The sequence below is a fragment of the Anoxybacillus andreesenii genome (genome assembly GCF_030813005.1).
Taxonomy (GTDB): domain Bacteria; phylum Bacillota; class Bacilli; order Bacillales; family Cytobacillaceae; genus Robertmurraya; species Robertmurraya andreesenii.
Map to the genome: position 1 here is coordinate 1 of NZ_JAUSTU010000012.1, position 57,671 is coordinate 57,671.

A 57,671-nucleotide genomic window follows, 5' to 3' on the forward strand; every position below is an offset into this window, starting at 1 on the left:
CACTATCTGAACTACCATCTATGAAGTTATCAAAGAGCAATAAACGAACTGGAAATTACCTCGAAAGAGGATTCTAAACTTACTATACGAGGAGGAAGTAGAATGACAGTCAAAATTGAAGTACAAACATTTTTCCACTTTATTAATGGAAAATGGGAGCCGAGCACAAGCCAAGAAACTTTTGATGTCTTTAATCCGGCAACAGGAGAGCTGGCTGCTAAGGTAGCCAAAGGAACGGTTGAAGACATTGATCGGGCAGTAAAAGCAGCCCGTGCGGCCTATGATCAAGGGGATTGGAAAACTATGAAGCCGGGGGATCGGGCAAATGTATTGAATATGATTGCTTATCAGATTGTGCAGCATGCCGAAGAACTGGCTTTTCTGGAAGCAATCAGCTCTGGCGGCACCGTTCGCCGAATCTCGAGCAATGATATTTTACAAACGGCCGACTTGTTCCAAACCATGGCCAAGTTAATTGTTGAGTATCCATTCTCTGAAGCTCTGCCAATTCCACCATTCCCTGGACCAGTGCAAAACTTCATTTGGCGGGAACCAGTCGGTGTGTGTGCAGCAGTGACCCCTTGGAACCTGCCAATGATGATTGCAACTTGGAAAATTGCTCCTGCACTTGCCATGGGGAACACGATCGTGCTCAAGCCTGCAAGCTACACACCACTTTCCACATTAAAGCTCGCTGAAATTATTTCAACCGTTGTACCTCCAGGAGTTATCAATGTCGTCGCAGGACCAGGCAGCGAGGTTGGTGAGGCCCTCGTTACACACCCTCAAGTTGATAAGGTTGCATTTACCGGGTCCACTGAAGTGGGTAGGAGGATTATGTCACTTGCTGCTGGTACCATTAAGAAAACAACCCTTGAGCTCGGCGGTAAATCACCAAATATTCTTTTGGAGGATGCCGATCTAGAACTCGCTCTTCCTGGAAGTCTATTTGGCGTATTCCTTCATTCTGGACAGCTTTGCGAATCTGGCACCCGCCTATTTGTCCCGGATAAAATTTATGACCAAGTGGTTGAAGGGCTTGTTGGCCTAGCAAGCAAATTAAAGCTCGGAAATCCACTAGACCCTGCCACTGATGTTGGGCCGGTTATTTCGAAGAAACAAAAGGAAACTATCCTCTCTTATATTGAAGCTGGTAAGCAAGAAGGAGCTACAATTGTCCTTGGAGGCGAGGAGGTAACGGTTCCTGGCTGTGAAGGCGGACACTTTATTGCGCCAACTATTTTTACAAATGTAACAAATGATATGAAAATTGCCCAAGAGGAAATTTTTGGGCCGGTATTGTGCGTAATCCGCTACAGCGAACTTGATGAGGCGATACGCCTAGCAAACGATACGATTTATGGCCTTGCTGCTGGTGTTTGGACCCGTGATGTCAATAAAGCATATGAGGTGGCCCGTGAGCTTCAGGCCGGTGTGGTTTGGATTAATGACTGGCATATGCTTCGCAATGATGCTCCATTTGGCGGCTATAAGCAAAGCGGAGTCGGCCGCGAAATGGGTAAAGAATCCCTCGATGCTTATTCACAGGTGAAACATGTGCATACTTCGATGACCTCGGAGCTGGAACGGCGCCCGTGGTACGGAATCTTGTTCGGTCAAAATTAAAGAAGAGGTGAAAAGATAATGAAAACAACCCTATCACAATTTAACTTACGTACGGCTATTAATTCCGGTTCTAATTCGAGAGCGCTGGTTCCAAGTTTATTTGCAGGAATGGGAGCAAAGCGAATCCTTCTGCTAAGTGACAGAGGGTTGGAGCAGGCCGGAGTCGTTGAAAAAGTGGCCTCTATTTTTGAATTGACAGGGAATGGGTCCGGTCCGCAAATCGTTGGCAAGTTCCTAGATATTGCTCAGGATGCAGAAAGCCGTTTCGTCAATGATGCCGCAGCTTTCGCTCGTGAAATTGGAGCAGACGGCTTGCTCGCTGTCGGCGGTGGAAGTGTGCTTGATACCGTAAAAGGGGTTAAATATGCTCTGCATAATAGACTTTCTGATATCAAGACGGCGATTACTGGCGGCTTCTTGTATGAGTCCTTCCCTAAGGCGGCCCAATATATGAACATTCCGCATATTGCGATTCCGACAACAGCGGGGACGGGTTCTGAGGTTTCGCCAATCGCAGTGATTTTTAACGAAGACATTCAAATGAAAACCAATATTATTAATCCATTTTTAAGTGCGGATATCGCCATTTTGGACCCGGAATTAACCGTTGGCTTGCCGCCAAGAATTACGGCATTCACTGGGTTTGATGCTTTAACCCATGCGATTGAGGCGCTTGCTTCACCAACCGCAACGGGCTTAACAGATGCTCATGCGCTACATGCCATCCGTTTGATTGAAAAAAATCTGCCAATAGCCGTAAGTAATGGTGGAAATGTGGCTGCACGCAGCGATATGCTTCAAGCAAGCTTGATGGGAATCACCGCATTCAGCTTTGCATTGAATGCGATCCCAGTTCATAACTTGGCCCATGCGTATGGAGCGCTGTTCCGTATTCCACACGGCTTGGCAAACGCTGTGTTCTTGCCGGTAGTAATGGAAATGATTCCACAGCTTTATCTTCCAAGGGCGACTGAATTGGCGCAAGCACTGGATGTCGATGTGAAAGGTGACACCCCGGATACCGCATTAGCCAAAGCGATAGAGAAAATTCGCCTGCTTCAACAAAAAGTGGACCTGCCAACTGATTTCAGCGAGTTTAATATTAGTGAACAAGCAATGGAACAAACTGTTCCTGCGGTCATGAAAGACCCCGCTGCATTGAACTTCCCAATGCCTCCTGAGCTGATCGCCGCCATTGGACAGAAGGTAGTTCCATTGACTGTAAAATAAAGGCTCTTTTCTATTAAGGACATTCCAGAACCACAATCCGTGCGAAAACAGCCAAAATAAATGATGTCGAAGATAAAGAAGGTTCAGGTGTTAAAAGTATCCAGGCGGAGGATCTTTCGAATCGCTTACCATTTACTCCATTTCATTTTGAGGGAGGCATTTGAAGATGGCATTAAATCATCAGAATGTTCCAGTGTTTGATGCTGTGGTCGTTGGTGCTGGTTTTTCGGGATTGTATATGCTTCACCGACTACGGGAGGCGGGCTATTCAGTTCGGGTGTATGAAGCGGCCGAAGATGTCGGTGGCACTTGGTATTGGAACCGCTATCCAGGTGCCCGTTGTGACATCGAAAGTATCTACTATAATTACACCTTTTCAGAAGAGATTTTGAACGAATGGACATGGTCATCTAGGTACGCTGAGCAGCCAGAAATATTAAGCTACATCAATTTTGTTGCTGACAAATTGGACCTAAGGCGTGACATCCAGTTCAAGAATCGGGTAGCTGCCGCCCGCTACGATGAACATAATCGCAACTGGGAGATTCGCTTGGAGAATGGAACGTTAGTTACTGCAGAGTACTTTATCACGGCAATAGGCGCTCTTTCTGCCTCTAACATCCCAAAATTTAAGGGATTGGACAGCTTCAAAGGGGAGATGTACCACACCGGTAGATGGCCACATGAAAAAGTGTCTTTTAGCGGCAAGCGTGTCGGTGTAATTGGAACCGGATCAAGCGGAATCCAAGCAATTCCCGTAATCGCCAAAGAAGCGGGCCATCTGACCGTTTTTCAACGGACACCTCAGTATAGCTGTCCAGCGCAAAATCATCCGTATGACACTGAAGTGAAGTTCAAGACGAGGGAAAATTACGATGAGATCAAACAGCTCATGCAATACTCGATGCATGGCATACCATCTGGACCACAGCTGCGCTCGGCATTGGAAGATACCCCTGAAGAACGAGAGCGTCAATATGAAGAGGCTTGGCAGGAGGGCGGGCTCTTCAGCATGCTGTATAGGTACAATGACATCCATAGGCTTCCCGAAGCCAATGAAACCGCAGCGGCATTTATCCGCAACAAGATCAAACAGTTGGTTCATAACCCTGAAAAAGCACAAAAACTGATGCCAACCTACTACTATGGAACGAAACGACCCATTCTCGACACAGACTATTATGAAACATATAACCGCGACAATGTCTCCCTCGTGGATATAAAGGCAGAGCCTATTGAGGAAATGACCTTAAATGGAATCAGGACAACTGAAGCCGATTATGAATTGGACGTCATTATATTTGCGACTGGGTTTGACGCGATGACAGGTCCTTTATTTAAAATGGATATTCGCGGTAAAAATGATGTGTCACTTAAGGACAAATGGGCAGATGGTGCCGAACTGAAAACCTTCCTGGGACTTGCCACGTCTGGTTTCCCAAATATGTTTATGTTAACCGGTCCGCAAAGTCCATCAGTCCTTAGCAACATGCTGATTTCGATTGAGCAGCATGTGGAATGGGTGGCTGATTGCATTGATTATCTTCGTAAACATCGTTTGGAAGCGTTCGAGGCAACCGTGGAAGCCGAAGAATTTTGGAGCCAGCAATGCCATGCCCTTGCTGAAATGTCGCTTTTAACCAAGACGGATTCGTGGTATATGGGAGCGAATATCGAGGGCAAGCCAAGGGGATTTCTTGCCTTTCCTGGTGGAGTCGGACTGTATCGCTTGCTTTGTGATGATGTGGCAGCCAGGGGCTATGAAGGATTTACCTCGTCGTTAGCTCCGAATGCCACTGATAAAGGTTTAGTTAAGGAAGGATTTTTCAAGAAGAATATTGACCCGCAAGCATGGTTCATTTTAAAGCAATTAGAATCTACTGGTATGCCGCCGATGGAGATGCTAACCCCTGAATTAGCAAGGATGGCTGATTTCCGCCTTCTGGCAGGAGTCCCAGAAGAAGTACAGAAGGTAGAAAACAGGACGATTCCGGTAGCAGGAGGAGAAATCTCTGTGCGGATTTATTCGCCAGCCGGAGAAGGGCCATTCCCAGCTTTGGTTTACTATCATGGCGGAGGCTGGGTGATCGGCAATTTGGACACGGTCGATGTGCCATGCCGCATGTTGGCAAACAGGGCTGGTTGTGTTGTCATCTCCGTTGATTACAGATTAGCTCCTGAGCATAAATTCCCGACTGCTGCTGAAGATGCGTATGCGGCCGTTGAGTGGGTGGCAGAACATGCTGCTTCGATTGGCGTAGATCCTGAGCGGATTGCTGTTGGCGGTGATAGTGCGGGCGGAAACCTAGCAGCGGTTGTGGCCCTAATGGCTCGCGAACAGGGAGGGCCAACTCTTGCCTATCAAATGCTGATTTATCCGGTGACGAACCACTCCTATGACACAGATTCCTACCGCAATAACCCAGAAGGCTACTTTTTAACAAAAAACACGATGGTTTGGTTCTGGAATCATTATCTAGGTGATGAACAAGATGGTCAAAATCCGTATGCTTCGCCTTTATTGGCAAAAGACTTAAGCGGACTTCCGCCAGCCTTGGTGATTACGGCAGGTTTTGATCCGTTACGTGATGAAGGGGAAGCGTATGCAGCACGCTTGAAAGCCGCTGGTGTCCCAGTTGAAGCGACCCGTTATGATGGGATGATTCACGGATTCTTCTGGATGCCGGGGGTTCTGGCCGGCGCACATGATGGAATTAACCAGGCTGCAAATGCTTTGAAGCAAGCGTTTAATATTGTAAAAACTAAATAAATTGATTGCCCATCCATGGGGCTAATCAAGAACCATCCCTCTGTTTTCCGCATCTTAATAAAATGTAGTGCTAGAACCTTCATTCATTTCATAAATATGAGATGAAAGGGGGTTCTTTTTTATGGCAAAAAAGTGGGGCCATCGGGTTATGAGCTGGATGACGAAGCATATGGAACTTCCCCAGGATGTCATGATGGACCTACCCCGGATCACGATGATAGGTCAAATTCATATATACATTGAGAATCATCGGGGATTAATCGCCTTCTCTGATAAGGAAATTAGGCTTTTACTCAAGCAAGGACAACTGTTGGTAAAAGGCAAGGCTTTTGTAATCAAGACGATACTTCCTGAAGAGATTTTGTTAGAAGGGAAAATTGACCAGGTTATATTCTTAAAAGGATAATCCTTGAACAAATTCAATAGGGGGGAAACGAAATATGTGGATAGGTTTCCTTCCTTTCTGATAGATAGAGTGAAAAAGGGCTCAGGAGGCACAAAATGAGAAATCAATGGATTTATTATTTTTCGGGATATGTCACAGTGAAGGTTACGGGACAAGGGCTAGAGAGGTTTCTAAACCACCTTACGAGAAAAGGAATTTATATTTGGGATGTTAAAAAGCATGGGCCAGAGTCCCTTACATTAAAGCTGGCATTAGATGATGTCAAAGAAATACGACCCATTGTACGGGGAACTGAATGTAAAGTGGAGTTTCTTCGTAGGACAGGCATCCCTTTTTTTATCAAAAGAATGCTGAAGAATAGCGGCTTTCTTATCGGTGCTTTTCTTTTTTCAGCCATCATTTTTCTCCTTTCAAACACCATTTGGGGAATCGAGATAAAGGGAGCGGATCCTGCAACAGAGCATAAAATCAAAAAAGAACTGGATCGCATCGGTGTGAAGACTGGCAAGCTTCGATTTCTAGTTGAGGAGCCAGAAGGAATTCAACGAGCGATTACAAACTCTATTGATGAAATTACTTGGGTTGGTGTTGAGTTACAGGGGACAACCTATCATCTACAGGTCGTTGAAAAAACGATACCAGAGAAGCCGGAGGAATATGGACCGCAAAATTTGGTTGCTACAAAGAAAGCGGTCATCGTAGATATGTTTGTGGAGGAAGGTCAGCCGAAAGTTGAAATTCATGATCATGTAAAGCCAGGACAAATATTAGTTTCAGGAGAAATTGGCAAAGAAGGGGAAACAAAAACGATTGCGGCAAAGGGAGAGGTTTTTGGAGAAACGTGGTATCGGTCCGAGGTGTCCCTCCCATTAAAGAGTAGCTTTCAAGTGTTCAATGGAAATGAAAAGAGAAAGCACTATCTGAAGTTTGGCGATTGGCCGATTCAAGTCTGGGGGTATGGAGAGCTTCCATACAAACAATTTAAGATGGAGGAAGAAGAAAAACAGTTCCAATTCCTTAAATGGAAGCTTCCGATCACCTATGTTGAGGAAACCTACAGAGAAAGTGAACAATTAGCGAAAGTCTATTCTGAGCAGGAAGCGATAGAGGTTGCAAAGGAAATGGCTAGAAAGGATATAAAAAACGGCCTTCCTGAGGATGCTAGGATTAAAGGGGAAAAAATTTTGCGTCAAACAACACAGAATGGTAAAGTATACTTATCCATACATTTTCAGGTAATAGAAAATATTGCAAAACCATACCCAATCATTCAAGGAGAGTCGGAATGACAGAAGATTTAACTACTATAAAGGTTCAATTAGAAAATCCAAACGAAGCCTTTTCATTGCTTGGTAATGCTGATTCAAACATAAAGATTCTTGAAGAGGAGCTTCATGTATCAATTGTCACTAGGGGAGAAACGGTCCATGTATCTGGGCTTGAAGAACATGTCGAAATGGTGAGCGACATTATCGAAAAGCTCCTTTATGTGATACGCAAGGGAATTAGTATCTCTGGTCGTGATGTGATGTATGCCATCCAAATGGCGAAGAAAGGGACCTTGGATTATTTTAAGGACATTTACGAGGAAGAGATTACCAAAAACGCCAAAGGGAAATCCATTCGTGTTAAAACCATCGGACAAAAGCAATACATTAATGCCATGAAAAAAAACGATTTGGTTTTTGGCATTGGTCCAGCGGGGACAGGGAAAACCTATCTTGCCGTTGTTATGGCGATTCATGCGCTAAAAAATGGTCTTGTTAAGAGGATTATTTTAACTAGACCTGCTGTTGAAGCAGGTGAAAGCCTTGGGTTTTTACCAGGAGACTTAAAGGAAAAGGTCGATCCGTACTTACGGCCACTTTACGATGCCTTGCACGATATTTTAGGGGCGGAGCATACAGGAAGACTTATTGATAGAGGAACGATAGAAATTGCACCGCTTGCGTATATGCGTGGAAGAACCCTCGATGATGCTTATGTGATTTTGGACGAGGCTCAAAATACGACGAAGGCACAAATGAAAATGTTCCTTACACGTCTTGGCTTCGGTTCGAAAATGATTATCACGGGGGATAAAACCCAAATCGATCTCCCAAAAGGAGTAGAATCAGGACTTATTGAGGCGGAAAGAAGATTACAAAATGTGAGAGGGATTGGGATGGTTTACCTTGAACAAAGTGATGTGGTACGACACCCATTGGTAGCGAGAATCATTCAAGCATATGAATAGCAAGACTTAAGCCGCTTTGGAGGATCCAAGCGGCTTTTTGAAGCTTTTTTCTTAAAGGCAGTTTTCGTACGGCAGTGATGTTTGAGCAAAGAGCCTTCTCAAATTCTATTTGTAGGTGAAACTTAGTTAGAAACCTGTTATCATTTTCATAAGGTAATTTTGCATGGATGTGCCATATACATAAATAAATGCTCCTCTTTAGAATTTTGATTTCCCGGCAAAAGCCAGGTTGGATCACAAATGGACATTTCGCAATTTTGCTTATCTGGCATTACAGAAGCCTAGATAGGAGGAATTGAATTGGAGAGATTTCAGCAACAATTAGCTAGAATTCGTGACTTACTAGATGTTACCTTCTTCAGAGTGCTCTTATTTATTCTACTTGCTCTTATACTCTATGTGGCTATGTACAGTAATGTTAAACCAGAGAAGCTTGACTTGAATTTGTTTTCAGTTGCGAGCCAGGCCATAAGATCGCCAGTGACCATATTTGATAAGGAAAGCACGGAGCGGAAAAAAGAGGCTGCTGAGGCACAAGTGGGAGATGTCTATGTACTAAAGAAGGAGATTAACGAAAATAGAGTAGATTTGATCACCTCTATTTTTAATTCTGCTGCTGAAGTGAATAAAGACGTCGAAGCTGGCTCGAAAAGCTCTCCTTCGGGGGAATCTGAAACGCCAAGCGGAAGTAAACCGACAGGTGATAAAGTAGCGATGTTGAAGGAAAAGCTAACAGAGGATGTCTCAGATGATGTGTCCGATTCAACCTTTGCTGCACTGGTTTCTTCATCGCCACAAGAATTATCCATCGCTAAGGATACTACTGTGACGGCCATCAACAATGTGATGAAGAATAAAATACCAGCGGATGAAGTTGAAAATGCCAAAAAGCGTGTGGAGGAAGAACTGAGGTTTGCCAATCTCGATCTTGCATTAAAAAGCGCAGTTATTGAGTTAGGGCGTTACGCCATTATGCAAAACGAATTCTTTGACGTGAATGCAACCCAGGAATTAAGGAAACAAGCAAGGGAAAGTGTAGAGCCTGTGAAGATTTTGCAGGGGGAAATCATTGTTGAGGAAAACCAATTAATTAATCCAGAAATCTATCGTCAATTAGAGCTGGTAGGTCTATTAGATAATGAAAATTCACGCTTACCATTTGTGGGTCTCTTATTAATCATAGGGACTATGCTAGCTGCACTATATTTTTATTTTTATGGACTTGACGTAAAGAGGGAAACGAAGCAAAACTATGTGCTTCTATTTAGCATTATTTTTATCCTGACAATTGGCTTGCTTAAAGGGATCAGTTTAATTCAGATTAACTATTCTGAGATTGGCTATGTATTTCCAGTGGCCATGGGAGCCATGCTGATCAAGATTCTCATTGATGAACGGTTAGCGCTTCTTTGGACGGTGATTATGGCCGTATGTGCCAGCATTATTTTTAATGAAGGAATCTCGAGTTCCTTAAATATTACAGTTGGTATTTATATACTATGTAGTGGAATCGCGGGTATTCTATACTTAAGCAAACAAAATCAGCGTTCTAAAATATTGCAAGCGGGGTTATTTGTTTCAGTCATTAACCTAATTGTTATATTTGCCCTCGCTTTTATGCAAAATGTGCACTACAATGCGCTCGAGTATACTTTTTATTTTGTTGCAGCGTTTGTATCAGGGATTTCTTCTGCTGTCTTAACGATCGGATTGCTGCCATTTTTTGAAGCTGGTTTTGGCTTCCTTTCGACGATGAGGCTGATTGAGTTATCCAATCCAAATCACCCGTTATTAAGAAAGCTCCTTACAGAGGCACCAGGAACCTATCATCACAGTGTAATGGTTGCCAATCTTTCAGAAGCAGCCTGTGAAGCGATCGGGGCCAATGGATTGCTGGCAAGAGTAGGCTGCTATTATCACGATATTGGGAAAACGAATCGACCCCAGTTTTTTATAGAAAATCAAATGAATATTGAAAACCCCCACGACCGACTGCCGCCGCTGACTAGTAAAAATATCATCATTGCCCATGCAACCGATGGTGCGGAGATACTGCGGAAGTATAAGCTTCCTAAGGAGATTGTAGATATAGCTGAGCAGCACCATGGAACGACACTGTTGAAGTTCTTCTATCATAAGGCAAAGGAAAATGGTCTTGATGTAAACGAAAAAGAATTTCGCTATCCAGGACCGAAGGCGCAAACAAAGGAGATTGCGATTATTGGGATTGCTGACAGCGTCGAGGCAGCTGTACGTTCGATGTCGAGCCCAAAGCCAGAACAAATCGAAGGCCTGGTCAAAAATATCATTGCCGACCGGCTTCAGGATGGACAGCTTAACGAATGTGATCTGACTCTAAAAGAACTGGAAACTGTGGCCAACACATTATGCGAAACATTGAAGGGAATTTTTCACTCACGGATTGAATATCCGGAAATGACGAAACAGAAGGTGAAACAGGCATGAGCTTAAACATTGATTTTTTAGACGAGACGGATGAAATTTCCGAGGAAATGGTCCAAAAATTAGAGGAACTTCTGAACTTTGCTGCCGAGAAGGAAAACGTGGAATCCGACAGTGAATTATCGGTTACATTTGTTTCAAATGAGAGAATTCAAGAGATCAACCGTGGGTACCGGGGAAAAGATTATCCCACCGATGTGATTTCCTTTGCACTTGAAGAAATGGGCGAGGGAGAAATAGCGGTTAGCGGCATGGATCTTCCACGAATTCTTGGAGATATAATTATTTCAGTTAAAAAAGCCCGTGAGCAGGCTTCTGAATATGGACATAGCTTTGACAGAGAAATGGGCTTCTTAGCTGTTCATGGCCTTCTTCATTTGCTTGGCTATGACCATATGAATGAAGAAGAGGAGAAAATCATGTTTGACAGGCAAAGGGAAATCTTAGATGAGTTCGGATTACAACGGTAAGAGGACATCTAAATCAAGCGGGGTGCTTCATTCCTTTCGATATGCTTTACAGGGAATCATCCATGCATTTTTGAAAGAGAGAAACATGAAGATTCATGTTGTTATCTCTATTCTCGTCATGATTGTTGGAATGGCTGTGAAGTTAACGCCGATGGAATGGTTATTTATTGTCTTTACTATAGGTGGAGTGATAACGCTTGAGCTGTTGAATACCGCCATAGAACGATTGGTTGATCTTGTAACGCCCGATTTTCATCCGCTTGCTAAGCAGGCGAAGGATGTTTCAGCTGGAGCAGTCCTTATTTTTTCGATAGTAGCTGTTATCATCGGCTTGATCATCTTCATCCCCAAAATATTTTAAATGAACTGCCTGCTCTTATGTAGGCAGTTTTGTATTAACCTCCCCACCCCCTAGGAATAATAAAACTAGGAAAAGCTCTCCTTAGACTGTAATTTTTAGAAAATTCAAATATCGATATTACATTTTTGCTACAAATAATGAAATATAAAAAAAAATAAGGTAGAATAAATAAAACAGTAGTCTTCACAAATGGGCTAACTTTTACACCGGAGGATTTACATGAATAATATGGCTGACAAACAAACTCATAAATCTGGCTTTATCTCCATTATCGGACGACCAAATGTTGGAAAATCCACCTTTTTAAATCGGGTAATTGGTCAAAAGATCGCGATTATGAGCGACAAACCGCAAACAACTCGAAATAAGGTTCAAGGCGTCCTTACAACAAATGATGCACAGTTAATTTTTATAGACACTCCTGGAATTCATAAGCCGAAACATAAGCTTGGAGACTTCATGATGAAGGTTGCACAAAATACATTAAAAGAAGTCGATATCGTGTTATTTATGGTTAATGCTGTAGAAGGCTATGGTCGAGGAGAAGAATTTATCATTGAAAAATTCAAATCGGTCAAAACACCTATTTTTCTAGTGATTAATAAAATCGATCAGATCCCTCCTGACGAGCTGTTTTCGATTATTGAATCCTATAAAGAAAAACACGATTTTGCAGAGATTATCCCTATCTCCGCACTCGAAGGTAATAATGTTGAAAGATTATTGGAGCAAATTAAGAAGTATTTGCCAGAAGGGCCACAATATTACCCAGCGGATCAAGTAACAGACCATCCAGAAAGATTTATTGTCTCTGAGCTAATTAGAGAAAAGGCATTACATCTAACAAGGGAGGAAATCCCCCATTCTCTTGCCGTCGTAATCGAAAAAATGGAGCGTCTTGAAGAGAAGGATGTCGTTCATGTGATGGCTACTGTCATTGTCGAAAGGGATTCGCAAAAGGGTATCATCATTGGGAAGCAAGGAAGCATGCTCAAGGAAATTGGCAAACGGGCACGAGTGGACATTGAGAATCTGTTAGGTTCAAAGGTATTCTTAGAGCTATGGGTGAAGGTGCAGAAGGATTGGCGCAATAAAATGTCACAGCTGCGTGATTTTGGATTCCGTGAGGATGAATACTAGGGAAAGATTGGTTTTATACGAAGGCTCTTTTCTCAAACATTGTTGCTTTTAAACAAAAAATTATCAGACAATACAGTTGTTTATGCAGTCTATCTGTTGAAACAACGGAGAAAAGTGCTACTCAAACTATGCGTATCGCACGCCTAGTATGAAACGGAATGGCCGGTATTAAGGACATTCCAGAACCACAATCCGTGCGAATACAGCCTATACCAAAAAAACATTAACAATATTTACGTTTCATGAATTTAATAAGACAGGGCCAAGATATATTTAAGGATTTGGGATAGATGTTGCTAGTCGAAATTTGAAAGGTGGGAATTTTGATGTTGGATTTTACCTGGAAGATCTTTTCTGAAACAGGTAATATTGACACCTATCTTCTCTATAAGGAATTAGAGAAGGATGATCAAGAAATACCCGAAACTCAGAGAAATGAGCTAGCAGAGAAGTTTCCATTTCTGTAGTGCCTGTAATTAGGATGGTGTTGTACGATGCTTCAAAAATGTGAAGGCATCGTCATGCGAACAAGTCATTATGGAGAGTCAAACAAGGTTGTCACCTTATATACCCGAGAAATGGGGAAGGTTGGTGTGATGGCAAGGGGTGCTAAGAAGCCGAATAGTCGGCTGGCCGCCGTCACTCAGCCTTTTACATATGGATATTTTTTGATTAAGCGGAGCACGGGTCTAGGCACTTTAGAGCAAGGGGATATCCTTTCTTCGATGAGGGAGATCCGAGAGGATATTTTTCTTACCGCCTATGCGAGCTATATCCTAGATTTAACGGATAAGGGAACCGACGAAAAGAAGCCAAATCCTTTTTTGTTTGAGCTTCTATATCAAACATTGAATCATATCAATGAGGGGATGGATGCAGAAATTCTCATGAATATCTATGAGATGAAAATGCTACCTTCATTTGGACTATATCCCATCCTCGATCAGTGTACAATTTGTAAAAGTACCGAGGGAGAATTTTCTTTTTCCATTAGGGAGGGAGGATTTCTCTGTCATCGGTGCCTTGAAAAAGATCCTTATCATTATAAAATTTCTCAGGCAACCGTAAGGCTACTGCGTTTATTTTATTATTTGGATATCAATCGTCTAGGTAACATCTCAGTAAAGCTGGAAACAAAAAAAGAGCTGAAAAAGATTATTTCGGCTTACTATGATGAATATTCAGGTTTAAACTTAAAGACGAAAAAGTTCTTGAAACAAATGGAAAATTTAAATAGCTTAAAGCAAGATTGACAATGGAAAAAATTTTCGCTATGATGATAAAAATAAATTGCCATGATGGAAAAGAGTACTTAGCATTCCTCTATGTTAGCGATCCTAGGATGGTGTGAGCTAGGAGATAGAGCGTTAAGGAAGGCGTTCCGGAGCATTGTAAGCCTAATAGGCACTAAGGTGGCTGCAAGCATTGCAGCAAATAGGGTGGAACCGCGGGTAAACTCTCGTCCCTATGCTACTACGTGAGCATAGGGATCGAGGGTTTTTTTGTTTTCCATATGCAATAAAAGAAGGAAGGGATAAAGTTGAACATTCAAAACATGATTCTAACACTACAAAAGCACTGGTCTAATCAAGGCTGTATTTTGATGCAGTCCTATGATGTAGAAAAGGGTGCGGGTACGATGAGTCCTTATACATTCTTGCGTGCCATTGGTCCAGAGCCTTGGAATGTGGCCTATGTGGAACCATCTCGTCGTCCTGCCGACGGCCGCTACGGAGAGAACCCGAACAGATTGTACCAGCATCATCAGTTTCAGGTTATTATGAAGCCATCACCTGACAATATTCAGGAGCTTTATTTGGATTCCTTGCGTGCCCTTGGCATTAATCCATTGGAGCATGATATTCGCTTTGTTGAGGACAACTGGGAGAATCCTTCTCTTGGCTGTGCAGGACTAGGCTGGGAGGTATGGCTTGACGGCATGGAGATCACACAGTTTACCTATTTCCAACAGGTCGGTGGTCTAGAATGTAAGCCGGTTTCCGTGGAAATCACGTATGGAATTGAGCGTCTCGCTTCCTACATCCAGGACAAGGAAAATGTTTTCGATTTGGAGTGGACAGAGGGCTTCACAGTAAGAGATATCTTCCTCCAGCCGGAATATGAGCATTCCAAATATACCTTTGAAACATCAGATACCGAAATGCTTTTTAACCTATTTAATATTTATGAAAAAGAAGCCCATCGCCAAATGGATGAAGGTCTAGTTCATCCAGCTTATGATTATGTCTTGAAATGCTCCCATACCTTTAACCTGCTGGATGCGAAGGGTGCCATTTCCGTTACAGAACGGACAGGTTATATTGGCCGCTGTCGTAATTTAGCGAGAAAAATAGCGAAGACGTTCTATGAAGAACGGGAAAAGCTTGGCTTTCCAATCCTAAAGGCAAAGGAGGAAAACAGCCATGAGTAAAGATCTATTATTGGAAATTGGATTAGAAGAAATGCCAGCCAGATTCGTGACCGCTTCGATGGAGCAATTAAGCGAAAAAGTACAAAAGTGGCTGAACGAGCATAAGATTGAATTCGGTGAGATTCGTTCCTTTTCTACCCCTCGTCGTTTAAGTGTTGTTATTACAGATGTTGCTTTAGCCCAACAGGATATACAAGAGGAAGCGAAAGGTCCCGCACGAAAGATTGCACTAGATGAAAATGGAAATTGGACGAAAGCAGCCATCGGTTTCAGCCGCGGTCAAGGAATGAGCGTGGATGATATTTACTTCAAGGAAGTGAATGGTGTCGAGTATGCCCATGTTGAAAAATTTATTAAGGGACAGAGCACGGAATCTCTTTTGCCAGAGCTGAAAAATATCATCACTAGCTTGACTTTCCCCAAAAATATGCGCTGGGCAAATGAGGAATTAAAATATATTCGTCCTATTAAATGGCTTGTTGCGATGTTTGGTTCGGAGGTTATTCCTTTTAGCATTGCAGGAGTGGAAACGAGCAATTGGACATATGGTCACCGCTTCCTCGGGAGTAGGGTAGAAATTCCTTCACCAGCAGATTATGTGGTCACACTATTAAGTCAGTATGTAATAGCGGATGCGGCCGAGCGTAAATCGGCTATCGTTTCCCAACTGCAAAAGGTGGAAGAAGAACATCATTGGGTCATTCCTGTTGATGAGGAACTCCTCGAGGAGGTTAACAATCTAGTTGAATATCCGACCGCCTTATTCGGTCGCTTTGAAGAAGAGTTCTTGGAGTTGCCTGAAGAAGTTCTCATTACCTCGATGAAGGAGCATCAAAGATACTTCCCTGTCAAGGATCAGAACGGAGCGCTCCTTCCTTATTTTGTGACAGTGCGAAATGGTGATCATCAGCATCTTGAAACAGTCGCTAGAGGAAATGAAAAGGTATTAAGAGCTAGACTTGCAGATGCGGATTTCTTCTATAAGGAGGATCAAAAGCTCGAGATTGCTAAAGCCTTGGATAAGTTCAAAACGATTGTTTACCATGAAGAAATTGGAACACTTGCCGAAAAAGTGGCTCGAGTCCGAAGCTTAACAGCAAAGGTAACGTCAGAATTGAATTTCTCCGAAGAGGAGCAAAAGCTTGCTGATCGTGCTGCTGAAATTAGCAAATTTGATTTAGTTACAAACATGGTCTATGAATTCCCAGAGCTTCAAGGCTTTATGGGCGAGAAATATGCGCTGCAAAAGGGCGAAGATGCCCGAGTGGCAAAAGCAATCAATGAGCATTATATGCCAAGAAATGCGGAGGATCACACGGCTGAGTCGAACCCTGGTGCGGCTCTGGCGATTGCTGATAAGCTTGATACGATTGCATCGACCTTCGCGATCGGACTTATTCCAAGCGGCTCTCAGGACCCATACGCATTGAGAAGACAAGCAAGCGGCATTGTCCAAACCCTCATTCACAAAAACTGGGATATCAAGCTTGAAAAGCTGATCGCATTGAGTGTTGAATTCATAGCTGAAGCTAATTTTGCAAAGCTAAGCCTTGAGGAACTTGAACAGGAGCTTATCGCTTTCTTTAAGCTTCGTCTCAAGCATTTATTACATGATAAGGGAATCCGCTACGATATCATTGATGCTGTTCTTTCAGGAACTGTGGGAGCTGTTGCTTCTCTTGTACGGAAGGCAGAGACGCTTCAACTGAAAAAGGATGAAGCAGGTTTTAAAGAAAGCATCGAGGCATTGAGCCGCGTGGTCAATATCTCAAGCAAAGCTGATAGCATCGTTGAGATCGACCCTGGATTATTTGAGAACGAAGTGGAACAAAAGCTCTACGATCGTTATCTAGAAGTAGATAAAACCATTTCAAGTAATCTTTCAGAAGAGGAATACTTTAACCTCCTAGTTTCATTAAAGGATGAAATTAATGCTTACTTTGATAAGACGATGGTTATGGTAGAGGACGTTGGCTTAAGAAACAATCGTTTAAGCATGCTGGCAAAGCTTGCTCAACGCATTAAAGCATTTGCCGATGTTACGGAAATCATCGTAAAGTAATAGTCATCGAAAAGAGCCTTCTCGGTTATTAACGACAGGGCTCTTTCATGTCTTATCATGTAAATAATTCGACCAATGCATGGAATGCTACCTATCTCATTCTTTTCATTTTTGGCAAGTAGTATATAATAATCAGTATAAAGTATAGCTTTTTCTGTTTCGATTAGCTTGTTAGGTGGTGAGTACAATAGAACTAAATAAACGACAAGAGCAGATATTGGAAATTGTCAAAGAAAACGGACCTATAACTGGCGAACAAATTGCAGAGCGTTTAAAGCTAACGAGAGCAACCTTACGTCCAGATTTAGCTATTTTAACAATGGCAGGCTTCCTCGATGCTAGACCAAGAGTGGGCTACTTCTATACAGGGAAATCTGGCGTTCAGCTTTTAACGGAAAATCTAAATAAGCTTGTTGTAAAAGATTATCAATCCATACCAGTCGTCGTAAATGAAAATATGTCCGTGTATGACGCCATTGTAACGATGTTTCTAGAGGACGTGGGAACACTATTTGTCGTAGACCAACAAAGTCTACTTGTAGGGGTACTGTCAAGAAAGGACTTATTGCGTGCTAGTATAGGAAAGCAGGAGCTAACCACCTTGCCAGTTAATATTATCATGACTCGCATGCCGAACATAACGATGTGTTCTAAGGAAGATCTTCTCATCGATGTGGCTCAGAAACTGATTGATAAGCAGATAGATGCATTACCAGTAGTCAAGGAAACGGATAAGGGATTTGAGGTAGTTGGTCGTGTAACGAAGACGAACCTAACCAAAGCGTTAGTCGCACTTGCAAATAACGATTAGCACCATAATCGTCTGCCCAAATTTAAACAGAGGAGATGGTTTAAGAAATGGGAAGTATACCAATCATCTATGTTGTATCTGACTCTGTTGGGGAAACTGCAGAGCTTGTTACAAAGGCAGCTGTCAGCCAATTTAATGGAAATAAAGCTACAATCAAGCGGTTTCCTTATGTTGAAGACATTGCCGACATCGATGAAGTAATCAGCCTTGTCAAAATGGATAAAGGGATGATTGCTTATACATTAGTAAAGCCTGATGTTCGAGAATATATGAAAAAAGTGAGTCAAAAAGAAGGAATCTATGCCATTGATATTATTGGCCCGCTAATCGATGAAATTCAAAATGCCAGCGGCTTAGCGCCTCTTTTCCAGCCTGGCTTAGTGAGAAAACTGGACGAAGAATATTTTAAAAAGGTTGAGGCAATTGAGTTTGCAGTTAAGTATGATGATGGGCGTGACCCCCGAGGGATTTTAAAGGCGGATATCGTCCTAATTGGTGTCTCAAGAACGTCCAAGACCCCTTTGTCCCAATATTTAGCTCATAAGAGACTAAAGGTTGCCAACGTTCCACTTGTCCCTGAGGTCGATCCTCCTGAGGAATTATTTAAGACATCGCCTGAGAAATGCTTTGGCTTAAAAATTAGTCCGGAAAAATTGAACAATATTAGACGAGAACGCCTTATATCATTAGGCCTAGATGATCAAGCGAGCTATGCTAATATGATAAGAATCAATGAAGAACTGGACTATTTTGAAAAGATCGTCAAGAAAATCGGCTGTAGATCGATCGACGTAACGAATAAAGCGGTAGAAGAAACGGCTAATATTATCATTAATCATTATTTTAAGACGAAAGAAGAGAACTAGTGTGTAGTGATGTGCACTAGTTCTTTTGCTTATACTTGGGCCATCTCTAAATCTCTAAATATTTTTATTGTTTTTGAAAAAAAGAATGGAAAAGAGCAATTGTTTGTACTATAATAAAAAATTGTGATAAAAATGTTTATTATAGGTTTAGACTTACTTGTGAACGAATAAACTAATTATGGAGAGAAGTCAAGGCCTTAAAGAAAATTCGACAAAATGGATGGCAAAAGATATTCCTTTTTTTAAGGAGGAATATGTGGAGTGATGTAGAATTAATAGTACATTAGGTGAATTGAAGGTTATGGTGGACGCTGATTCCTGTCCGGTAAAGGAGGAAATTGTCGAAATTACTCTAGATTTCGGCATTGATGTCGTATTTGTTGCATCCTATAATCATGTTCCCAATGAACCTCTAGGGGGAGTTTGGCATTTTGTTGATTCAGATAAAGAGGCTGCAGACTTGTTTATTATGAATCATGTGAATGCCAATGATGTAGTGGTGACACAAGATATTGGTTTAGCTTCAACCCTTCTTTCAAAAAAGGTTCATGTCCTTAATCCACGTGGCATCCCGTATGAGGAAAAAGATATCGAATCTGCATTACATATGAGATATCTATCTGCCAAAGCCCGTCGCCAAGGGAAATATGGCAAAGGACCAAAGCCATTTACTAGCGAAGATCGCATTCAATTCCAGAAAAATTTCATAAAAATTTTGTCGAAAATAAAAGGGATTCCTTCATTTTTGACGAATAACTCTTAGTTGAGTTTTTATTAGAAAAGCGCAAGCGCCTTGCTTATCGCCGTACAAACTGGAGGGGCTTCGACTGAGATAAAGGAATCACGAAGAGCGATAGCGATTCGATGATGACTTATCGTAGGGAGAAGACCTGAAGTTTGATAGGCGATAGGCGCTGGAGCTGGACAATTCTAGAAGTTGAAAAATTATACTTTCTTATCTCTTAAGAAAAAAATATGGGGATGTTCTCAATGCATGTGCGAATTGCTGAAGAAAAAATTAATGAAATTCGCCAAGCTGTTGATATAGTTGATTTAATTAGTGACTATGTACAACTTAAGAAACAAGGGCGTAACTATTTTGGGCTCTGCCCATTTCATGGTGAAAATACGCCATCATTCTCCGTCTCCCCTGACAAGCAAATTTTTCATTGTTTCGGCTGTGGAGCAGGAGGAAATGCATTTTCATTTTTGATGGAGCTAGAAAGCTTGTCCTTCCAAGAAGCGGCTATCAAGCTTGCTGAAAGAACTCATATTGAATTAGAGATATCAGCACCCACATTTTCAAAGGAAACATCGGCTTCCAAAGAATTCTCAAAAATGATTGAGGCTCATGAATTAATACGTAAATTTTACCATCATTTACTAGTAAATACAAAGGATGGTCAGCACGCTTTAGAATATCTATTGAACAGAGGCTTCACACTTGCATCGATAGAAAAATTTCAAATAGGGTATGCGTTAAATTCATGGGACTTTGTTTATAAATTTCTGACAAAGAGAAATTTTGAGCCCGAGCTATTAGAAAGATGTGGATTGATTATCAAGCGAGAAAAGGACGAAACTTATTTTGATCGCTTCCGAGATCGAATTATGTTTCCTATCCTTGATCAAAAAGGAAATACGATTGCCTTTTCTGGGAGATCCCTTGGGGCAGACGAGCCCAAATATTTAAATAGTCCAGAGACGGCAATCTTTAATAAAAGCAAAATATTATATAACTTTCATTTGGCCCGAGCAAGTATAAGAAAACAACAGCAGGTCATACTTTTTGAAGGGTTTGCGGATTGTATAGCGGCCGAGCGTGCAGGGGTGGAGAACGGCGTTGCCACAATGGGAACATCTCTAACTTCTGAGCATATCGCTTTAATTCGCAGAAATGCTGAGGCTGTTACCGTATGTTATGATTCCGATTCCGCTGGGATAGAGGCCGCATACCGGGCAGCAACGATGCTAGCAGAAGCCGGTTCTCATGTGAGAGTAGCTCTAATGCCAGATGGTTTGGATCCGGATGACTACATCAAGAAATTCGGTGCTGAAAAATTTAATAAAGAAATCATTGGTTCTAGTTTAACCTTCATGTCCTTTAAGCTTCTGTATTTTCGAAGAGGAAAAGATCTTCAAAACGAAGGAGATCGCCTCCAATATATCGAAGAAGTATTAATGGAGATTAGCCAGCTTGATAAAGCGGTTGAAAGAGACCATTATTTACGGCAGCTAGCTAATGAATTCTCACTTTCGCTTGAGGCATTAAAGGAACAGCAAAGGCAGCTTTATTTTGCGGGAAAAAAGAATAATCGACAGCAATCCACTCAGGAACCTTATAAAAGCTTTGTCCCCGCAAAGCAAATCGAGCCATTGAAACCAGCCTATTACAATGCGGAAAGAAGTCTCATTTATTACATGATGAGAGACTCGGGGTTAGCATATCAGGTACAGGAGAAGCTTTTAGGACATTCCTTTCATATTGATGAGCATCAAGCGATTATCACCTATCTATTTGGATACTACGAGGACGGAATGGAACCGAATCCGAGTTACTTCATGGATTTTCTCAAGGATGAAAAGCTTAGACGAGTTGTTGCCAACATTGAAATGATGTCTATGAAAGAAGAAGTAAGCGACCAAGAATTATCCGATTATATTAATCAGGTGTTGAAATATCAAAAAATGTTAAAAATAAAGGAAAAAGAAAAAGAGCGTCAAGAAGCGGAGCGTAAGGAAGATTATCTAACCGCTGCAAAGATCGCCATGGAAATGATTGAACTGCGAAAGTCTTTATGAATGAAAAGTAAGGAAGATAAATAAGGTATAAGGTAGAACAGAATTCAAGATAAGATTACTGTTTTTGTGATTTTAGAAGGAGGGGTACATATGGCTGAAAAGTCAGCCCGTTCAAAAGAGGTTGATTCAGATTTGACCCTAGAACAAACAAAGGAACAACTTGCAGAATTAGGAAAGAAGACAGGCGTATTAGCCTATGAACATATTGCTGAAAGGCTATCGAGTTTTGAGTTAGATTCGGATCAAATGGATGAATTCTATGCCCATCTTGAAGAGCAAGGAGTCGAGCTCGTGGATGAAAGCGATGAAGATGATCCGAATATTCAAGAACTCGCTAAAGGAGAAGAGGAGTTTGACTTAAATGACCTCAGTGTCCCTCCTGGTGTAAAAATAAATGACCCTGTACGTATGTACCTCAAAGAAATCGGTCGCGTTGATTTGCTCTCTGCAGAAGAGGAAATCGAATTAGCAGAAAGAATTGAGCAGGGTGATGAAGAGGCCAAGAGACGTCTTGCCGAGGCCAACCTGCGCTTAGTCGTGAGCATCGCCAAAAGATATGTTGGCCGTGGAATGCTGTTCCTTGATTTAATCCAAGAAGGAAACATGGGATTGATTAAAGCGGTTGAAAAGTTTGATTACAGAAAAGGATTCAAGTTCAGTACTTATGCAACTTGGTGGATCCGCCAAGCGATTACCCGTGCGATTGCTGATCAAGCACGCACCATCCGTATTCCCGTGCATATGGTTGAAACCATCAATAAATTAATTCGAGTACAGCGTCAATTACTTCAGGATTTAGGTCGTGAACCAACACCAGAGGAAATTGCCGAAGATATGGATTTAACTCCTGATAAGGTTCGTGAAATTCTAAAAATAGCCCAGGAGCCTGTTTCATTGGAAACTCCTATTGGTGAAGAAGATGATTCCCATCTTGGTGACTTCATTGAGGACCAGGACGCTACCTCACCTTCCGAGCATGCAGCCTATGAGCTTCTTAAGGAGCAGCTTGAAGATGTCCTTGACACCTTAACGGATAGAGAAGAAAATGTCTTAAGGCTTCGTTTTGGACTGGATGATGGACGCACACGCACACTTGAAGAAGTAGGGAAAGTCTTCGGTGTTACCCGTGAGCGAATCAGACAGATCGAAGCGAAAGCCCTACGTAAGCTTCGTCACCCAAGCAGAAGCAAACGTTTAAAAGACTTTTTAGAATAAACATGCATCATCTAAAATAAAGTGCTGAAAAATCATTGCCAGAAAATAGTTTACTTCTTACAATTGAAGTAAACTATTTTTTTTTCGAAAAAAGAAGGATTTGAAAACATGGATAACAACCGCAAAAAAATTATTGTTAATGAAATCCAATATTGGAAAGAAAACAGATTGCTTCCAGAGCAGTATTGTAATTACTTATTAGCCTTGTATACGGAAGGGAATCAACCGGAAGAATCGACCAAAAAATCCAAGCAGAGGTCAAGCAAGAAAGTTCAAGTCCTCTTACTGTTGATCCCAATATTTGTTTTTTTATTATATTTTACTGAATTATCTTTCGATTTGCAAATAGCTCTTAAAGGTTTATTAATGTTGATTGGTATTTTCATTACTTATTATTTTTTCAAAAAAGGAATTCAGTTTCAAGTTTCTCTCGTTATTTCTGCACTTATGCTATTACTACTAAGTGTTGAAATCACTACCCACTTCTACCCAGGGGTGCTCATGCCACTCTATTTGGTGTTGTTTGGGAACTGTGGGCTTTGGTTGCTAACAGGAAAAAAACTAAAGCTATTGTACTTCTTAATATCGGGTTATCTTGGAATGGTTGTATTGTTAATCTCTTTCTTTATATAGTATTTAGAAATTTGAAATTTATTAATATTAGGAAAAATCAACTAACTCCCTTATAATAGGAATGGAAGCGATTTCATCTGGATGAGGGGGATGCAAATGAATTTTGATCTTACACCTGAACAGGACATGATACGCCGAACGATAAAGGAATTTGCCGACGAGGTAGTTTCACCTGGTGCGCTAGAACGAGATAACACTCGAGAATTTCCGTTAGAAATATTTAAGCAGCTCGGTGAAATGGGAATGATGGGACTGCCATTTCCAGAGGAATATGGTGGGAGCGGGGCTGATACGATTAGCTTCGCCATTGTCACAGAGGAATTGAGTCGAGCTTGTGGTTCGACAGGTATCACTTATTCCGCGCATATTTCCTTAGGTGGAGCTCCACTTCATTTATTTGGAACGAAGGAGCAAAAGGAAAAGTTCCTCGTCCCACTCTGCAGGGGAGAGTCACTGGGAGCATTTGGACTAACAGAGCCCAATGCTGGTTCAGATGCCGGTGGTACGAGGACGACGGCCATCGAGGATAAAGGAGAATATAGGATTAATGGGAATAAATGCTTTATCACAAATGCCAGCTATGCCAAGCATATTGCCCTGACCGCTATAACTGGTGAAAAGGATGGAAGAAAGGAAATCAGCGCAATCATTGTCCCAGCCGATTCCCCTGGACTATCAATTTTATGCAACTATGACAAGATGGGTTTGAATGCCTCTAATACAACCGAGTTAATCCTCGAAAATGTGCGTGTCCCGACTCATTATCTTCTTGGCAAGAAAGGAGAGGGCTTCAAGCAATTTCTCATTACCTTAGATGGTGGGAGAATTGGAATTGGTGCCATGGCCGTTGGAATTGCCCAGGCGGCTTTTGAAAGTGCATTGCGCTATGCGAAGGAGCGCAAGCAATTTGGAACATCCATTTCAAGTTTTCAGGCGATTCAATTCAAATTAGCCGATATGGCCATGAAGATCGAGCTTGCTCGTAATATGGTCTATAAGGCAGCTTGGCTGAAGGATCAAGGCCGACCCTTTACTAAGGAGGCTTCGATGTGCAAGCTATATGCATCGGAAATATGTACAGAGGTAGCGAATCAAGCCATACAAATTCATGGTGGTTATGGCTATATGAAGGACTATCACGTTGAGCGCTATTTGCGAGATGGAAAGCTTACGGAAATTGGCGAAGGCACATCAGAGATCCAGCGGATGGTAATCGCTCGACAGATCGGCTGCTAATCTAAAAGAAATTAACAAAAAAGAGCATCAATAATCATTTAAAGATGATTTTTTGGAAACTCTACCATTGAAGGTGGAGTTTTTTGACTTTTTTAAGAACATACTGTGACAAAGTTTACTTTAGGGCTTTTCCTTCTGTCAGTTTTCGAGTACAATAAAGGTTGTTTGTATCATATATTTATTTGACTGATTGTTCTTACATAAGGGAGGTTAATGAATTGAATCGGAATCCAATTATTCCATTTGTTTTGATCATGGTTATTGGGGTTGTTGCCATGTTTCTCATGTCATTTAAGGGTCTTGGCGATATGGATGAAATTGCTGCCGAGAAGGAAAATGGCGGAGCCAAAACAGAAGAATCTGCTTCCGCAACACCAGAAGAGCTTTATCAACAAAAAGGCTGTGCAGGCTGCCATGGTGGAGACTATTCAGGTGGAGTTGGTCCTTCTTTGAAGGGGTTACCTATTTCTGAAGATGAAATAGCTGAAATTCTTAAGAACGGAACTCAAGGTGGAATGCCAGGTGGACTAGTTCCTGGACAAGAAGCGGCGATGGCTGAGTGGATTAAGAGCTTGAAATAATCGTAATATAACTATTAGAAGTAGGAGTCCTTTGCATCTGTAAAGGACTTTTTTTATACTATTCTCTATAGATTAGGTAAAGTGGTGAAAGAATGAACAGTGAGAAATTATCACAGCGGTTGGAAGCCGTCGTAAAATACATACCAACAGGAAGTCGGATCGCTGATATTGGCTCAGACCATGCGTATCTCCCCTGCCATGTTGTAAGAAAAGGACTCGTTCCGTTTGCGATTGCGGGTGAAGTCGTCGAGGGTCCCTTTCAATCTGCAAGAAAACAGGTAGAATCAGAGGGCTTGACGGAAGAGGTTTCCGTCCGAAAAGGGGATGGTCTTGAAGTAATTTCCGCTGGTGAGGTGGATTGTATAACGATCGCAGGCATGGGTGGCGCCCTGATTACAAGCATTTTAGATAGGGGCAAGGAAAGATTAGTCGGTGTAAAAAGATTAATTCTTCAGCCTAATTTAAGCGCGATAATGATTAGGCAGTGGTTGCTTGAGCATGGATGGGAGCTAATCGCTGAAGACATCCTTGAGGAGGATGGGAAAATTTATGAGATTCTTGTGGCGGAACAGGGGGAGCCGCTAAGACCGTATGATCAGAAAAACCTTCCCCCTTTATTATTACTAGGTCCTTTTTTGATGAAAGAAATGTCTCAGCCTTTTAAGAAAAAGTGGAAAGGTGAACTCGAGAATTGGAAACGGATTGTAGAAAAATTAGACCAAGCAGCGAAATCAGATGACAATCTGAGAAAAAGAGAACAATTAATGAATAACATTAGAATGGTGGAGGAGGTCCTGTATCAATGAAGAAGGCAAATGGTCATGAAATCATCCAGCTGTTTGAACAGTTCTCGCCAAGGGTCTATGCGATGGAAGGGGATAAGGTTGGTCTCCAGATTGGTCGCCTGAATAAGCCGGTGGACAAGGTCATGATTGCCCTTGATGTGCTTGAAGAGGTGGTCGATGAGGCAATTGCGGAAAATGTTCAAATGATTATTGCCCATCATCCTCTTATTTATCGCCCTTTACAAAAAATTACGACGGATCAAGCTTCTGGTCGAATCATTGAAAAGCTGATCAAGCATGAGATTGCTGTCTATGCGGCCCACACAAATCTTGATGTCGCAAAGGGCGGGGTCAACGATCTATTGGCTGAGGCGCTTGGACTTTCTAATGTTGAGGTGCTCGTTCCTACCTATGAGGTGAAGTTAAAAAAATTAGTTGTGTTCGTTCCTGACGATCATGCGAATACGGTTCGTGAAGCGCTAGGAAAGGCTGGTGCAGGAGCAATTGGAAATTACAGTCATTGTGCTTTCTCGGCAAATGGAGTTGGACAGTTTCTACCAGGGGACAATACGAATCCTCACATCGGCATACAGGGAAAGCTTGAAGAGGTTCAGGAAGTCCGCATCGAAACGATTTTTCCTGAGAATCTAGAAAAAAGAATTCTCTCTGCCATGTTGAAGGCACACCCATACGAAGAGGTAGCCTACGATATTTATCCACTAGATAATAAAGGAGAAACACTAGGCTTAGGTAGAATTGGTTATGTGGATGAAATGAGTCTTGGGGAGTTTGCTGAGCATGTAAAAAAATCACTTGATGTTAAGGGTGTTCGTGTTGTCGGCGATTTAAATTCACTAGTTAAGAAGGTGGCAGTCTTAGGCGGTGATGGAAATAAATACTGGATGTCCGCAAAATTTAAGGGAGCGGATGTCTATGTCACAGGTGATTTCTATTATCATGTGGCCCATGATGCGATGATGGAAGGCTTAAATATCATCGATCCAGGACATAATGTGGAGAAGGTCATGAAGGAAGGCGTACGAATGAAGCTCAATCAAATGTGTGAGGAGCGTGGGCTTGATGTGACCTTTATTGCCTCAAAGCCGCAGACCGATCCATTTCAATTTTTATAAGTAAGTTACATGCAAAAAAAAGCTTAGCCGGAAACATGCCCGGTTAAGCTTTTTTCACCTTTGGTAATATTTTGCTGAGTGGTACTTGTTTTTCCGTCTTCCATGTAGATTCATCATTTGGATCAAATTGCTCTATGAAGGAGATTACTTCTTTTGTAATAGGTGTCGGTGTAGATGCGCCCGAAGTGACCGCAACGGTTTTTGCATCCTTAATCCAGTCGAGATTTAATTCGCTAATATCACCAATGCGGTAGGCTTTAGTTCCAGCTATCTCCTCTGAAACCTGTGCTAAACGATTGGAGTTGTTGCTTTTTGGATCTCCGACCACAATGGTGACATCCGCTTCGCCCGCTTGCCCGGCAACGGCCTCCTGTCGAACCTGTGTGGCATTACAGATTTCATTATGAAACTCCGCATGGGGATATTTTTCCTTTAAGAGATCCATGATATGCTTAACATCCCATTGACTCATCGTCGTTTGGTTAGTAACAATTAGATTTGGATAATCCAGGTTTAGATTATGAACATCCTCTTCTGTTTCAACGAGGTGAACGATATCAGGTGCGACGCCGACCGCTCCCTCAGGCTCTGGGTGCCCTTTTTTCCCGATATAGATGACTTGGAAGCCTTCGTCTCGTTTTTCTCGGATTAGGTCATGCGTTCTAGTTACATCTGGACAGGTTGCATCGATCGTCACAAGTCCTTTTTGTTTGGCCAGCTCACGAACTTCAGGAGAGATCCCGTGTGCAGTAAAGATAACGGTCCCTTTGTCTACCTTTTCAAGTATTTCCCGGCGATTATTTCCATCTAATGTGATGATGCCTTCCTCTGCAAAAGCATCTGTCACGTGTTTATTATGAACGATCATTCCAAGGATATAGATCGGTCTTGGCAGTGTTTTATCTAAAGCCGCATTTCTTGCGATCACCATCGCATCCACCACCCCGTAGCAATAGCCGCGTGGTGAAATCTTGATCACTTTCATTGAGTTACCCCCTTAAAAGCAATAATGCTCTTAATCTATGAATACAGAATATCTTCATTATATCGGACTTCTGCAAAAACCTCAATTTGAGGAAGCTGGAAATAGCGGAAACATAAAAAAGAATGCACCAGGCATTCTTTAAATACGGCTCTTTTCTCAAACAGCTTTAAATATATAGTTTGGGTACGGATTGACCCTTATTATTCTTTTGTTCCTCTCCTGTTTTTTCTGGTGCCTTCTCTTCTGTTGACGGTTTGGAATGACTTTTCGTTTTGGACTTTTTTCGAACTGGTTTTTCTTTCGTTTTTTCTTGCTCTTTTTCTTCTTCTGACCCATCTGGTGCGTTTTTGAGGCCACGGTAGAGCTTCCATAAGGATGGAATATTCCGTACAAGCGGTCCGTATTGCTGGATCATTGGACCAACTTGCTGGGCAGTGTTCAAAACCTTTTGCGTGTTTGTTAAGAAGCCACTGAGGGCGTTCGGGTTGGTTAACGTTCTCAATAAACCGCCACTGCTTCCAGCTGCTCCCCCAGCTGATGGAGGTCTTATGGAGCGAGCAGGGAAAGAAAATGGAGTGGTTCCAGCTGCTTGCCCCCCTCCTCTTCCAAATAATCTTGAGAGTAATCCTCCTCCGCCTCTCTGTGGTCCTCGCATTCCTGGCCCTGCACCCATTCCTGATCTTGGCCCCATTCCCGGCCTTGGACCCATTCCGTTCATTGGAGGAAATCCTCCTCGATTCATCATGGGATGCATCATTCTTGGGTTAGGTGGTTGAAATGGGGACATTGGTCTAGATGGCATGCTAATCCCCTCCTTTCGATAAGACACTGTTCCTCCTATTAAACTATGCAAATGGACTAAGATTGGTTTTAGTGCTTTTGCGGAAGAAGCGTAAGTTGGCACTTTGGACAATTTTTTATTATAATGGATGGATGATACCAGCATTGGCAGGTATAAGTTACTGAAGGAGCAAAAAGATGACCAAAACAAAATTCCAAATATATGATTTCAAACCATTTATTCTAGAGGCTTTAGATAAAATTGGCTTTATGGAACCAACGGAGATCCAACAAAAATTGATTCCAATTGTTTTAAAAGGAGAAAGTGCGATCGGGCAATCTCAGACAGGTACTGGGAAAACCCACTCCTATATATTACCTATTCTTCAAGGGATCGTTCCAAGCAAAAAGGAGGTACAGGCAGTCATTACTGCTCCGACTCGAGAGCTTGCTAGTCAGATCTATGAGGAAATTCTAAAGATGACGGAGCGATTAAAAGGGGATGAAGAAATCTCAACAAAGCTCTTTATCGGTGGTACCGATAAGCAAAGAGCGATTGAGAAATTAAAGGTGCAGCCACATATTGTCGTTGGAACCCCTGGAAGAATCCATGATCTAGTCAAAGACCAGGCTTTATTTGTACATAAATCATCCATCTTGGTGGTCGATGAGGCTGATTTAATGCTCGATATGGGATTCATCGAGGATATCGATCAGATCGCCTCAAGAATGCCAGATAAGCTGCAAATGCTTGTTTTTTCTGCGACAATTCCAGAGAAGCTAAAGCCTTTTTTGAAAAAGTATTTGGAAAATCCAAAATTTATTCAAATTGAGCCTAAGCAAATAACCGCAGAAAAAATAACCCACTATCTATTGCCATCAAGGCATCGTAATAAGAATGATATTGTTTTTGAAGCTTTGTCCATCTATAACCCATATTTAGCCATCGTGTTCACCAATACGAAGAAAATGGCGGATGAAGTTGCTGATTCCTTACTGAGCCGTGGAATGAAGGTTGGAAGAATCCACGGAAACCTGAGTCCGAGAGAACGAAAAAAGATGATGATGCAAATTAAAGAGCTTGAATTTCAATACATTGTGGCAACAGATTTGGCTGCAAGAGGTATTGATATTGAAGGAGTTAGCCATGTGATCAACTATGAGCTTCCAAGTGATTTGGATTTCTACATCCATCGTGTTGGGCGGACGGCTCGGGCTGGTAGTTCAGGGATTGCTCTAACCATTTACACCCCTTCGGATGAGGATTCCCTAAACCGTCTGGAGAGCCTTGGTATTCAATTTGTCAATGTCGACATCAAGGATAGAGAGATCATTGAAATTGGAGACCGGAATAGACGCAAAAAGAGACAGCGGCAGGCGGATGAAATTGATATGATGGCTAAATCGATTGTCAAGAAGCCAAAGAAAGTCAAGCCTGGATACAAGAAGAAGATGCAGGCAGAGGTGGATCAGATTAAGAAACGACAAAGGCGTTTGAAAAAGAAATAATCAAGGGGAGAGAAGAAGATGCTTAGATTAGGTTCACATGTATCAATGAGCGGTAAGAAAATGCTGCTAGCGGCCAGTGAGGAAGCCGTATCCTATGGTGCAAATACATTTATGATTTATACAGGTGCACCGCAGAATACAAGAAGAAAGAAAATAGAGGATCTAAATATTGAGGCGGGAATTGAGCATATGAAGGCAAACGGGATTGACGAAATTGTCGTTCATGCTCCATACATCATTAATATTGGAAATACAACAAACCCCGATACCTTTGCGCTAGGGGTAAGATTCTTAAGAAGTGAAATTGAACGGACAGAAGCGATTGGAGCAGGACAAATCGTGCTACATCCTGGTGCCCATGTGGGGGCGGGAAGTGAGGCTGGAATCAAAAAAATCATCGAGGGCTTAAATGAAGTGTTAACGGGTCAGGAAAATCTTCAAATTGCCCTAGAAACAATGGCGGGAAAAGGTTCAGAATGTGGCCGCAGCTTTGAAGAAATTGCTGAAATTATCAATGGTGTTACTCATAATGATCGTCTCTCGGTCTGTTTCGATACCTGTCATACCCATGATGCTGGATACGAAATTGCCCGGGATTTCGACGGAGTGTTGAATGAATTTGACAAAATCGTTGGTCTAGATCGTCTCAAGGTGCTGCATATTAATGACAGTAAGAATGAACGAGGTGCCAGCAAAGACAGACATGAAAATATTGGCTTCGGTCATATCGGCTTTAAAGCCTTAAATTATATTGTTCATCACCCACAGTTAGAGGATATCCCGAAGATATTGGAAACTCCTTATGTAGGTGAAGACAAAAATAACAAAAAACCACCGTATAAGCATGAAATTGCGATGCTGCGAAGCAAGGAGTTTAATGAGCAACTATTAGAGAATATTATGGAGGATTAGTTTGAAGGCTGTCGATGTCGGCAGCCTCTTCGTGTTATTTTGTGAACTTCAAAAATAGCCGATTGACCTCATTGGCCGTATCCTTCCCAGCAATCCTTGCAATATCCCTGATGATTTGGACACGATCTGATTCATTAAAAATATTGGCATTCCTTCCTCTCAGTATGGAAGCAATTTTTTCTGCTTTCTCTCTCGTAATGGATATTTGAAATTGCTTGGCATAATTAAGTAATTCTCCTGTTGTGATCGTATTTATTTTGTGGTTAATAATGTTCTCAAAGATCCCCAATTGTCCTCACTCCTTCCCTTTAACGTATGAATAAGATCCCTTGTGTGTTACGGCCGAGGCTCCTTCGCTTTACTTTATATCTCGATTCCTGTATACTACTAAATCGTAATGATTCTATTTTAAAAACTAGGTGATCTTATGGATGACAATCGACCTGTTATTGAAGTAACGGGATTAACATATCGATACGAAAAAGAGAACGTGTTAGAGGATATTCATTTAACTGTACCAACCGGCTCCTTCTTAGCGGTTGTCGGTCCAAATGGCTCGGGAAAGTCCACCCTCTTGAAGCTGATTCTAGGGCTTTTAAGGGTTCAGGAAGGAAAGATTCGTTTGTTTGGGGAGGATATCAATCGTTTCAAGGATTGGCAGCGAATTGGCTTCGTTTCTCAAAAGGCTAATTCCTTCAATACCGGATTTCCTGCAACCGTTTATGAGGTTGTGGCAAGCGGTCTAACTAAGAAAATCGGGCTCTTTAAATTCATGAAACAAGAGCATCAGCTCAAAATCAAAGAGGCGATCCGGTCAGTGGGCCTGTCAAATTATATGTATCAGAATATCGGAGAGCTTTCCGGGGGACAGCAGCAAAGGGTTTTTATTGCAAGAGCGTTGGTTAGCGATCCTAATTTGCTCATATTGGATGAGCCGACGGTAGGTGTGGACGCCGAGAATGTTCGGTCCTTTTATGAGATGCTTGAGGAACTGAATAAGGAAAGGGGAATTACGTTACTTCTCGTAACCCATGATATCGGAGCGGTATCGGATCAGGTTTCCCATGTTGTGTGCCTAAATAAACATTTATTTTTCCATGGAAATTCAGATGAATTTAAGCTTCACGAAATGTCACATTTATTTGGTCACGATGTTCATCCTCTCTCCCATGAGCATCTTGAAAAGGAGTTCAGCCATGATTCATGACTTATTTCAATATGAATTTCTTCAAAATGCTTTCATCACTGGCATGATTATCGGAATCATTGCCCCTTTACTCGGTGTGTTCATTGTTGTACGGAGATTATCGCTCATTGCCGATGCCCTGAGCCATGTTACCTTAGCGGGAATTGCTGCGAGTCTATTGCTTGAGAAAAAGCTTCTGCTCGTCGGGTTGAATCCTTTATACCTGGGGATGACTTTTTCTGTAGTGGGTGCTCTTTTTATCGAGAAATTAAGAGCGGTCTACAAGTATTTTCAAGAGCTTGCGATTCCGATTATTTTATCGGGTGGGATCGGTTTAGCCGTGATCTTTATCTCCCTTGCAGATGGGTTTAATACCGATTTGTTTAGCTATTTATTCGGGAGTGTCAGTGCGGTAAGCAGAGCTGATCTATATACGATTTTGGTGATAAGCCTTTTCGTTGTCGGTATCATATTCTTATTATATAAAGAGTTGTTTATCTTATCCTTTGATGAAGAGCATGCAAAAGCCTCTGGGATTGCGGTCAAGCGGATCCATTTTATCTTCATCATTATGGTTGCACTCGTCATTGCGGCTTCAATGCGTGTTGTCGGAATTTTGCTCGTTTCGTCCCTGATGACCTTGCCTGTCGCTGCCAGCATTCGAATTGCCAAGGGCTTTAAGCAAACGATTCTTTATTCAGTCCTACTCGGTGAAGCGTCTGTGCTAGGGGGACTGGTCCTTTCCTATTATATTGATCTGGCTCCTGGTGGAACCATTGTGATGATTGCGGTCTTGATCTTAATTGTCACCATGTTTCTAAAGAAATTATCTTTTAACAAGCCAGTAAAAAATGGGGTGAAATCGTGAATGTCAGTGAGGCGCTACAAATATTGAAGGAAAAAGGTTATAAGCATACAGGAAAAAGAGAGGAAATGCTTGAGCTATTTTCTAATAGTGAAAAATATTTAACCGCTAAGGATGTCCTTGAGAAAATGAAGGATGATTATCCTGGTCTTAGCTTTGATACGATTTATCGTAATTTATCGATGTTTGTCGAGCTAGGCATATTTGAAATGACCGAGTTATCCGGAGAAAAGCATTTCCGATATAGATGCTCTCATAATGAGCATCATCATCATTTTATTTGTTTGGATTGTGGAAAAACGAAGGAAATTGAGACCTGTCCGATGCAGAGCTTAAGAGAGAACCTTCAAGGATTTGACATATCTGGACATAAATTTGAAATTTACGGGCGCTGTCCTGAATGTAATGCATAGAGAGCTTGACGCTTTCTATGCATTTTGCTTTTCAAGCCATTTGTCCACCCATCCCTCTGCTTCAGCCCATGAATTCACTCGAATGACTCCTTTTGGTACGGAATCCTGGTTATAGGGTGTATTAAAAAGAATGACTGGAATAGACAGCTGTTCATGTATTCTTACCGCATTATCATGCTTATCCTCAAAAAAGATATCCAGTTCATATTTTTTGGAAAAAATCACCTTGTCATGCGTATCAACGAGCTCAATTTTATGAAAAGGGAGGTCATTTTTGGTAAACCACTCCTGCGTTTTTTCAAGAAGATGTATACTGCGAGCACTTATATAATAAAGATCATGGTGCTTCTCCCATTTCTTTAAAACCCTTTTGGCATCTTTTGCTAAAGGAGAGCGCTCGTATACGAGTGGTTCTTTTTCTAACCACCACTCCGAGAACTGTTCCTTAGGAATGTCGACCAAAATCGATAAATCATAATCATAAATATCATCTAATGTTAAAGAAAGTCCGAAGTCCTCGTTAAGAAATGGAACAATTGCATCCGGACGAGTCACCGTACCATCTATATCAATGCCAAATTTCATCCGCATTTTTCTTCTCCTTTTATCATTTCTAATCCCTGAAAAGTGACAGACATTTACACTTCTAAAATTCCTTAGTATGTAAAATAATATGAATGCTCCACTAAAGAAAGCGAGGGATTTTGAATATGGCAGATCAGGAACAAAAGGCCCCTGTTGTGAATTTAAGAAAAGATGAGGGCCCCCATTATGACAACCAATCTAGAACTGCAAATTATTTAGAGGAAACCTCAGCTGAAATGGCTGCACCTGCATCCTTTGGTAGGAGCTATGATGTAGATCGAGAGACAGACACTGGAGCAGGCAGAGGCATGGGGTTTGCTGCGATTATCCTCTCCATCCTTTCGTTGTTTGTCGCCCCGATTCTTTTCGGTGCAGCTGGGATCGTGCTTGGTTTTATTGCACGAAGAAGAGGAGCACAGGCGCTTGGTAGCTGGGCTATTGGGATAGGAGTTGTATCCATTATTATTGGCATGTTTGTCCTGCCATTCTTCTAAGCTTTTCGAGTTTGGGAGCAGTTGGCAAAGGAAAAGGCTTGGCGAGTATTCGCCAAGCCTTTATTTGCCAATTATTTTACAGCCTCTTGCTGCCCCTTGGCATAGTATTCCTCAGCAATCTGGTCAATTTCTTTCTTTAATTCTTCAACCATTGTTTCCTCAGGAACCTTGCGGACAATTTTTCCTTTACGGAAGAGCAGTCCTTCTCCGCGTGCTCCAGCAATTCCAATATCCGCTTCTCTTGCTTCTCCAGGACCATTGACGGCACAGCCAAGAACAGCTACCTTTATCGGTGCCTTGATCTTTTGGATATATTCCTCAACCTCGTTGGCAATACTAATCAAATCAATTTCAATTCGTCCACAGGTTGGACAAGAGATTAAAGTAGCCGCATTCGAGGAAAGCCCAAATGATTTCAATAGCTCTCTAGCCACCTTGACTTCTTCAACAGGGTCTGCGCTTAGGGAGATTCGAAGTGTATTTCCAATTCCCTTGCTGAGTATGGCCCCAAGTCCAGCCGCACTTTTTACGGTTCCAGCAAATAAGGTTCCGGACTCCGTAATTCCTAGATGTAATGGATAATCAAAGGCTTTTGCTGCCTTTTCATATGCCTCAATTGCTAAGTTTACGTCAGAAGCCTTCATGGAAACGATGATATCATGGAAATCGAGGTCTTCCAATATTTTAATATGGTGCAATGCACTCTCGACCATGCCATCGGCAGTAGGGTAACCATATTTATCGATGATTCTTTTTTCTAAGGAACCGGCGTTGACCCCGATCCGAATTGGAATCCCTTTTTCCTTGGCCGCTTTTACAACAGCTTCCACCTTTTCCCTTTTCCCGATGTTTCCAGGGTTGATTCTGATTTTATCTGCTCCGCCCTCGATCGCTTTCAAAGCAAGCTTGTAATCGAAATGAATGTCAACAACGAGCGGAATATTAATCTGTTTTTTTATATCGGCAATCGCATTGGCTGCTCTCTCGTCAGGGCAAGCAACCCGAACAATTTGACAGCCTGCTTCCTCAAGCCGCTTAATTTGGGCAACGGTGGCTTCAACATCATGGGTTTTTGTCGTCGTCATACTCTGTATGAATAATTCGTTGCTTCCGCCTATCGTTAAAGGACCAACCTTTACTGGTCGTGTTTTGGTACGATGTATAATTTCACTCAACAGTGATTCGCTCCTTTATCTAAGTAAGATGCATTTATTATTATAATTCTAATCACAGTTAATTGTACCAGTGAAGGCTTAAGATTGACAAGAATCTTACTGGTTGAACTGGGTTATTCAGCTAAATCACGATAATCTGGAAATTTATAGGTCTTCCCAATTTGGATTTGCTCGGCACTCGTACCATTATTCAATTTTTGAAAATCCTCAATAACCTGTTGGATTGGAACGGAGACAGAGGCATCCAACTGTTGTTCAATAATGGATAAAACGGTATCCCCACTTTGAACTTTGATTTCAAAATAGTCTATTAGCTCCTCTGTTTCAGCTGGTTCCTCCTGTTGCACGGTCGCAGTCGTATCTGCACTTGGAAGGGTCCCTTTGCTTAAGTCAAAATAGATAACATATAGGATCAAGATCATCATAATGAGTCCAATCAGACGTTTCATAGGAAATCCTCCTAAAAAGGGATTTCTCTATCATATGCTTGTCCAAGATTTAATAGACTAAAAAAAAACGCGAATATCGCGTTTTTTTTAGTCTAGCGTTTCCTTTGCTTGTGGGATTTCTTTTAAAGCCAGAGCCATTACCAGTATGGATACAAACCAATAGAGCATAAAGCCAAATGGTACGGGAGTTTTGAAGATATCCATAATCATAAAGAAAATAGTTGGCAAGGTAATGCTATAAGCGGCAATTCTCCAGAGAAATCGATATTCTAGTGCTTCCTTTCCATTTCTATTAAATAGAGTACCAATGAGTGCCAGTATGGATATCCCTATGAACTTAAATGCGCTTGAGAAAAGATAGATGACGATGATAAAAATTGGTAGGATGACGACTAATAGAGAGTCCAGTGAATCAAGAAAGTGGACAATATCTTCTTTTTGAACGTCAAGCTCTAGCATGGAATAGGAGAACTGCTCAACCGTACCTCCTGCAGTGAAGGCCATCTCATCCTTCAGCAATGCAATGGTGGTATTTGTTTTATCCAAGTCTTTGACCCCAACTTCTCCTGTAGAATCCAAAATCAAAGTGAACATGCCCTTATCTATTGTGAGAGGCGCTGACATATCTGTATGCAACTCCCCATTTTTAATGGAAAAGTTGGGAGCTTCCTTGTCAATCACCTCTTGGGTGGTATGAACTCCATCCATGATGCCCTTGCTTAATTGAATCGAGGTCGGCAATATGGAAATCAAAGTAAGCAAAAATACAAAAAGAATTGTTTTTCCAATTCCTTGTCTTCTCCATGTAGCAATACTTGCTGGAGAATAAAGGCTCAAAATGAGCTGTTTAAAAATATTCAAGAACAATCACCCTTATATGTAGTCTTCATATATTCTTCATATATTTTATCTTTCGAAATGCATATGCACAAGAAAAGAATTTCTATAATAATTCTAAATTGTAATATCTTTGTAATAAATGGATGATTTGTAAAGGTACTGTAAATTCGGTCGGTAAAATATTTACATTAAATAAAGCGTTAAGGATAATGTTTGAGAAAAGAACTTGTCGAACTACTAATCTAGGGGTTGAAGGATTTGGATATTAATATTCAAGAAATGTTCTTTGAATTTATCGGTGGTCTAGGAATATTCTTATTCGGTATTAAATTCATGGGTGACGGCTTGCAAAAATCAGCTGGAGACAAGCTAAGGGATATCCTCGACCGCTTTACTTCAAATCCTTTCATGGGGGTATTAGCAGGGATTATTGTCACTGAACTCATACAGAGCAGTTCCGGCACAACGGTGATCGTCGTTGGATTAGTAAGTGCGGGATTCATGACATTAAGGCAAGCAATTGGAGTGATCATGGGTGCCAATATCGGGACTACAGTGACGGCTTTTATTATTGGAATTGATATTGGAGAATATGCATTACCGATTATAGCAATTGGTTCAGGGATACTCTTTTTCTTTAAAAATAAGAAGATTCATAGCTTTGGGCAAATCGTGTTTGGCTTCGGTGCTCTGTTCTTCGGTTTGGAGCTTATGAGCAGTGGGATGAAGCCCTTAAGCAGTTTAGAAGCGTTTCAGGAATTAACGGTAAATATGAGCTCGAGTCCTGTATTGGGCGTTTTAATTGGAACGGTTTTTACGGTCATTGTTCAAAGCTCCAGTGCAACGATTGGAATTTTGCAAGGATTGTTTTCTGAAGGATTAGTGGATATCCACGCAGCGCTACCTGTGTTGTTTGGGGATAATATTGGGACGACGATTACGGCAGTGCTAGCGTCTATTGGTGCTTCGATTGCGGCCAAAAGGGCAGCCGCCACGCATGTATTATTTAATTTGATTGGGACAGCCATTTTTATGATTTTATTAGAACCATTTACTACGTTGATGCTTTTTTTGCAGGAACAGCTAAATTTGAATCCAGAAATGACGGTTGCTGTTGCCCACGGTACCTTTAATGCGACGAACACCATCATTCAGTTCCCGTTTATCGCTGTCTTGGCCCTTATTGTTACAAAACTCATACCTGGGGAGGACTCGGAGTTTGAGTATAAGGCAAAGCATCTAGATCCAGTCTTTATCGAACAAGCTCCTTCGATTGCCCTTGGACAAGCGAAGGAAGAGGTGCTGAGAATGGGACAATTCGCCGTATTAGGTCTCACAGAAACAAATAGCTATTTGAAAACGAAGGTGCAAAAGCATTCCGATACAGCTGCACAGCTGGAGGATGCGATTAATAATTTGGATCGCAAAATTACCAATTATCTTGTTGACCTGTCCTCAAGCTCCTTGTCTGAACATGAATCAGAGGAGCATTCGATCCTCGTCAATACCATCCGTGATATTGAACGAGTCGGGGACCATTTTGAGAATATATTAGAGCTTGTGGATTACCAATTAGCCAATAAGGTCAGGTTCACTGAATCAGCAATGGAGGAGCTCGAGCAAATGTTTGAGCTGACCATTTCCACCGTCCGTGAAGCGATTCATGCTCTTGATCATAATGACAAGAAGCTTGCCGCAGATGTCATGAAGAAGGAAGAGCAAATCGATAAAATGGAACGTAAATTACGTAGGCAACATATTCTACGTCTAAATGCGGGGGAATGTAGTGCGCAATCAGGAATTGTATTTGTAGACATTGTGAGTAACTTGGAACGAATTGGTGATCATGCTGTAAATATTGCTGAAACCGTTCTTGGAGAGAGGCATTGAAAGTAGAAAAGGATAGCTCGCAACTTATGCGAGCTATCCTTTATTAATTAATCCCACATATTTCAAAAGGGCAGTTCTGACAGTCTACATTTTCTTTTAAATAGTGGATGTTTTTTACAACTAGTCTTTGCTGGTTGTAGGTAATCACATCCTTCTCTCGGAGCTCCTTCAGCATCCTTTGAACCACCTCACGCGTTCCATAGGTGAAGTTCGCAAGCTCCTGATGAGTTAAAGGCAGGTCGATTAAAATACCCTCATCCGTCATGACCCCATAGCTATTGCATAACCGAATTATAATCGAGTAAAGTCCACCTTTTTTCCCGTTCATCATTAAATCCTGGCATTTCATTTGTGCCTTAAGATAACGGGTGCTTAAGTATGAAGATAGGGCGTTGATGGCAAGGGGGTTCTCCTGAATAAATTGCTCGAACGCTTCCCGTTTAATCATAATTAGCTCACAATCGGTAAAGGCTTTGGCATAGAAATGATACCGTGGTTGCTGCTTAAAAAGCTGATATTCAATCACCAAATCCTCCCCACTTAAAATCTTGAGGATGAATTCCTTTCCTTTCATATGGACTCGACCTAATGCAATGCTCCCACTTAGTAGAATATACACATACTCGACCGGGTCCCTTTCGTTAAATAAAATCGTGCCTGCTCTATTTTTTTGAATCGTTTCCTTATCTATAAATTCTTGTATGAGTAAGCTGTAAAGAGAGATAGCTGGCTCCATTGTGATCCCCCCTAAAATCCTTTTAAAATCGTTTGTAATCGTCCAAAAAATACTTTGTGATATTCTTCACTTTAATAAAAATTAGGAAGCAGGTCAACAGGTTGCCACCGACAAAAACTCTATTAATATGGTTAATACTGCCTTAAGGGTTGATTTTCCGCAAGAAAAGAACTCTTGACAAATTATCGAACATTGTTGTTTAAATGATTTTTTGCGAATTCTAGAGGAAAAACAAAGAAGATGTTGAATACTTTATATGGATAAGGGAAAACATAATTTTGGTTTGAGACTTATTATTTGAAAGACATAGTTAACTTTGGTAATCTTAAGTTAAACACTTTGGAAACATTCTAAAAACATAGTTAGACTAATAAAAAGTTAAGAATGGTTCCAATAAAATATTACATAGGAGGAATTTATTATGGCATTTGAATTACCACAATTACCTTATGCGTACGACGCACTAGAACCACATATTGACAAGGAAACAATGAATATTCACCACACAAAGCATCACAACACTTACGTGACAAATCTTAATGCTGCTTTAGAAGGAAATGAAGAGTTGCTTTCTAAATCAGTAGAAGAGGTTATTTCAAATCTGGATGCAGTACCTGAAGCTGCACGTACTGCTGTTCGCAATAATGGTGGCGGACATGCGAACCATTCCTTATTCTGGACGATCCTTTCACCAAACGGTGGCGGAGAGCCTACTGGCGACCTAGCAGCGGCAATCAACAGCAAGTTTGGAAGCTTTGATAGCTTTAAAGCTGAGTTCACTAAAGCGGCTACAACTCGCTTCGGTTCTGGCTGGGCTTGGTTAGCAGTAAATAACGGTGAGTTAGAAGTAACAAGCACTCCAAATCAAGATTCACCATTAATGGAAGGAAAGACTCCACTTCTTGGTCTTGACGTTTGGGAGCATGCTTACTACTTAAACTATCAAAACCGTCGCCCAGACTACATCAATGCTTTCTGGAATGTTGTGAACTGGGATGAGGTTGCAAAGCGTTACAGCGCTGCCAAATAATCTTAAATGATCGAAAAGCAGAAGGGAGTTTACCTTCTGCTTTTTTTGATCCTCTATTATGTTAATTTTCGTAACTAACTGTAAATAATTCAACCGTATAAACCACTTTAGTTTGTTGGAAACTACCCTATAGATTTAAAAGGGAGTTTTTTTATGAGTAAAGTGAAAAATTTGCTAGGTGATGTGGAACTGACAAAAGATCTTTCCTTGTTGCTCATCATTGGAGGACTTTATTCACTAAGTGTAGCTCTATCAAATACATTCGTGAATATCTACTTGTGGAAGCAGTCGGGTAAATATTGGGATTTGGGGATGTACAATCTTGCCGTTGTAGTGCTGCAACCCCTAACCTTTATTTTGGCAGGAAGGTGGGCTAAAAAAATTGACAGAGTGATTGTTTTAAGAATCGGTGTCATTTTTTTAGCTCTCTTTTATTTGACGGTGTTATTAATTGGAACGAGTGCATCAAAATTCCTGCTTGTACTTGGGAGCTTGCTTGGAATGGGTTACGGATTTTACTGGCTTGCCTATAATCTCTTGACATTTGAAATTACAGAGCCAGAGACGAGAGATTTTTTTAACGGTTTTCTAGGTCTACTGTCCTCTGTCGGTGGAATGATTGGCCCGATTGCCGCTGGATTTATTATTTCGAAAATGGCAAAGTTCGTCGGATATTCCATTGTGTTTGGGATCTCGCTTGGATTGTTTTCTCTCGCTGTATTCTTAAGCTTTTCGATCAAGAGAAGACCTGCCAATGGAAGATATGATTTTATACGCATCCTCAAAGAAAGAAAAGAAAATACCCATTGGAATCGCATTTTAGGCGCTCATTTTTTTCAAGGGCTTAGGGAGGGAGTCTTTGCCTTTATCATTTCGGTATTCGTCTTTATTTCAACTGGAAGTGAGCTTTCCTTAGGGACCTTTGGCCTTATTAATTCTGGAATTTCCTTCGTTGCTTACTATTTGGTTTCGCGTATGATCAAAACAGAAATGCGAAAGAAAGCGATCCTGATTGGGGGGATTATTTTATTCTTTTCCATTCTCCTAATTATCTTTGATGTAACCTATACGAAGCTCCTTATTTATGCAGCGGTGATTGCCATCGCCTATCCTCTGCTCCTTGTCCCTTATTCATCTATGACCTATGATGTGATTGGACGTGGATGGAAGGCAGCTGAAATGAGGGTGGAATATATCGTTGTCAAAGAAATCTATCTGAACGCCGGGAGAATTGTTTCCATTGTCCTTTTTTTGATAGGGATTTCGTATTTCGCCCCTGAACAAATTATTCCTTATTTATTGGTATTTCTCGGTGCCGGACACACGTTAATATATTTTTTTATCAAAAATATTCAGCTCTCGTCTTCATAAATGGAAGGGCAGATGTGATATCCGGCTTCCTTTTATTTGCAATACCATTTTGATAGAAATTCCTTCATTAATCCGATAAAATAAGAATATTGTCAATAGCATCTAGGAAGTGGGTTTATCATAATGGTTAACAAACAAAAGAAGAAAAAGAAGAGAACAATCCCCATTCGCTTAAATATTTTGTTTTTTGTCGTGTTTTTTCTATTTTCAATTCTGATTCTACGCTTAGGTGTCGTCCAAATCGTCTATGGGAATGATTATAAGCGGGAAATTGAACGGACAGAGGATATTACGGTTAATAGTCCAGTTCCAAGAGGAAAAATGTTTGACAGAAATGGCAAGGTCATTGTCGATAACATGCCGAGGAATGCCATTACCTATACGAACTTCGGTGTGAGCCAAGATGAAATGCTTAAGGTTGCAGAAAGATTGGCAGAGCTGATTGATTTAAAGCCTGACAAAGTTCAGGAAAGGGATAAACAGGATTATTGGATGATCAAAAATCCTGATCGGGCTAAAGAGAAGGTAACGAAAAAAGAATTAGATGCCCTTAAGGAAAAATATGAGGATACGAAGGAATATAATAAAGAGGTATACAAGCTTCAGCTGGATCGTATTACAAAGGCTGAACTGAATGAGTTGACTGATAAGGATCTTGAAATTCTTGCAATTTATCGTGCTTTTAGCAGTGGCTATGCCTTAACTCCACAAATCGTCAAGAACGAGGATGTAACCCAGGAGGAATTTGCCCTTGTTAGTGAGAATCTGCAATATCTTCCTGGTGTGGATACGACGACAGACTGGGAAAGATCCTATACATTTGGTAGCACCTTAAAGACTGTCCTTGGTAAAGTAACGGACTCCAATGAAGGGATCCCAAAGGAGGAGCTAGATTATTATTTAGCGAGAGATTATAACCGGAACGACCGTGTCGGCAAGAGTTATTTAGAAAAACAATATGAGGATGTCCTTCATGGGCAAAAGGAAAAGGTAAAAAATATCACCGACAAAACAGGCAAGGTGATTGAAACCAAGGTTATTTCCGAAGGTGAGAGAGGGAAGGATCTCGTTTTAACCATTGATATGGATTTGCAGCTAGAGGTTGAAAAAATCATTGAGGAAGAGCTCATGAAGGCGAAGCAATCCCCGAGAACGGGGTTGTTGGATCGAGCATTTGTGGTATTAATGGATCCGAATACGGGGGATGTACTCACGATGGCAGGAAAGCAGCTTGTGAGGGACAAAGAAACTGGAAAAACCGAATTGCAGGATTTTGCTTTAGGTACGATCACAACCTCGTACAATGTTGGCTCAACGGTTAAAGGGGCAACCGTATTGACAGGATATCAAACAGGTGCTATTCGTCCGGGAACCGTTTTTTATGATGCACCTTTAAAAATTAAAAATTCAAAAAAAATAAGTTCGTGGAAAAACTTTGGCAATACGAGTGATATTCGAGCGTTAAGAGTTTCATCCAACGTCTATATGTTTAAAACAGCGATTGAAATTGGTCAAGGTCATTATGAATATGAAAAGCCTTTACCGATTAATAAGAAGGCGTTTGATACCATGCGAGAATCCTTTGCTCAATTTGGTCTTGGCAATCGCACAGGGATAGACCTACCGAATGAGGCAACAGGATATGTGGGACCGCAAAAGGATCCAGCACAACTGCTCTTCTTAGCAATCGGACAGTATGACACCTATACACCAATGCAATTAGCCCAATATGTTTCGACGATTGCGAACGGGGGCTACCGAATTCAGCCAAGGCTCGTAAAAGAGATTCGCGATCCTTTGATGGAAAGTGAAGAGCTGGGTCCAGTTGTTAAGGAAATTGAACCAAAGGTATTAAATCGGATCAAGCTACAAAAGGGCTGGATGGAAAACATTCATGAGGGCTTCAGACAGGTGACTCAGCATCCTGAGGGCACGGCTTATAAGAAATTTATTGGGGCTACGTATTCTCCAGCAGGAAAAACAGGAACAGCTCAGGGCTTCTATGATGGACCACAGCGGAATAAATATGATGAGCCACCAGAAGTGATGAACCTGAGTTTTGTTGGCTATGCACCTCATAATGACCCAGAAGTTGCCATTTCTGTAGTGGTTCCTTGGGCCTACCAGGGAAGAAGCGGTGGACATTCAGCCAATACGACCATTGCCCGAAGAGTACTGGACAAGTACTTTGAGATGAAGAAAACACGTGAAGAAAATAAACTAAATCAAAATTCTACTTCTACAGAAAATCAGAATGATGAAATGAATGAAGAACAACAAAATGAAGAATAAAGAAGTGGACTGTCTTTCTCCTTGAAGGACAGTTTTTTTTGATCAAAATTAAGTAATTTGTGTTTTTACTCAAATTTACTTCCTTTTTACAAAAGCTTTACATTTGATTAAAACCGTATTTACAGTGACCGTTTATGATCTTAGTTGTAGGACAAAGCAACCAAAACTTTTAGGGGGAATTGTGGGAAATGAAAAATCTTAAAAATCTTGCTTTATTTTTTATCTTAGCAGCTTTGCTCGTGTTTGCTACCGCATGTGGTAACAATTCAGAAGGAACCGAAGCAAGCCCGAAAGGTGAGGATGATAGCACAGCAGATACAACAGAATTAGAGGGAAGTGTTGTCGTGGATGGTTCAGGTACAGTATTTCCATTCATGGCAAAAATGGCAGAAAACTATATGGTAGATGAACAACCAAATGTATCTGTTGAGGTTGGACGTGCTGGAACGTCTGCAGGATTTAAGAAATTCTTAGTTGAAGAGGGCGGAACAGATTTTAATGATGCATCCCGCCAAATGAAAGACGAAGAAAAAGCTACAGCTGAGGATTTAGGCATTGAAGTACAAGAATTAAAGGTTGCATTAGATGGATTAACCTTTGTTATTAATTCTGAAAATGATTGGGCAAAGGAATTAACGAAGGAAGAACTAATGGACATTTTCTTAGCAAGTGGGAATAAGAAAAAATGGTCTGATGTTCGCCCTGGTTTTCCAGATGAACCTATTGCCAAAATGGGACCAAACGAAAATCATGGAACCTATGAATTCTTCTGGGAAAAGATTCTTGATGAGCAGGATATAGATGAGGCTACAGATCTACAGCAAGAGTACTCGGTTTTAGTTGACCAAGTATCAAAGGATAAATATGCGATTGCCTTCTTCGGTTATGGATATTATGAAAGCAACAAGGATAAGCTGCAAGCAGTGAAGGTAGACTTTGGTAATGGTGGAGTGGAGCCAAGCCAAGATACAATTGGAGAGAGCGATGATTTTGCATACAGCCCATTCACACGCCCAGTATTCACCTATCTAAATGTGAATAGGGCTAAGGAAAAAGCACAGGTACTAGACTATGCCATCTACACGATGAAAAATGCACAAAAAGTAGCATCTGAGACTGGGTTTGCTCCATTAACTGATGAGGAAATCGAAGCTTCTATTAAAACGTTAGAGGGCTTGAAATAAGATTAGGAGGAATAATCCTTCTAAGCTAGCAGAAGATGAGATGGAACCGAAGGAGGATCCACTCGTTTTTCTGCTTGTTTCCTAAAGGTTGGTCAATTTCTGGAAGGAGAAAACGGTTTTGAATAAAACGATAAATCAAGCGAACGAGAAGAAATTAGAGATTAGAAAAATGATCCAACAAAATAAGCAATCTACTTCTATCTCAAGCATTGTGGAAAAGATGATACCGAAATTACTATTGGTGATTGCGATTATTTCCGTTGTGACGACAGCAGGGATCCTCATTACCCTACTATCTGAGACGGTGGCATTTTTTAGAGAAGTTTCTTTCGTTGAATTTTTCACCGGCACGGTCTTAAAACCGTTGGGACAGAATGCACAGTTCGGTGTACTGCCGCTCTTGACGGGTACGCTGCTCTCCTCCGCCATTGCCATGCTAGTGGCTATTCCAATTGGTCTTATGACAGCTGTTTATTTAAGTGAATATGCTTCGGATAAGGTTAGAAGGGTATTAAAGCCAATCCTTGAAATTCTTGCTGGTATTCCAACCATTGTTTATGGATTTTTTGCTTTAACCTTTGTTACTCCCATCTTGAGGAGCATAATTCCGGGACTGGAGCCAACGAATATTTTGAGTCCAGGGATTGTGATGGGAATTATGATTATTCCAATGGTTGCTTCCTTATCGGAGGATGCTCTTGGAGCGGTACCAAACGCCATGAGGGAAGGTGCTCTTGCTCTCGGAGCAACGAAACTGGAAGTAACGTGGAAGGTTGTGGTTCCAGCAGCTATTTCGGGAATCATTGCTTCCTTTGTTCTTGGAATCTCCCGTGCGATTGGAGAAACGATGATCGTGACGATTGCCAGTGGAAGCTCCAAGAACTTTACCTTTGATCTTACTCAATCGATGCAAACGATGACAGCCTATATCGTGGAAGTGACGGGTGGAGATGCACCGGCAGGGTCTACGCTTTATTACAGCCTTTATGCTGTTGCGATGACTTTGTTTGTATTCACACTGGTAATGAATTTAATCGCCCAATATGTTTCTCGTAAATTTAGGGAGGAGTACTAAGGATGAAATACATCGATGCAACACAATTACAGAAAAAATTAGGCTCCCGACTATTCAAAAATCGTTTAGCTAGTAGGATCTTCTTCCTTTCTACGCTTGTTGGTTTAGTCGTACTGGCGATCCTCATTTATCGTGTGTTCGCTCAAAGTATCGGTTGGATTGACCTTGATTTTTTAACGAATAGACTCTCCACAGTCCCTGAAAGAGCAGGAATATTCGGGGCCATCACTGGAACATTCTGGCTCATGCTTGTCGTAGCACCAGTTACCTTTATCCTTGGGGTCGGAACGGCCATTTATTTGGAGGAATATGCAAAAAAAGGCCGCTTCCAATCCTTTGTTCAAATTAATATCTCAAATCTTGCCGGGGTTCCTTCAATTGTTTTTGGACTGTTAGGTTTAACCGTATTTGTCAGGGGACTAAGCATGGGGGCTGTCATTCTTGCTGGGGGGTTAACGATGGCTCTTCTTGTGTTACCGATCGTCGTTGTTTCAGCCCAGGAGGCGATTCGAGCCGTCCCACAGTTTTTGAGGGATGCTTCCTATGGAATGGGTGCAACCAAGTGGCAAACGATCAAAAATGTCGTCTTGCCAGCGGCATTGCCAGGAATTCTTACTGGCGTGATTTTGGCTCTCTCAAGAGCAATTGGTGAAACGGCTCCCCTTGTTGTACTAGGAATTCCAGCACTGTTAATCCCGATACCAGATGGGTTGTTTGATAAATTTACCGTATTGCCCCTACAAATCTATTATTGGACGATCGATGCCGCATTAGTAAAAGAATATGCAAACTTAGCAGCAGCATCCATTGTCATCCTGTTAATTATTTTGTTCTTGATGAATTCGGTAGCGATTTTGATTCGGAATAAATTTCAGAGGCGATATTAAGGAGGAGTCGAGGTATATGGTAGAGTTAGTTGCGGAAAGAAAGCAAATGGTCAGCTTTTCGACCCAGGCAAAATCAGCTGTTGTAACAAAAAAGCCCATTTTTCAGACGAGGGATTTAAATCTTTGGTATGGAGAGGACCACGCGTTAAAAAGTATCAATTTAGAACTTCATGAAAATGAGGTGACAGCGATTATCGGTCCATCAGGGTGTGGAAAATCAACATTTATCAAAACATTAAATCGAATGGTTGAACTGATCCCTGTTGTGAGAATTTCTGGTGATATCGTATATCGTGAAAAAAATATACTCGACAAATCCTACAAAGTGGAAGACTTAAGAACCCATGTTGGAATGGTTTTTCAGAAGCCGAACCCATTCCCTAAATCCATCTATGAAAATATTGCTTACGGTCCAAAAATTCATGGCATTCGCAATAAGAAATTTCTTGACGAAATCGTTGAAAAAAGTCTTCGCGGTGCTGCGATTTGGGATGAGGTAAAGGACAGACTTCATGAGAATGCCTATGGCCTATCAGGTGGACAGCAGCAACGGATTTGCATCGCTCGATGTTTAGCAATTGAACCCGATGTCATTCTGATGGATGAACCAACCTCTGCACTCGATCCAATTTCGACATTAAAGATTGAAGAGCTCGTCCAAGAATTGAAAAAGGATTTCAGCATTATTATTGTGACTCATAATATGCAACAGGCAGCTCGTATATCTGACAAAACGGCTTTCTTCCTCAATGGTGAAGTGATTGAGTTTGATGAAACAAATAAAATTTTCTCTAATCCTTCAGACAAGAGAACGGAAGATTATATAACAGGTCGTTTCGGTTAACATGATTCGGTAGGGGTCTGATCCTAATAAAAGAAATAACCTTAAGGGAGAGGTAACATGACGGTTCGTGAAAAATTCCAGCTTGATTTGAATGAGCTACAGGATAAATTGCTTCAGCTTGGAAATCTAGCAGATGAAGCGTTAAAAAAATCCATTGAGGCATTGGAAACACATGATATGGATTTAGCCCTAGATATTATGGATAATGATGCAGTCATTGATGATCTGTATGAGGAAATCAATGATTTTGCCATTCTCCTTATCGCCAAACAAGCCCCCGTCGCTATTGATTTACGTCGGATTATCGTTGCCATTAAAATTGCGACAGATATCGAGCGCATTGGTGACTTTGGGGTCAATGTGGCGAAATCCGCCATTCGTATTGGGAAAGAAGAACATGTTAAGCCAATCGGACAAGTGAAGGAGATGTATAACATTACTTCTGAAATGCTGAAGCTTTCACTGAAGGCATTTCGTGATGAAGATGTAGCGGTTGCGAAGAAGGTAGCCGATATGGATGATAAGGTGGATGATCTATATGGGGAGACCATTCGTGAATTGTTAGAAATCAACCAGAAACAACCAGAGAGCACTGCCCAAATTACGCAGCTATCGTTTGTTTGCCGCTATCTAGAACGGGCTGCCGATCACGTAACCAATATCTCTGAGAGCATTGTGTACCTCGTTAAGGGGAAGCATTATGATTTGAATGAATAGAAAAAATAGAGAAGAAGGAGCCATGACAGCTTCCTCTTCTCTATTTTTTAGTTTTGGTAATAATTTTGCCGATTTCCCCGTAATCCATCTTACTGTTCAGTTCAAAGCTACCAACTTGAACCTTTGTGCTATAATCGTGGTCGATTAAATATTGTTCAAACTGATATTGGTCGTCAATAATTTTTTCCTTTTCCAAAATCTTCGAGATTTCCTCTGTATTCATCCCACTTGCAATCACCAGCTGATAGGTGACAACAGGCTGAGTTTCTTCTGCTTCTCCCTGATCCTTCTCTTCTTCTTCTTCTTTAGGATTTTTTTGCTCAGCTTTCCCTTTCTCATCCTGCTTTATAGAGTCTTTCTTGTTTTCCTCTAGCTTTTCATAGTCAGACTTTGCCATTACGATATATCCTTGTTCTTCTAGAATGGTCCTTGCTTTTTCCAGGTCCAAAGAATCTTTCTCCCCCAGAATAAAGGGGCTTACCCCAAAAATAATCGCAGCAAATAGTATTCCCAATGCGAAAGCTCGAACCGTTCTCTTATTCATATCTATCACCATTAGAAAACTCTGCGATAATATGCTGTACATCCGCATTTGAAAGGGATGACTGCTTCGCTATTTGCTCAACAGGAACTCCCTGCTGTGCCAAAGACCAAACCTGATTCTTAATAATCGCATGGATTTCTTTTCTATGAGAAGGCTCAAAGGCTGAAATGGGCTTTAAATCATGGTCATCAATTAGCAGCTCTTCCTCCAAAATCTTTAGTTTTCTTTTTATTTGATAGAGCTCTTGAATTTGTTGCATAGAAAATTGATCCAGCTCATTTCTAATTTCTTTATAAGGATCCTTTAAGAAAATTGAAAGGATTAAGAGCAAAACAGCTAACGAAAGTAAGCCTATTAAAATTGTATCCATTCTCGACTCCCTCCAAGGTTGTTATTTACCGTAAAATGTCGATGATCGTCTAAATAAATCATATGAAAAATATTTTATCATTTAAAACGACTTTTTACGATGGAAAATAAGCCGATCCGCTGATCTTGACAATTTGTTGTGGCAATTGAAGAATTTTGCCGGCTTATGTTGGCTGCAAATTATGACAAAATGCGTTCATTGTGGCTTCTTCATTTACGTGCTAACATGGGTATCATAAGAGTTAATATTTATTCAATTCTGTCTATTAATCCTTTTACAAATATACTCAAATAAGCAGGTGAAGCAATGAAAACAGATATCTATTTTGCAATGAATGAAGAAGAGACAGCCGCTCCTTCTTTCCCAACCTATCTATCGGTAACTCCTGGAATTTGGATGGATGGCAAAACCTATTGGGTTCGTGATAGCAGTGAGAAGATGATTCCTGAGGAATCGATATCTATTCATGTCAGAGAAAGCTCCCTTCATTCCAAAACAAGAATACATGATGTGTTCATAAAGAATCATGGGAATCGTTCACGGGATATTAAGGTCTTGTTTATTCATTATTATCCAAAAATAACTAAGGAAGTCCTCAGCTTTGTTTCCCCTGCTGAGCAATCGATTTTCCACATTAAAAACGAACGAATCTTTCTAGTCAATGGACAGTGTCAGGATCGTACTTCCGAGCAGATGACGGTTCAGCCTCTATGGAACATCCATACCGATTTGATTTGGCAATCAGCTGAAAACGGGGTTCTAAAATATCAGCCAATGGCTAAGGGAATGGCAGGTAGTATTTTTTCTCTTAGATCAAAGGTAGGTGTCAACAAAATTTGTAAGGCTTCCGCATGGATGGTATTCGGCAATAATAAAAATGAATTGCTGCAACTGAATCAGTATGTAAAAAACACACTAGCATTTCCTCCTAAAAGATGATATTATAGAAAAGTCGTATGCGAAACTAGTGAAATGCAGTTTGGAGGGAAATTCATGCGTGTAAATATCACTTTAGCTTGCACTGAGTGTGGAGAGCGTAATTATATTTCAACAAAAAATAAACGCAACAATCCAGATCGTCTTGAGCTAAAAAAATATTGCCCAAGAGACAAAAAGAGTACATTACATCGCGAAACAAAGTAAACAGTGGGATATGCTTCCTGCTGTTTTTTTTATATTATATTATATTATAGATTAGAAAGGGGGCTATCAAATTGGAAGAGAAAAAGGCCATACGAAACCAGCTTAAGCAGCAGCTCGGACAAATTCAGAGGCCGATGTATGAGCATTTATCATACAAAATTGCGCAAAAGCTCTACAACAGTCCTGTTTGGACAGAAGCAAAGATTGTTGGACTTACGATCTCAAAGATGCCCGAGGTAGATACATATCAAATCATCAGGAAGGCCTGGGAGCAAGGCAAAACAGTAGTGGTTCCTAAGTGTTATCCAAATGATAAAGCGATGAAATTCAGGGTTTTGAAGGCGTTTGAAGAGCTGGAGTCGGTCTATTACGGACTTTATGAACCGATTGAAGATGTGACAGAGGAGATATGTAAGAGTGATATCGACCTGATTATTGTGCCAGGCATAGCCTTTAATAGAGAGGGGTATCGCATCGGTTTTGGTGGTGGGTATTATGACCGTTATCTTGCGGATTATAAGGGAGTCGCAATCTCTCTTGCATTTAACACGCAAATTGTACAAACACTACCGATAGAGGGTCATGATATTCCAGTAAGCAAAATATTTACCGATGAGGAGACGATAGAGATTTATGGGTGATTCTCTCCTCCTCCTTCTGTTCATCATCTTAACTGTAACGATGGGGTACGCATTTCGTTTTTTGACTCTGTCAGGAAGTATTGCTGCTGGAATTGTTGGCGTTCTGACCATGCTTGGATTTCATATCAAAGGGCTGCTTGTCCTCGGGGTCTTTTTTGCCACCTCAAGCTTTTGGTCCTATTATAAGAAAGTTCAAAAGCTCAAGGTAGAGGAAAGGCTCGCAAAAGGCTCGAGAAGGGATTGGCAGCAGGTGCTTGCAAATGGAGGGAGTGCAGCGGCTGCTAGTTTTCTTTATTATCTCAACCCTGACCCATTATGGCTTCTTTGCTTTTGCATGCTAATAGCCGGAGCAAATTCTGATACTTGGGCATCAGAAATTGGGACCTTAAGTAAAAGGCAGCCGATCAGTATTCGCACCATGTCAGTGGTTCAAAAGGGGACCTCCGGTGCCGTTAGTGTGTTGGGGACAGGAGCAGCGCTAGCTGGTGCATTTCTCATCGCTCTTATATCTTATTACTTATTCGAAATGGGTCTAGCTATGTCTTTTTTTGTTTTCATATTTGGTTTTTTGGGAAATCTAATTGATACCATTTTTGGTGCATACCTCCAAGCGATGTATCGATGTCGGAATTGCAACCTGGATACTGAAAAGCTTGTCCATTGTGGGCAAAAAACAGAAAGACTGAGAGGTTTACCTATTCTTAATAATGAAATGGTCAATTTTTTATCATGTTTTTTGGCTGCAACTATTGGGGCCATTATTTATACAATTATGAAATAGTGTTAGGAGGATTTTGCATTGAGAGACCGAGTAAATCGAGTGGTACTAATTGGAACCGGGGCCGTTGGTTCAAGCTATGCATTTGCTTTATTAAATCAAGGTGTAACAGAAGAGCTTGTTCTCGTTGATTTGAATAAAGAAAAGTCTGAGGGTGATGCGATGGATTTGAACCATGGTATAACCTTTGCACCCTCGCCAACAAAAATATGGTTCGGAAATTATTCTGACTGCAAGGATGCGGATATTGTAGTGATATGCGCCGGCGCCAATCAAAAGCCAGGGGAAACACGTCTTGATTTGGTGGAAAAGAATATCAATATTTTCAAAGGGATTGTTAATGAAATTGTCAGTAATGGGTTCCAGGGGATTTTTCTCGTTGCCACAAACCCAGTTGATATTTTGACCCATGCTGTTTGGAAGTTCTCGGGATTTCCGAAGGAACGTGTCATTGGCTCTGGAACAAGCCTTGATACGGCACGCTTCCGCTTTCTGCTTGGTGAGTATTTTGATATTGATACACGCAATGTTCATGCTTATATTATCGGAGAGCATGGGGATACGGAGCTCCCGGTGTGGAGTCATGCTGATATTGCAGGTAAGAAAATTTCGGACTGGATGAATGCTGAAGGGAATTTCAAACAGGATGATTTAGATGCCATTTTTCTAAATGTGCGTGATGCTGCCTACCACATCATTGAACGGAAAGGGGCAACCTATTATGGCATTGCGATGGCACTGGTTAGATTGACCAAGGCGATTTTGCAAAATGAAAATTCTGTGCTAACGGTTTCAGCCTATTTAAATGGAGAGTATGGACATAAGGATGTTTATATTGGGGTTCCTGCGGTTGTGAATCGAAAGGGAATCAGGCAAATTGTTGAGCTCGATCTAGACGAGGATGAACAACAGAAATTCAATCATTCTGTTGAAGTTTTGAAGAATACAATGGCCCCCTTTTTCTAAGGCGGTAAAGTCATTTTAGTAGGATAGAACTCTGAAAATCATCTCAAACTATAGGCATAGGAGGGATGAAAGATGTTCCGTTTCATATCGATATTACTCATTGGCCTTGGTGGTTACTGGGTGCTTCAGAATCGATTCAGAGTAGTGAATATGATCTTAGGAAACAGGATGATTCGCCGTTTTTTTGTTTCGTCGTTTATGAGTTTACCTTTTGTAAGAAATCAAATGATGAAAACGGTTTTCTCCAGTCCAGATCAGGCCGTTCAATAATGAAGTTGAAAAATGGGGTTCAATTCAAAACTGAACCTCATTTTTTTTGTGATAAAAATACATATCCTTATAAATTTCTCTAAAGATTGTTTATAATGAGGGATATCTGGAGGAATGAAAGTAGGGGGAGTCTTGAAGAATATTGAGGATTATTTATTTTGGCGATTAGCTCATTTTTTTATATATGACAAAGAATATCGAATCATCCAATTGTCTCAGAACCAGAAGGAATTATGGCTTGAGAAAAGGGAAAATAAGCATGCGCAGATTATTAGATTGCTTCGACATGATTTAGATTGGAGCAATTGGATGCAGCAGGACATTGAAAGAACGGCTGCGAATGGAGAAGGGATCAGAAAGCAAATTACCCGCAGTGAGCTGAATGTATACAATATTTATGTATCCGCTTATCCACCGGTTGATGATTATGAGTTTCGGATCGAACAGCCATATGTTCATCCCGTAAGTAAAAAAACAAATGTCATGTCCACGATCATTGATAACACAACCTATCAACAAAAAATTCATCAGCTAACAGCGCTGTTTGGAAGTCCAATGGTGATTTCAGATGAATCCCTAGGGAACGTGGAAGAAATGGAACAATTAAGGAAGGAAGCATTGACAACAGCGGTGCATCGCGAGAAAAAAGAGCGAGCCCTGTTTGATTTTGGCAAACCGCTTTTTACCTATATCTTCATGGCTGCTCAGATTCTCATGTTCATAGTCCTTGAGATCTTTGGAGGAAGCACGAGCTCAGCAATACTGATTAAATTTGGCGCAAAATTTAATCCCCTAATCCTCGAGGGAGAGTGGTGGCGATTCATCACACCGATGTTTTTACATATCGGCTTCGCCCATTTAGCAATGAACACATTGGCTCTATTTTATGTGGGAACGGCTGTTGAAAGGATATTTGGCAGGCTTCGCTTCTTATTTATCTACATCATTGCTGGATTCGGCGGAACGTTAGCTAGCTTTATCTTTAGCCCCAATATATCCGCAGGAGCAAGCGGAGCTATTTTTGGTTGCTTCGGGGCCCTCCTCTATTTCGGAATGATTTATCCGAAATTATTTTTCCGAACGATGGGTCTGAATATTTTCATTGTGCTTGCTATTAACCTAGCCTTTGGCTATACCGTTCCTGGCATTGATAATGCTGGACATATTGGCGGTCTCATCGGCGGTTTTCTAGCAACCGGGATCGTTCATTTTCCGAAAAAGAAAAAGCTGGTGTTGCAGAGCATGTTCTTAGGAATCACGTTATTGGCGTCTTCCCTTTTGATACAATATGGTTTCACACATCCAGAGGCCGTACTTGATGAAACCTCCATTTTGATGATGTCCCAGGAGTACATGGAGGAAGCGGATTATGATAAAGCGTACAAAATGTTATCTGAGGTAAAGGAGGAAGAGGGGTTATCTGCTCAGTATTATTTCCTTCTCTCCTATACAGAAATCAAACTGGGGAAGTTGAACGATGCGGAGGATTCCTTATTAAAAGCGATCGAATTAGAGCCTAGCTTTCATGAGGCCCATTATAATCTGGCCCTCATATATTTAGAACACGGGGAAGTGGAAAAAGCGAAGGAGCAGGCAAGCAAAGCGGTGGAGCTAGATCCAGACAATAAGGAATATAGCAATTTATTAAATCAAATAAAATAAGCAGTGAGACAGCGATCGTTATAAAAAACGAGCTGTCTCTTTTTTACGCTTTGACGATCCATCCCCTTCGCAGCTAAGTATGTTTTTTTCGAGGAATGTCTATGATGGTGAGGTGTAGGAAATAGATGGTAAACTATATGAGGTGGACGATGGAACAGAAAATAGAAAAAAAAATATCAACCAATATAGACGAAAATATCAGCTATTTAAAAGAGGAGCTCGGCGTCGGGAAGAGCTTTGATGTTCTACAGTTGGAGGTCGAGTATGCCGATAGGAGAATGGCCTTTTACTTTATTGATGGCTTTGTAAAAGATGATATTCTGCATCTCTTAATGAAATTTCTTGCCAAAATCTCGCCGGAGGATTTAGAGCCTCAGGTCCTTCATAACCTCTTAAAGACGTATATTCCTTACGTGGAGGTCGAAGCGGTTGACGATCTTGAAAAGGTGGTCGATATGGTGCTTGCGGGTCCAACCGCACTAGTGGTTGATGGGATCAATAAGGTGATCCTAATTGATGCTCGTACGTACCCAGCAAGAGGACCGGAAGAACCCGACATTGAAAGAGTTGTTCGGGGCTCAAGGGATGGATATGTAGAAACACTTGTGTTTAATACCGCTCTTACAAGAAGGCGAGTTAGGGATAAAACATTGAGAATGGAGTATATGCAGGTTGGGAGACGCTCCAAAACAGATGTAGTGATCAGCTATATTGAGGATATTGCCGATCCTGACATGGTCAAGGAGTTAAAGGATTCCTTAGCCAAAATTGATACGGATGGCGTTCCTATGGCTGAGAAATCGATCGAGGAGTATATCTCTGGACGCCACTGGAATCCCTTTCCGGTTGTCCGCTATACAGAACGTCCCGATACCGCGGCAAGTCATCTCTATGAAGGCCATATTTGTATTATTGTTGACGGCTCACCAAGTGTGATCATTACGCCTGTTACCTATTGGCATCATATGCAGCATGCTGAGGAATATCGAAATAAGCCAATCATCGGCTCCTATTTAAGGTTTGTCAGATTTGTTGCCGTGTGGGCTTCTATTTTTCTTTTGCCATTATGGTATTTGTTTGTGATTGACCCAAGCCTTCTTCCAAATAGGTTGTCCTATATTGGTCCAAATGAAGAGGGACAAATCCCATTAATATTACAATTTTTATTTGTCGAAGTTGGGATTGATATGCTAAGAATGGCAGCGATTCACACCCCGTCCGCCCTAGCAACAGCACTTGGTCTCGTGGCTGCATTAATGATTGGCCAAGTGGCGGTTGAGGTGGGGCTATTGACAAATGAGGTCATTCTGTATTTGTCCATTGCGGCACTCGGGACCTTTGCTACGCCAAGCTATGAAATGAGCCTTGCCAATCGGCTTGTTAGAATTTTGCTCCTCTTATTAACGGCTGCTTTTCATCAATATGGATTGATTATTGGGACTGTATTAATTTTTTTCCTCCTTGTAAAAATGAAATCATTTGGGGTTCCGTACCTTTGGCCATTTATTCCTTTTAACCTGCGGGCATTTATCGATGTATTATTTCGTGCCCCCATCCCGCTGAAGGATAGAAGACCAAGAATCTTGCATCCTAAGGATCCGGACCGGTAGTTTATCGTAGCATAGTTCTTGAGTGCCTCAAAATTTTGAATTATACTTGGACTTAGTGATGTCATTAAGGGTAAAGAGGTCTCGTATGAATACGATATATGATATACAACAATTACTAAAAAAATTTGGAACGATTATTTATGTAGGCGATCGAATCGCCACGCTCGAGCTGATGGAAGAAGAGGTTAAGGAACTCTATCAATCCCAGTTA

The 57,671-nt window shown here is 41.3% G+C and carries 58 protein-coding genes, 1 pseudogene and 1 other annotated feature (1 of these 60 running past the window's edge); of the genes and pseudogenes, 49 read left to right on the forward strand and 10 right to left on the reverse strand.

Annotated elements, in window-relative coordinates:
• Positions 1-102: 102 nt before the first annotated feature.
• The 25 genes and pseudogenes from J2S07_RS13035 to J2S07_RS13150 all read left to right on the forward strand — a co-directional run bounded on the left by J2S07_RS13035 (position 103) and on the right by J2S07_RS13150 (position 27,257).
• A complete protein-coding gene (locus tag J2S07_RS13035) occupies positions 103-1,626 on the forward strand; it encodes an aldehyde dehydrogenase family protein (protein WP_307150850.1) in 1,524 nt (507 codons plus the stop codon).
• 18 nt (positions 1,627-1,644) lie between these two features.
• On the forward strand, positions 1,645-2,856 hold the full coding sequence (locus tag J2S07_RS13040; RefSeq protein WP_307150851.1) for an iron-containing alcohol dehydrogenase: 1,212 nt from the start codon (positions 1,645-1,647) through the stop codon (positions 2,854-2,856).
• 166 nt (positions 2,857-3,022) lie between these two features.
• Positions 3,023-3,739 (forward strand): annotated as a pseudogene (locus tag J2S07_RS21945) (flavin-containing monooxygenase); the annotation flags it as partial.
• Positions 3,740-4,693: 954 nt separating this feature from the next.
• Positions 4,694-5,626, forward strand: coding sequence for a LipP1 family hormone-sensitive lipase (lipP1, locus tag J2S07_RS21950; protein ID WP_510182028.1), 933 nt, complete (start codon positions 4,694-4,696; stop codon positions 5,624-5,626).
• Between the two features lie 121 nt (positions 5,627-5,747).
• Positions 5,748-6,032 (forward strand): sporulation protein YqfC, encoded by a 285-nt coding sequence (gene yqfC, locus J2S07_RS13050; protein ID WP_307150853.1) that lies wholly within the window; start codon positions 5,748-5,750, stop codon positions 6,030-6,032.
• Positions 6,033-6,127: 95 nt separating this feature from the next.
• Positions 6,128-7,321, forward strand: a complete 1,194-nt coding sequence (yqfD, locus tag J2S07_RS13055) for a sporulation protein YqfD (protein WP_307150854.1) — start codon at positions 6,128-6,130, stop codon at positions 7,319-7,321.
• On the forward strand, positions 7,318-8,268 hold the full coding sequence (locus J2S07_RS13060; protein ID WP_307150855.1) for a PhoH family protein: 951 nt from the start codon (positions 7,318-7,320) through the stop codon (positions 8,266-8,268). Before yqfD ends, J2S07_RS13060 begins: the two co-directional genes overlap by 4 nt.
• Positions 8,269-8,568: 300 nt before the next feature.
• On the forward strand, positions 8,569-10,734 hold the full coding sequence (locus tag J2S07_RS13065; RefSeq protein WP_307150856.1) for an HD family phosphohydrolase: 2,166 nt from the start codon (positions 8,569-8,571) through the stop codon (positions 10,732-10,734).
• On the forward strand, positions 10,731-11,201 hold the full coding sequence (ybeY, locus tag J2S07_RS13070; RefSeq protein WP_307150857.1) for an rRNA maturation RNase YbeY: 471 nt from the start codon (positions 10,731-10,733) through the stop codon (positions 11,199-11,201). The genes J2S07_RS13065 and ybeY overlap by 4 nt, the downstream gene beginning before the upstream one ends.
• A complete protein-coding gene (locus J2S07_RS13075) occupies positions 11,179-11,562 on the forward strand; it encodes a diacylglycerol kinase family protein (protein ID WP_307150858.1) in 384 nt (127 codons plus the stop codon). The genes ybeY and J2S07_RS13075 overlap by 23 nt, the downstream gene beginning before the upstream one ends.
• A gap of 219 nt (positions 11,563-11,781) precedes the next feature.
• The gene (era, locus tag J2S07_RS13080; protein WP_307150859.1) at positions 11,782-12,702 is read left to right on the forward strand and encodes a GTPase Era; all 921 of its coding nucleotides are present in this window, start codon (positions 11,782-11,784) and stop codon (positions 12,700-12,702) included.
• A gap of 326 nt (positions 12,703-13,028) precedes the next feature.
• Positions 13,029-13,169 carry a YqzL family protein gene (locus tag J2S07_RS13085; protein WP_307150860.1) on the forward strand — a complete coding sequence of 47 codons (141 nt, stop codon included), beginning with the start codon at positions 13,029-13,031 and terminating at the stop codon, positions 13,167-13,169.
• Between the two features lie 27 nt (positions 13,170-13,196).
• Entirely contained in the window at positions 13,197-13,955 is a 759-nt protein-coding gene (recO, locus tag J2S07_RS13090; protein ID WP_307150861.1) for a DNA repair protein RecO, read from the forward strand.
• A gap of 33 nt (positions 13,956-13,988) precedes the next feature.
• Positions 13,989-14,172 (forward strand) — a binding site (T-box leader).
• Between the two features lie 70 nt (positions 14,173-14,242).
• A complete protein-coding gene (gene glyQ, locus J2S07_RS13095) occupies positions 14,243-15,133 on the forward strand; it encodes a glycine--tRNA ligase subunit alpha (protein WP_307150862.1) in 891 nt (296 codons plus the stop codon).
• Positions 15,126-17,195 carry a glycine--tRNA ligase subunit beta gene (gene glyS, locus J2S07_RS13100; RefSeq protein ID WP_307150863.1) on the forward strand — a complete coding sequence of 690 codons (2,070 nt, stop codon included), beginning with the start codon at positions 15,126-15,128 and terminating at the stop codon, positions 17,193-17,195. Before glyQ ends, glyS begins: the two co-directional genes overlap by 8 nt.
• Before the next feature lie 175 nt (positions 17,196-17,370).
• The gene (gene ccpN, locus J2S07_RS13105) at positions 17,371-18,006 is read left to right on the forward strand and encodes a transcriptional regulator CcpN (RefSeq protein WP_307150864.1); all 636 of its coding nucleotides are present in this window, start codon (positions 17,371-17,373) and stop codon (positions 18,004-18,006) included.
• A gap of 47 nt (positions 18,007-18,053) precedes the next feature.
• Complete coding sequence (locus J2S07_RS13110) at positions 18,054-18,872, forward strand: pyruvate, water dikinase regulatory protein (protein ID WP_307150865.1); 819 nt, start codon at positions 18,054-18,056, stop codon at positions 18,870-18,872.
• 301 nt (positions 18,873-19,173) lie between these two features.
• On the forward strand, positions 19,174-19,635 hold the full coding sequence (locus J2S07_RS13115; RefSeq protein ID WP_307150866.1) for a YaiI/YqxD family protein: 462 nt from the start codon (positions 19,174-19,176) through the stop codon (positions 19,633-19,635).
• A gap of 227 nt (positions 19,636-19,862) precedes the next feature.
• Positions 19,863-21,674 carry a DNA primase gene (dnaG, locus tag J2S07_RS13120; RefSeq protein ID WP_307150867.1) on the forward strand — a complete coding sequence of 604 codons (1,812 nt, stop codon included), beginning with the start codon at positions 19,863-19,865 and terminating at the stop codon, positions 21,672-21,674.
• Between the two features lie 90 nt (positions 21,675-21,764).
• The gene (rpoD, locus tag J2S07_RS13125) at positions 21,765-22,889 is read left to right on the forward strand and encodes an RNA polymerase sigma factor RpoD (protein WP_307150868.1); all 1,125 of its coding nucleotides are present in this window, start codon (positions 21,765-21,767) and stop codon (positions 22,887-22,889) included.
• Positions 22,890-22,997: 108 nt separating this feature from the next.
• Positions 22,998-23,522 carry a hypothetical protein gene (locus J2S07_RS13130; RefSeq protein WP_307150869.1) on the forward strand — a complete coding sequence of 175 codons (525 nt, stop codon included), beginning with the start codon at positions 22,998-23,000 and terminating at the stop codon, positions 23,520-23,522.
• 96 nt (positions 23,523-23,618) lie between these two features.
• Entirely contained in the window at positions 23,619-24,758 is a 1,140-nt protein-coding gene (locus tag J2S07_RS13135; protein WP_307150870.1) for an acyl-CoA dehydrogenase family protein, read from the forward strand.
• A gap of 218 nt (positions 24,759-24,976) precedes the next feature.
• A complete protein-coding gene (cccA, locus tag J2S07_RS13140; RefSeq protein ID WP_307150871.1) occupies positions 24,977-25,339 on the forward strand; it encodes a cytochrome c550 in 363 nt (120 codons plus the stop codon).
• 92 nt (positions 25,340-25,431) lie between these two features.
• Positions 25,432-26,145 carry a tRNA (adenine(22)-N(1))-methyltransferase gene (locus tag J2S07_RS13145; protein WP_307150872.1) on the forward strand — a complete coding sequence of 238 codons (714 nt, stop codon included), beginning with the start codon at positions 25,432-25,434 and terminating at the stop codon, positions 26,143-26,145.
• Entirely contained in the window at positions 26,142-27,257 is a 1,116-nt protein-coding gene (locus J2S07_RS13150) for a Nif3-like dinuclear metal center hexameric protein (protein ID WP_307150873.1), read from the forward strand. Before J2S07_RS13145 ends, J2S07_RS13150 begins: the two co-directional genes overlap by 4 nt.
• Before the next feature lie 43 nt (positions 27,258-27,300).
• On the opposite strand, the gene J2S07_RS13155 is transcribed toward J2S07_RS13150, so the two are convergent.
• Together J2S07_RS13155 and vrrA are read right to left on the reverse strand one after the other, a co-directional pair.
• A complete protein-coding gene (locus J2S07_RS13155; protein ID WP_307150874.1) occupies positions 27,301-28,242 on the reverse strand; it encodes a 4-hydroxy-3-methylbut-2-enyl diphosphate reductase in 942 nt (313 codons plus the stop codon).
• Between the two features lie 166 nt (positions 28,243-28,408).
• The gene (gene vrrA, locus J2S07_RS13160; protein WP_307150875.1) at positions 28,409-29,044 is read right to left on the reverse strand and encodes a VrrA/YqfQ family protein; all 636 of its coding nucleotides are present in this window, start codon (positions 29,042-29,044) and stop codon (positions 28,409-28,411) included.
• A 176-nt stretch (positions 29,045-29,220) separates the two neighbouring features.
• On the opposite strand from vrrA, the gene J2S07_RS13165 reads away from it, so the two are divergent.
• Together J2S07_RS13165 and J2S07_RS13170 are read left to right on the forward strand one after the other, a co-directional pair.
• The gene (locus J2S07_RS13165; protein WP_307150876.1) at positions 29,221-30,531 is read left to right on the forward strand and encodes a DEAD/DEAH box helicase; all 1,311 of its coding nucleotides are present in this window, start codon (positions 29,221-29,223) and stop codon (positions 30,529-30,531) included.
• 18 nt (positions 30,532-30,549) lie between these two features.
• Positions 30,550-31,443 (forward strand): deoxyribonuclease IV, encoded by an 894-nt coding sequence (locus J2S07_RS13170; RefSeq protein WP_307150877.1) that lies wholly within the window; start codon positions 30,550-30,552, stop codon positions 31,441-31,443.
• A gap of 34 nt (positions 31,444-31,477) precedes the next feature.
• Here the strand turns inward: J2S07_RS13170 and J2S07_RS13175 are convergent, their stop codons facing one another.
• Entirely contained in the window at positions 31,478-31,732 is a 255-nt protein-coding gene (locus J2S07_RS13175; protein WP_307150878.1) for a DUF2624 domain-containing protein, read from the reverse strand.
• A gap of 138 nt (positions 31,733-31,870) precedes the next feature.
• On the opposite strand from J2S07_RS13175, the gene J2S07_RS13180 reads away from it, so the two are divergent.
• Genes J2S07_RS13180 through J2S07_RS13190 form a run of 3 tightly spaced genes read left to right on the forward strand, consistent with a single transcriptional unit; the run spans position 31,871 to position 33,907 of the window.
• Positions 31,871-32,650, forward strand: coding sequence for a metal ABC transporter ATP-binding protein (locus tag J2S07_RS13180; RefSeq protein WP_307150879.1), 780 nt, complete (start codon positions 31,871-31,873; stop codon positions 32,648-32,650).
• Complete coding sequence (locus J2S07_RS13185; RefSeq protein ID WP_307150880.1) at positions 32,640-33,497, forward strand: metal ABC transporter permease; 858 nt, start codon at positions 32,640-32,642, stop codon at positions 33,495-33,497. The genes J2S07_RS13180 and J2S07_RS13185 overlap by 11 nt, the downstream gene beginning before the upstream one ends.
• A complete protein-coding gene (locus tag J2S07_RS13190) occupies positions 33,494-33,907 on the forward strand; it encodes a Fur family transcriptional regulator (RefSeq protein ID WP_307150881.1) in 414 nt (137 codons plus the stop codon). The genes J2S07_RS13185 and J2S07_RS13190 overlap by 4 nt, the downstream gene beginning before the upstream one ends.
• Positions 33,908-33,922: 15 nt before the next feature.
• On the opposite strand, the gene J2S07_RS13195 is transcribed toward J2S07_RS13190, so the two are convergent.
• Positions 33,923-34,498, reverse strand: coding sequence for a 5' nucleotidase, NT5C type (locus J2S07_RS13195; protein WP_307150882.1), 576 nt, complete (start codon positions 34,496-34,498; stop codon positions 33,923-33,925).
• A gap of 119 nt (positions 34,499-34,617) precedes the next feature.
• On the opposite strand from J2S07_RS13195, the gene J2S07_RS13200 reads away from it, so the two are divergent.
• Positions 34,618-34,986: a DUF4190 domain-containing protein gene (locus tag J2S07_RS13200; RefSeq protein WP_307150883.1), complete on the forward strand. Its 369-nt coding sequence runs from the start codon at positions 34,618-34,620 to the stop codon at positions 34,984-34,986.
• A 71-nt stretch (positions 34,987-35,057) separates the two neighbouring features.
• Here the strand turns inward: J2S07_RS13200 and ispG are convergent, their stop codons facing one another.
• From ispG to J2S07_RS13215, 3 genes are all read right to left on the reverse strand, one after another.
• On the reverse strand, positions 35,058-36,152 hold the full coding sequence (gene ispG / locus J2S07_RS13205; protein ID WP_307150992.1) for a flavodoxin-dependent (E)-4-hydroxy-3-methylbut-2-enyl-diphosphate synthase: 1,095 nt from the start codon (positions 36,150-36,152) through the stop codon (positions 35,058-35,060).
• 122 nt (positions 36,153-36,274) lie between these two features.
• Positions 36,275-36,610 carry a protein YqfZ gene (gene yqfZ, locus J2S07_RS13210; protein ID WP_307150884.1) on the reverse strand — a complete coding sequence of 112 codons (336 nt, stop codon included), beginning with the start codon at positions 36,608-36,610 and terminating at the stop codon, positions 36,275-36,277.
• 87 nt (positions 36,611-36,697) lie between these two features.
• A complete protein-coding gene (locus J2S07_RS13215; protein ID WP_307150885.1) occupies positions 36,698-37,471 on the reverse strand; it encodes a DUF1189 domain-containing protein in 774 nt (257 codons plus the stop codon).
• Positions 37,472-37,729: 258 nt separating this feature from the next.
• On the opposite strand from J2S07_RS13215, the gene J2S07_RS13220 reads away from it, so the two are divergent.
• The gene (locus tag J2S07_RS13220; RefSeq protein ID WP_370872830.1) at positions 37,730-39,340 is read left to right on the forward strand and encodes a Na/Pi cotransporter family protein; all 1,611 of its coding nucleotides are present in this window, start codon (positions 37,730-37,732) and stop codon (positions 39,338-39,340) included.
• 43 nt (positions 39,341-39,383) lie between these two features.
• On the opposite strand, the gene J2S07_RS13225 is transcribed toward J2S07_RS13220, so the two are convergent.
• Positions 39,384-40,076, reverse strand: coding sequence for a Crp/Fnr family transcriptional regulator (locus J2S07_RS13225; protein ID WP_307150887.1), 693 nt, complete (start codon positions 40,074-40,076; stop codon positions 39,384-39,386).
• A gap of 421 nt (positions 40,077-40,497) precedes the next feature.
• Between J2S07_RS13225 and sodA the strand changes: the two genes are divergently transcribed.
• The 8 genes from sodA to phoU all read left to right on the forward strand — a co-directional run bounded on the left by sodA (position 40,498) and on the right by phoU (position 49,476).
• Positions 40,498-41,106, forward strand: a complete 609-nt coding sequence (gene sodA / locus J2S07_RS13230; protein WP_307150888.1) for a superoxide dismutase SodA — start codon at positions 40,498-40,500, stop codon at positions 41,104-41,106.
• A 153-nt stretch (positions 41,107-41,259) separates the two neighbouring features.
• The gene (locus tag J2S07_RS13235) at positions 41,260-42,477 is read left to right on the forward strand and encodes an MFS transporter (protein ID WP_307150889.1); all 1,218 of its coding nucleotides are present in this window, start codon (positions 41,260-41,262) and stop codon (positions 42,475-42,477) included.
• Between the two features lie 123 nt (positions 42,478-42,600).
• Positions 42,601-44,769 carry a peptidoglycan D,D-transpeptidase FtsI family protein gene (locus J2S07_RS13240; protein WP_307150890.1) on the forward strand — a complete coding sequence of 723 codons (2,169 nt, stop codon included), beginning with the start codon at positions 42,601-42,603 and terminating at the stop codon, positions 44,767-44,769.
• Between the two features lie 188 nt (positions 44,770-44,957).
• Complete coding sequence (locus J2S07_RS13245) at positions 44,958-45,953, forward strand: PstS family phosphate ABC transporter substrate-binding protein (RefSeq protein WP_307150891.1); 996 nt, start codon at positions 44,958-44,960, stop codon at positions 45,951-45,953.
• 169 nt (positions 45,954-46,122) lie between these two features.
• A complete protein-coding gene (gene pstC / locus J2S07_RS13250; RefSeq protein ID WP_307150993.1) occupies positions 46,123-47,028 on the forward strand; it encodes a phosphate ABC transporter permease subunit PstC in 906 nt (301 codons plus the stop codon).
• 2 nt (positions 47,029-47,030) lie between these two features.
• Positions 47,031-47,915, forward strand: a complete 885-nt coding sequence (gene pstA, locus J2S07_RS13255) for a phosphate ABC transporter permease PstA (protein WP_307150892.1) — start codon at positions 47,031-47,033, stop codon at positions 47,913-47,915.
• Between the two features lie 46 nt (positions 47,916-47,961).
• On the forward strand, positions 47,962-48,759 hold the full coding sequence (gene pstB / locus J2S07_RS13260) for a phosphate ABC transporter ATP-binding protein PstB (RefSeq protein ID WP_370872831.1): 798 nt from the start codon (positions 47,962-47,964) through the stop codon (positions 48,757-48,759).
• Between the two features lie 57 nt (positions 48,760-48,816).
• Positions 48,817-49,476 (forward strand): phosphate signaling complex protein PhoU, encoded by a 660-nt coding sequence (gene phoU / locus J2S07_RS13265; protein WP_307150893.1) that lies wholly within the window; start codon positions 48,817-48,819, stop codon positions 49,474-49,476.
• A gap of 40 nt (positions 49,477-49,516) precedes the next feature.
• Here phoU and J2S07_RS13270 read toward each other — a convergent pair whose 3' ends face one another.
• The gene (locus J2S07_RS13270; protein ID WP_307150894.1) at positions 49,517-50,020 is read right to left on the reverse strand and encodes an aminodeoxychorismate lyase; all 504 of its coding nucleotides are present in this window, start codon (positions 50,018-50,020) and stop codon (positions 49,517-49,519) included.
• Complete coding sequence (locus J2S07_RS13275) at positions 50,013-50,390, reverse strand: hypothetical protein (RefSeq protein ID WP_307150895.1); 378 nt, start codon at positions 50,388-50,390, stop codon at positions 50,013-50,015. Before J2S07_RS13275 ends, J2S07_RS13270 begins: the two co-directional genes overlap by 8 nt.
• 306 nt (positions 50,391-50,696) lie before the next feature.
• Here J2S07_RS13275 and J2S07_RS13280 point away from each other — a divergent pair, with 306 nt between their 5' ends.
• The 9 genes from J2S07_RS13280 to J2S07_RS13320 form a co-directional block, all read left to right on the forward strand.
• Positions 50,697-51,329, forward strand: a complete 633-nt coding sequence (locus J2S07_RS13280; RefSeq protein ID WP_307150896.1) for a hypothetical protein — start codon at positions 50,697-50,699, stop codon at positions 51,327-51,329.
• A 54-nt stretch (positions 51,330-51,383) separates the two neighbouring features.
• Positions 51,384-51,533, forward strand: a complete 150-nt coding sequence (rpmG, locus tag J2S07_RS13285; RefSeq protein WP_307150897.1) for a 50S ribosomal protein L33 — start codon at positions 51,384-51,386, stop codon at positions 51,531-51,533.
• A 71-nt stretch (positions 51,534-51,604) separates the two neighbouring features.
• Complete coding sequence (locus tag J2S07_RS13290; RefSeq protein WP_307150898.1) at positions 51,605-52,174, forward strand: 5-formyltetrahydrofolate cyclo-ligase; 570 nt, start codon at positions 51,605-51,607, stop codon at positions 52,172-52,174.
• Positions 52,167-52,955: a DUF92 domain-containing protein gene (locus J2S07_RS13295; protein ID WP_307150899.1), complete on the forward strand. Its 789-nt coding sequence runs from the start codon at positions 52,167-52,169 to the stop codon at positions 52,953-52,955. Before J2S07_RS13290 ends, J2S07_RS13295 begins: the two co-directional genes overlap by 8 nt.
• A gap of 18 nt (positions 52,956-52,973) precedes the next feature.
• A complete protein-coding gene (locus tag J2S07_RS13300; protein WP_307150900.1) occupies positions 52,974-53,918 on the forward strand; it encodes an L-lactate dehydrogenase in 945 nt (314 codons plus the stop codon).
• Between the two features lie 72 nt (positions 53,919-53,990).
• Complete coding sequence (yqgO, locus tag J2S07_RS13305; protein WP_307150901.1) at positions 53,991-54,188, forward strand: protein YqgO; 198 nt, start codon at positions 53,991-53,993, stop codon at positions 54,186-54,188.
• A gap of 132 nt (positions 54,189-54,320) precedes the next feature.
• Complete coding sequence (locus J2S07_RS13310; RefSeq protein ID WP_307150902.1) at positions 54,321-55,850, forward strand: rhomboid family protein; 1,530 nt, start codon at positions 54,321-54,323, stop codon at positions 55,848-55,850.
• A gap of 149 nt (positions 55,851-55,999) precedes the next feature.
• Entirely contained in the window at positions 56,000-57,460 is a 1,461-nt protein-coding gene (locus tag J2S07_RS13315; RefSeq protein WP_307150903.1) for a spore germination protein, read from the forward strand.
• Positions 57,461-57,545: 85 nt separating this feature from the next.
• Positions 57,546-57,671 carry the 5' portion of a YqgQ family protein gene (locus J2S07_RS13320; RefSeq protein ID WP_307150904.1) on the forward strand. It continues 81 nt past the right edge of the window, so 126 of the gene's 207 nt are visible here — the first part of the coding sequence; the start codon lies at positions 57,546-57,548; its stop codon lies off the right edge, out of view.

What these genes read in the sequence shown, in the direction of transcription:
- J2S07_RS13035 (WP_307150850.1), top strand. Translation starts at nt 103, where the DNA reads ATGACAGTCAAAATTGAAGTACAAACATTTTTCCACTTTATTAATGGA.
- J2S07_RS13040 (WP_307150851.1), top strand. Translation starts at nt 1,645, where the DNA reads ATGAAAACAACCCTATCACAATTTAACTTACGTACGGCTATTAATTCC.
- yqfC (WP_307150853.1), top strand. Translation starts at nt 5,748, where the DNA reads ATGGCAAAAAAGTGGGGCCATCGGGTTATGAGCTGGATGACGAAGCAT.
- yqfD (WP_307150854.1), top strand. Translation starts at nt 6,128, where the DNA reads ATGAGAAATCAATGGATTTATTATTTTTCGGGATATGTCACAGTGAAG.
- J2S07_RS13060 (WP_307150855.1), top strand. Translation starts at nt 7,318, where the DNA reads ATGACAGAAGATTTAACTACTATAAAGGTTCAATTAGAAAATCCAAAC.
- ybeY (WP_307150857.1), top strand. Translation starts at nt 10,731, where the DNA reads ATGAGCTTAAACATTGATTTTTTAGACGAGACGGATGAAATTTCCGAG.
- J2S07_RS13075 (WP_307150858.1), top strand. Translation starts at nt 11,179, where the DNA reads ATGAGTTCGGATTACAACGGTAAGAGGACATCTAAATCAAGCGGGGTG.
- era (WP_307150859.1), top strand. Translation starts at nt 11,782, where the DNA reads ATGAATAATATGGCTGACAAACAAACTCATAAATCTGGCTTTATCTCC.
- J2S07_RS13085 (WP_307150860.1), top strand. Translation starts at nt 13,029, where the DNA reads ATGTTGGATTTTACCTGGAAGATCTTTTCTGAAACAGGTAATATTGAC.
- recO (WP_307150861.1), top strand. Translation starts at nt 13,197, where the DNA reads ATGCTTCAAAAATGTGAAGGCATCGTCATGCGAACAAGTCATTATGGA.
- glyS (WP_307150863.1), top strand. Translation starts at nt 15,126, where the DNA reads ATGAGTAAAGATCTATTATTGGAAATTGGATTAGAAGAAATGCCAGCC.
- J2S07_RS13110 (WP_307150865.1), top strand. Translation starts at nt 18,054, where the DNA reads ATGGGAAGTATACCAATCATCTATGTTGTATCTGACTCTGTTGGGGAA.
- J2S07_RS13115 (WP_307150866.1), top strand. Translation starts at nt 19,174, where the DNA reads ATGGTGGACGCTGATTCCTGTCCGGTAAAGGAGGAAATTGTCGAAATT.
- dnaG (WP_307150867.1), top strand. Translation starts at nt 19,863, where the DNA reads ATGCATGTGCGAATTGCTGAAGAAAAAATTAATGAAATTCGCCAAGCT.
- rpoD (WP_307150868.1), top strand. Translation starts at nt 21,765, where the DNA reads ATGGCTGAAAAGTCAGCCCGTTCAAAAGAGGTTGATTCAGATTTGACC.
- J2S07_RS13130 (WP_307150869.1), top strand. Translation starts at nt 22,998, where the DNA reads ATGGATAACAACCGCAAAAAAATTATTGTTAATGAAATCCAATATTGG.
- J2S07_RS13135 (WP_307150870.1), top strand. Translation starts at nt 23,619, where the DNA reads ATGAATTTTGATCTTACACCTGAACAGGACATGATACGCCGAACGATA.
- J2S07_RS13145 (WP_307150872.1), top strand. Translation starts at nt 25,432, where the DNA reads ATGAACAGTGAGAAATTATCACAGCGGTTGGAAGCCGTCGTAAAATAC.
- J2S07_RS13150 (WP_307150873.1), top strand. Translation starts at nt 26,142, where the DNA reads ATGAAGAAGGCAAATGGTCATGAAATCATCCAGCTGTTTGAACAGTTC.
- J2S07_RS13155 (WP_307150874.1), bottom strand. Translation starts at nt 28,242, where the DNA reads ATGAAAGTGATCAAGATTTCACCACGCGGCTATTGCTACGGGGTGGTG.
- vrrA (WP_307150875.1), bottom strand. Translation starts at nt 29,044, where the DNA reads ATGCCATCTAGACCAATGTCCCCATTTCAACCACCTAACCCAAGAATG.
- J2S07_RS13165 (WP_307150876.1), top strand. Translation starts at nt 29,221, where the DNA reads ATGACCAAAACAAAATTCCAAATATATGATTTCAAACCATTTATTCTA.
- J2S07_RS13170 (WP_307150877.1), top strand. Translation starts at nt 30,550, where the DNA reads ATGCTTAGATTAGGTTCACATGTATCAATGAGCGGTAAGAAAATGCTG.
- J2S07_RS13180 (WP_307150879.1), top strand. Translation starts at nt 31,871, where the DNA reads ATGGATGACAATCGACCTGTTATTGAAGTAACGGGATTAACATATCGA.
- J2S07_RS13185 (WP_307150880.1), top strand. Translation starts at nt 32,640, where the DNA reads ATGATTCATGACTTATTTCAATATGAATTTCTTCAAAATGCTTTCATC.
- J2S07_RS13195 (WP_307150882.1), bottom strand. Translation starts at nt 34,498, where the DNA reads ATGCGGATGAAATTTGGCATTGATATAGATGGTACGGTGACTCGTCCG.
- J2S07_RS13200 (WP_307150883.1), top strand. Translation starts at nt 34,618, where the DNA reads ATGGCAGATCAGGAACAAAAGGCCCCTGTTGTGAATTTAAGAAAAGAT.
- yqfZ (WP_307150884.1), bottom strand. Translation starts at nt 36,610, where the DNA reads ATGAAACGTCTGATTGGACTCATTATGATGATCTTGATCCTATATGTT.
- J2S07_RS13220 (WP_370872830.1), top strand. Translation starts at nt 37,730, where the DNA reads ATGTTCTTTGAATTTATCGGTGGTCTAGGAATATTCTTATTCGGTATT.
- J2S07_RS13225 (WP_307150887.1), bottom strand. Translation starts at nt 40,076, where the DNA reads ATGGAGCCAGCTATCTCTCTTTACAGCTTACTCATACAAGAATTTATA.
- sodA (WP_307150888.1), top strand. Translation starts at nt 40,498, where the DNA reads ATGGCATTTGAATTACCACAATTACCTTATGCGTACGACGCACTAGAA.
- J2S07_RS13235 (WP_307150889.1), top strand. Translation starts at nt 41,260, where the DNA reads ATGAGTAAAGTGAAAAATTTGCTAGGTGATGTGGAACTGACAAAAGAT.
- J2S07_RS13240 (WP_307150890.1), top strand. Translation starts at nt 42,601, where the DNA reads ATGGTTAACAAACAAAAGAAGAAAAAGAAGAGAACAATCCCCATTCGC.
- J2S07_RS13245 (WP_307150891.1), top strand. Translation starts at nt 44,958, where the DNA reads ATGAAAAATCTTAAAAATCTTGCTTTATTTTTTATCTTAGCAGCTTTG.
- pstC (WP_307150993.1), top strand. Translation starts at nt 46,123, where the DNA reads ATGATCCAACAAAATAAGCAATCTACTTCTATCTCAAGCATTGTGGAA.
- pstA (WP_307150892.1), top strand. Translation starts at nt 47,031, where the DNA reads ATGAAATACATCGATGCAACACAATTACAGAAAAAATTAGGCTCCCGA.
- pstB (WP_370872831.1), top strand. Translation starts at nt 47,962, where the DNA reads ATGGTCAGCTTTTCGACCCAGGCAAAATCAGCTGTTGTAACAAAAAAG.
- phoU (WP_307150893.1), top strand. Translation starts at nt 48,817, where the DNA reads ATGACGGTTCGTGAAAAATTCCAGCTTGATTTGAATGAGCTACAGGAT.
- J2S07_RS13270 (WP_307150894.1), bottom strand. Translation starts at nt 50,020, where the DNA reads ATGAATAAGAGAACGGTTCGAGCTTTCGCATTGGGAATACTATTTGCT.
- J2S07_RS13275 (WP_307150895.1), bottom strand. Translation starts at nt 50,390, where the DNA reads ATGGATACAATTTTAATAGGCTTACTTTCGTTAGCTGTTTTGCTCTTA.
- J2S07_RS13280 (WP_307150896.1), top strand. Translation starts at nt 50,697, where the DNA reads ATGAAAACAGATATCTATTTTGCAATGAATGAAGAAGAGACAGCCGCT.
- rpmG (WP_307150897.1), top strand. Translation starts at nt 51,384, where the DNA reads ATGCGTGTAAATATCACTTTAGCTTGCACTGAGTGTGGAGAGCGTAAT.
- J2S07_RS13295 (WP_307150899.1), top strand. Translation starts at nt 52,167, where the DNA reads ATGGGTGATTCTCTCCTCCTCCTTCTGTTCATCATCTTAACTGTAACG.
- yqgO (WP_307150901.1), top strand. Translation starts at nt 53,991, where the DNA reads ATGTTCCGTTTCATATCGATATTACTCATTGGCCTTGGTGGTTACTGG.
- J2S07_RS13315 (WP_307150903.1), top strand. Translation starts at nt 56,000, where the DNA reads ATGGAACAGAAAATAGAAAAAAAAATATCAACCAATATAGACGAAAAT.